58 protein-coding genes and 1 tRNA gene are annotated in these 56,415 nt (G+C 62.4%); 21 read left to right on the forward strand and 38 right to left on the reverse strand.

Annotation, left to right across the window (positions count from 1 at the left end; all coding sequences use genetic code 11):
* Window positions 1–16: 16 nt before the first annotated feature.
* Together WBA38_RS01405 and rsmI are read right to left on the reverse strand one after the other, a co-directional pair.
* Window positions 17–1,093: a tellurite resistance/C4-dicarboxylate transporter family protein gene (locus WBA38_RS01405; protein ID WP_424296340.1), complete on the reverse strand. Its 1,077-nt coding sequence runs from the start codon at window positions 1,091–1,093 to the stop codon at window positions 17–19.
* Window positions 1,090–1,971, reverse strand: a complete 882-nt coding sequence (gene rsmI / locus WBA38_RS01410; RefSeq protein ID WP_424321866.1) for a 16S rRNA (cytidine(1402)-2'-O)-methyltransferase — start codon at window positions 1,969–1,971, stop codon at window positions 1,090–1,092. The genes WBA38_RS01405 and rsmI overlap by 4 nt, the downstream gene beginning before the upstream one ends.
* A 71-nt stretch (window positions 1,972–2,042) precedes the next feature.
* Here rsmI and WBA38_RS01415 point away from each other — a divergent pair, with 71 nt between their 5' ends.
* Window positions 2,043–3,581, forward strand: coding sequence for a dolichyl-phosphate-mannose--protein mannosyltransferase (locus WBA38_RS01415; protein WP_424321921.1), 1,539 nt, complete (start codon window positions 2,043–2,045; stop codon window positions 3,579–3,581).
* On the opposite strand, the gene WBA38_RS01420 is transcribed toward WBA38_RS01415, so the two are convergent.
* The gene (locus WBA38_RS01420) at window positions 3,535–4,755 is read right to left on the reverse strand and encodes an MFS transporter (protein WP_424296343.1); all 1,221 of its coding nucleotides are present in this window, start codon (window positions 4,753–4,755) and stop codon (window positions 3,535–3,537) included. The two genes, WBA38_RS01415 and WBA38_RS01420, sit on opposite strands and share 47 nt — an antisense overlap.
* Before the next feature lie 76 nt (window positions 4,756–4,831).
* Window positions 4,832–5,698, reverse strand: a complete 867-nt coding sequence (locus WBA38_RS01425; RefSeq protein ID WP_424296361.1) for a universal stress protein — start codon at window positions 5,696–5,698, stop codon at window positions 4,832–4,834.
* 196 nt (window positions 5,699–5,894) lie between these two features.
* Here WBA38_RS01425 and WBA38_RS01430 point away from each other — a divergent pair, with 196 nt between their 5' ends.
* The gene (locus WBA38_RS01430) at window positions 5,895–6,197 is read left to right on the forward strand and encodes a hypothetical protein (protein WP_424296362.1); all 303 of its coding nucleotides are present in this window, start codon (window positions 5,895–5,897) and stop codon (window positions 6,195–6,197) included.
* A gap of 5 nt (window positions 6,198–6,202) precedes the next feature.
* On the opposite strand, the gene WBA38_RS01435 is transcribed toward WBA38_RS01430, so the two are convergent.
* The gene (locus WBA38_RS01435) at window positions 6,203–7,906 is read right to left on the reverse strand and encodes a cation:proton antiporter (protein WP_424296364.1); all 1,704 of its coding nucleotides are present in this window, start codon (window positions 7,904–7,906) and stop codon (window positions 6,203–6,205) included.
* 188 nt (window positions 7,907–8,094) lie between these two features.
* Here WBA38_RS01435 and WBA38_RS01440 point away from each other — a divergent pair, with 188 nt between their 5' ends.
* The 4 genes from WBA38_RS01440 to WBA38_RS01455 all read left to right on the forward strand — a co-directional run bounded on the left by WBA38_RS01440 (window position 8,095) and on the right by WBA38_RS01455 (window position 12,641).
* Window positions 8,095–9,105 carry an AurF N-oxygenase family protein gene (locus WBA38_RS01440; RefSeq protein WP_424296366.1) on the forward strand — a complete coding sequence of 337 codons (1,011 nt, stop codon included), beginning with the start codon at window positions 8,095–8,097 and terminating at the stop codon, window positions 9,103–9,105.
* 9 nt (window positions 9,106–9,114) lie between these two features.
* Complete coding sequence (locus tag WBA38_RS01445) at window positions 9,115–10,602, forward strand: 4Fe-4S binding protein (RefSeq protein WP_424321867.1); 1,488 nt, start codon at window positions 9,115–9,117, stop codon at window positions 10,600–10,602.
* Window positions 10,603–10,698: 96 nt separating this feature from the next.
* Entirely contained in the window at window positions 10,699–11,019 is a 321-nt protein-coding gene (locus WBA38_RS01450; protein WP_424296370.1) for a hypothetical protein, read from the forward strand.
* On the forward strand, window positions 11,016–12,641 hold the full coding sequence (locus WBA38_RS01455; protein WP_424321868.1) for an alpha/beta hydrolase: 1,626 nt from the start codon (window positions 11,016–11,018) through the stop codon (window positions 12,639–12,641). Before WBA38_RS01450 ends, WBA38_RS01455 begins: the two co-directional genes overlap by 4 nt.
* A 6-nt stretch (window positions 12,642–12,647) precedes the next feature.
* Here WBA38_RS01455 and WBA38_RS01460 read toward each other — a convergent pair whose 3' ends face one another.
* Window positions 12,648–14,087, reverse strand: a complete 1,440-nt coding sequence (locus WBA38_RS01460) for a carboxylesterase/lipase family protein (RefSeq protein ID WP_424321869.1) — start codon at window positions 14,085–14,087, stop codon at window positions 12,648–12,650.
* Between the two features lie 89 nt (window positions 14,088–14,176).
* Here WBA38_RS01460 and WBA38_RS01465 point away from each other — a divergent pair, with 89 nt between their 5' ends.
* Window positions 14,177–15,265, forward strand: coding sequence for a GmrSD restriction endonuclease domain-containing protein (locus WBA38_RS01465; protein WP_424295742.1), 1,089 nt, complete (start codon window positions 14,177–14,179; stop codon window positions 15,263–15,265).
* Between the two features lie 55 nt (window positions 15,266–15,320).
* On the opposite strand, the gene WBA38_RS01470 is transcribed toward WBA38_RS01465, so the two are convergent.
* The 5 genes from WBA38_RS01470 to WBA38_RS01490 form a co-directional block, all read right to left on the reverse strand.
* Window positions 15,321–15,884, reverse strand: coding sequence for an endonuclease domain-containing protein (locus WBA38_RS01470; protein ID WP_424295744.1), 564 nt, complete (start codon window positions 15,882–15,884; stop codon window positions 15,321–15,323).
* Between the two features lie 338 nt (window positions 15,885–16,222).
* A complete protein-coding gene (locus WBA38_RS01475) occupies window positions 16,223–16,627 on the reverse strand; it encodes a low molecular weight phosphatase family protein (RefSeq protein WP_424295745.1) in 405 nt (134 codons plus the stop codon).
* Window positions 16,624–17,694, reverse strand: a complete 1,071-nt coding sequence (gene arsB / locus WBA38_RS01480) for an ACR3 family arsenite efflux transporter (protein WP_424295746.1) — start codon at window positions 17,692–17,694, stop codon at window positions 16,624–16,626. Before arsB ends, WBA38_RS01475 begins: the two co-directional genes overlap by 4 nt.
* Window positions 17,691–18,053 (reverse strand): metalloregulator ArsR/SmtB family transcription factor, encoded by a 363-nt coding sequence (locus WBA38_RS01485; RefSeq protein ID WP_424295748.1) that lies wholly within the window; start codon window positions 18,051–18,053, stop codon window positions 17,691–17,693. The genes arsB and WBA38_RS01485 overlap by 4 nt, the downstream gene beginning before the upstream one ends.
* 42 nt (window positions 18,054–18,095) lie before the next feature.
* Window positions 18,096–18,572: an ArsI/CadI family heavy metal resistance metalloenzyme gene (locus tag WBA38_RS01490; RefSeq protein WP_424321870.1), complete on the reverse strand. Its 477-nt coding sequence runs from the start codon at window positions 18,570–18,572 to the stop codon at window positions 18,096–18,098.
* A gap of 95 nt (window positions 18,573–18,667) precedes the next feature.
* On the opposite strand from WBA38_RS01490, the gene WBA38_RS01495 reads away from it, so the two are divergent.
* The 5 genes from WBA38_RS01495 (at window position 18,668) to WBA38_RS01515 (ending at window position 22,253) form a co-directional block, all read left to right on the forward strand.
* Window positions 18,668–19,021, forward strand: coding sequence for an Rv2640c family ArsR-like transcriptional regulator (locus WBA38_RS01495; protein ID WP_424295198.1), 354 nt, complete (start codon window positions 18,668–18,670; stop codon window positions 19,019–19,021).
* Window positions 19,022–19,507: 486 nt separating this feature from the next.
* A tRNA-Ala gene (locus tag WBA38_RS01500) sits at window positions 19,508–19,580 on the forward strand.
* A gap of 320 nt (window positions 19,581–19,900) precedes the next feature.
* Entirely contained in the window at window positions 19,901–20,644 is a 744-nt protein-coding gene (locus WBA38_RS01505; protein ID WP_424295196.1) for a lytic transglycosylase domain-containing protein, read from the forward strand.
* Window positions 20,645–21,040: 396 nt separating this feature from the next.
* Entirely contained in the window at window positions 21,041–21,385 is a 345-nt protein-coding gene (locus tag WBA38_RS01510; protein ID WP_424295195.1) for an MmpS family transport accessory protein, read from the forward strand.
* A gap of 133 nt (window positions 21,386–21,518) precedes the next feature.
* The gene (locus WBA38_RS01515; RefSeq protein WP_424295192.1) at window positions 21,519–22,253 is read left to right on the forward strand and encodes a hypothetical protein; all 735 of its coding nucleotides are present in this window, start codon (window positions 21,519–21,521) and stop codon (window positions 22,251–22,253) included.
* 67 nt (window positions 22,254–22,320) lie between these two features.
* Here WBA38_RS01515 and WBA38_RS01520 read toward each other — a convergent pair whose 3' ends face one another.
* The 5 genes from WBA38_RS01520 to WBA38_RS01540 all read right to left on the reverse strand — a co-directional run bounded on the left by WBA38_RS01520 (window position 22,321) and on the right by WBA38_RS01540 (window position 27,109).
* Window positions 22,321–22,497, reverse strand: a complete 177-nt coding sequence (locus WBA38_RS01520; protein WP_424295190.1) for a hypothetical protein — start codon at window positions 22,495–22,497, stop codon at window positions 22,321–22,323.
* A gap of 21 nt (window positions 22,498–22,518) precedes the next feature.
* Window positions 22,519–23,802, reverse strand: coding sequence for a gephyrin-like molybdotransferase receptor GlpR (glpR, locus tag WBA38_RS01525; protein ID WP_424295188.1), 1,284 nt, complete (start codon window positions 23,800–23,802; stop codon window positions 22,519–22,521).
* A gap of 216 nt (window positions 23,803–24,018) precedes the next feature.
* Window positions 24,019–24,675, reverse strand: a complete 657-nt coding sequence (locus WBA38_RS01530; RefSeq protein ID WP_424321871.1) for a GNAT family N-acetyltransferase — start codon at window positions 24,673–24,675, stop codon at window positions 24,019–24,021.
* Between the two features lie 49 nt (window positions 24,676–24,724).
* The gene (gene glp / locus WBA38_RS01535) at window positions 24,725–26,029 is read right to left on the reverse strand and encodes a gephyrin-like molybdotransferase Glp (RefSeq protein WP_424295184.1); all 1,305 of its coding nucleotides are present in this window, start codon (window positions 26,027–26,029) and stop codon (window positions 24,725–24,727) included.
* 144 nt (window positions 26,030–26,173) lie between these two features.
* On the reverse strand, window positions 26,174–27,109 hold the full coding sequence (locus WBA38_RS01540) for a UTP--glucose-1-phosphate uridylyltransferase (protein WP_424295183.1): 936 nt from the start codon (window positions 27,107–27,109) through the stop codon (window positions 26,174–26,176).
* A gap of 58 nt (window positions 27,110–27,167) precedes the next feature.
* Between WBA38_RS01540 and WBA38_RS01545 the strand changes: the two genes are divergently transcribed.
* Window positions 27,168–27,749: a 5-formyltetrahydrofolate cyclo-ligase gene (locus WBA38_RS01545; protein WP_424295181.1), complete on the forward strand. Its 582-nt coding sequence runs from the start codon at window positions 27,168–27,170 to the stop codon at window positions 27,747–27,749.
* Here WBA38_RS01545 and WBA38_RS01550 read toward each other — a convergent pair.
* Window positions 27,742–28,068, reverse strand: coding sequence for an FmdB family zinc ribbon protein (locus tag WBA38_RS01550; protein WP_424295179.1), 327 nt, complete (start codon window positions 28,066–28,068; stop codon window positions 27,742–27,744). The two genes, WBA38_RS01545 and WBA38_RS01550, sit on opposite strands and share 8 nt — an antisense overlap.
* 174 nt (window positions 28,069–28,242) lie before the next feature.
* On the opposite strand from WBA38_RS01550, the gene WBA38_RS01555 reads away from it, so the two are divergent.
* Window positions 28,243–29,793: an alanine/glycine:cation symporter family protein gene (locus tag WBA38_RS01555; RefSeq protein WP_424321872.1), complete on the forward strand. Its 1,551-nt coding sequence runs from the start codon at window positions 28,243–28,245 to the stop codon at window positions 29,791–29,793.
* Between the two features lie 37 nt (window positions 29,794–29,830).
* On the opposite strand, the gene nhaA is transcribed toward WBA38_RS01555, so the two are convergent.
* Window positions 29,831–31,099: a Na+/H+ antiporter NhaA gene (nhaA, locus tag WBA38_RS01560; RefSeq protein ID WP_424295175.1), complete on the reverse strand. Its 1,269-nt coding sequence runs from the start codon at window positions 31,097–31,099 to the stop codon at window positions 29,831–29,833.
* 204 nt (window positions 31,100–31,303) lie between these two features.
* On the opposite strand from nhaA, the gene WBA38_RS01565 reads away from it, so the two are divergent.
* The 3 genes from WBA38_RS01565 (at window position 31,304) to WBA38_RS01575 (ending at window position 33,743) form a co-directional block, all read left to right on the forward strand.
* Window positions 31,304–31,864 (forward strand): SAF domain-containing protein, encoded by a 561-nt coding sequence (locus tag WBA38_RS01565; RefSeq protein ID WP_424321873.1) that lies wholly within the window; start codon window positions 31,304–31,306, stop codon window positions 31,862–31,864.
* Between the two features lie 96 nt (window positions 31,865–31,960).
* Complete coding sequence (locus WBA38_RS01570; protein ID WP_424321874.1) at window positions 31,961–32,845, forward strand: MscL family protein; 885 nt, start codon at window positions 31,961–31,963, stop codon at window positions 32,843–32,845.
* A 220-nt stretch (window positions 32,846–33,065) separates the two neighbouring features.
* On the forward strand, window positions 33,066–33,743 hold the full coding sequence (locus tag WBA38_RS01575; protein ID WP_424293079.1) for a heme oxygenase (biliverdin-producing): 678 nt from the start codon (window positions 33,066–33,068) through the stop codon (window positions 33,741–33,743).
* Window positions 33,744–33,808: 65 nt separating this feature from the next.
* On the opposite strand, the gene WBA38_RS01580 is transcribed toward WBA38_RS01575, so the two are convergent.
* The 9 genes from WBA38_RS01580 to WBA38_RS01620 all read right to left on the reverse strand — a co-directional run bounded on the left by WBA38_RS01580 (window position 33,809) and on the right by WBA38_RS01620 (window position 42,513).
* Entirely contained in the window at window positions 33,809–34,453 is a 645-nt protein-coding gene (locus WBA38_RS01580; RefSeq protein ID WP_424293078.1) for an MspA family porin, read from the reverse strand.
* A 32-nt stretch (window positions 34,454–34,485) separates the two neighbouring features.
* Window positions 34,486–35,118 carry an MspA family porin gene (locus tag WBA38_RS01585; RefSeq protein WP_424321875.1) on the reverse strand — a complete coding sequence of 211 codons (633 nt, stop codon included), beginning with the start codon at window positions 35,116–35,118 and terminating at the stop codon, window positions 34,486–34,488.
* 175 nt (window positions 35,119–35,293) lie between these two features.
* Complete coding sequence (locus tag WBA38_RS01590; protein ID WP_424321876.1) at window positions 35,294–35,497, reverse strand: hypothetical protein; 204 nt, start codon at window positions 35,495–35,497, stop codon at window positions 35,294–35,296.
* Window positions 35,487–36,008 (reverse strand): MogA/MoaB family molybdenum cofactor biosynthesis protein, encoded by a 522-nt coding sequence (locus WBA38_RS01595; protein WP_424293075.1) that lies wholly within the window; start codon window positions 36,006–36,008, stop codon window positions 35,487–35,489. The genes WBA38_RS01590 and WBA38_RS01595 overlap by 11 nt, the downstream gene beginning before the upstream one ends.
* An 88-nt stretch (window positions 36,009–36,096) precedes the next feature.
* Complete coding sequence (locus WBA38_RS01600) at window positions 36,097–37,533, reverse strand: S1C family serine protease (protein WP_424293074.1); 1,437 nt, start codon at window positions 37,531–37,533, stop codon at window positions 36,097–36,099.
* A gap of 94 nt (window positions 37,534–37,627) precedes the next feature.
* On the reverse strand, window positions 37,628–39,046 hold the full coding sequence (locus WBA38_RS01605) for an ATP-binding protein (RefSeq protein WP_424293073.1): 1,419 nt from the start codon (window positions 39,044–39,046) through the stop codon (window positions 37,628–37,630).
* Window positions 39,047–39,049: 3 nt separating this feature from the next.
* Window positions 39,050–39,733, reverse strand: coding sequence for a response regulator transcription factor (locus WBA38_RS01610; RefSeq protein ID WP_424293072.1), 684 nt, complete (start codon window positions 39,731–39,733; stop codon window positions 39,050–39,052).
* A 251-nt stretch (window positions 39,734–39,984) separates the two neighbouring features.
* A complete protein-coding gene (locus tag WBA38_RS01615) occupies window positions 39,985–41,556 on the reverse strand; it encodes a 4Fe-4S binding protein (protein ID WP_424321877.1) in 1,572 nt (523 codons plus the stop codon).
* Window positions 41,557–41,565: 9 nt separating this feature from the next.
* A complete protein-coding gene (locus tag WBA38_RS01620) occupies window positions 41,566–42,513 on the reverse strand; it encodes an AurF N-oxygenase family protein (protein ID WP_424321878.1) in 948 nt (315 codons plus the stop codon).
* A gap of 153 nt (window positions 42,514–42,666) precedes the next feature.
* Here WBA38_RS01620 and WBA38_RS01625 point away from each other — a divergent pair, with 153 nt between their 5' ends.
* Window positions 42,667–43,437, forward strand: a complete 771-nt coding sequence (locus WBA38_RS01625) for an SDR family oxidoreductase (protein ID WP_424294540.1) — start codon at window positions 42,667–42,669, stop codon at window positions 43,435–43,437.
* Between the two features lie 15 nt (window positions 43,438–43,452).
* Here WBA38_RS01625 and WBA38_RS01630 read toward each other — a convergent pair whose 3' ends face one another.
* Window positions 43,453–43,797 (reverse strand): cytoplasmic protein, encoded by a 345-nt coding sequence (locus WBA38_RS01630; RefSeq protein ID WP_424294539.1) that lies wholly within the window; start codon window positions 43,795–43,797, stop codon window positions 43,453–43,455.
* 236 nt (window positions 43,798–44,033) lie between these two features.
* Between WBA38_RS01630 and WBA38_RS01635 the strand changes: the two genes are divergently transcribed.
* From WBA38_RS01635 to WBA38_RS01645, 3 genes are all read left to right on the forward strand, one after another.
* On the forward strand, window positions 44,034–44,399 hold the full coding sequence (locus WBA38_RS01635) for a Zn-ribbon domain-containing OB-fold protein (protein WP_424321922.1): 366 nt from the start codon (window positions 44,034–44,036) through the stop codon (window positions 44,397–44,399).
* Between the two features lie 4 nt (window positions 44,400–44,403).
* Entirely contained in the window at window positions 44,404–45,585 is a 1,182-nt protein-coding gene (locus WBA38_RS01640; RefSeq protein WP_424321879.1) for a thiolase C-terminal domain-containing protein, read from the forward strand.
* Between the two features lie 112 nt (window positions 45,586–45,697).
* A complete protein-coding gene (locus WBA38_RS01645; RefSeq protein WP_424321880.1) occupies window positions 45,698–46,018 on the forward strand; it encodes a hypothetical protein in 321 nt (106 codons plus the stop codon).
* A gap of 239 nt (window positions 46,019–46,257) precedes the next feature.
* Here the strand turns inward: WBA38_RS01645 and WBA38_RS01650 are convergent, their stop codons facing one another.
* The 10 genes from WBA38_RS01650 to WBA38_RS01695 form a co-directional block, all read right to left on the reverse strand.
* A complete protein-coding gene (locus tag WBA38_RS01650; RefSeq protein WP_424321881.1) occupies window positions 46,258–47,310 on the reverse strand; it encodes an ABC transporter ATP-binding protein in 1,053 nt (350 codons plus the stop codon).
* A 29-nt stretch (window positions 47,311–47,339) separates the two neighbouring features.
* The gene (locus WBA38_RS01655; protein WP_424321882.1) at window positions 47,340–48,218 is read right to left on the reverse strand and encodes a hypothetical protein; all 879 of its coding nucleotides are present in this window, start codon (window positions 48,216–48,218) and stop codon (window positions 47,340–47,342) included.
* 122 nt (window positions 48,219–48,340) lie between these two features.
* Window positions 48,341–49,297 carry an MlaD family protein gene (locus tag WBA38_RS01660; RefSeq protein ID WP_424321883.1) on the reverse strand — a complete coding sequence of 319 codons (957 nt, stop codon included), beginning with the start codon at window positions 49,295–49,297 and terminating at the stop codon, window positions 48,341–48,343.
* On the reverse strand, window positions 49,294–50,292 hold the full coding sequence (locus WBA38_RS01665) for an MlaD family protein (protein ID WP_424321884.1): 999 nt from the start codon (window positions 50,290–50,292) through the stop codon (window positions 49,294–49,296). The genes WBA38_RS01660 and WBA38_RS01665 overlap by 4 nt, the downstream gene beginning before the upstream one ends.
* Window positions 50,289–51,440 (reverse strand): MlaD family protein, encoded by a 1,152-nt coding sequence (locus WBA38_RS01670; RefSeq protein WP_424321885.1) that lies wholly within the window; start codon window positions 51,438–51,440, stop codon window positions 50,289–50,291. The genes WBA38_RS01665 and WBA38_RS01670 overlap by 4 nt, the downstream gene beginning before the upstream one ends.
* A gap of 1 nt (window position 51,441) precedes the next feature.
* Window positions 51,442–52,449: an MlaD family protein gene (locus WBA38_RS01675; RefSeq protein WP_424321886.1), complete on the reverse strand. Its 1,008-nt coding sequence runs from the start codon at window positions 52,447–52,449 to the stop codon at window positions 51,442–51,444.
* The gene (locus WBA38_RS01680; protein ID WP_424321887.1) at window positions 52,446–53,459 is read right to left on the reverse strand and encodes an MlaD family protein; all 1,014 of its coding nucleotides are present in this window, start codon (window positions 53,457–53,459) and stop codon (window positions 52,446–52,448) included. Before WBA38_RS01680 ends, WBA38_RS01675 begins: the two co-directional genes overlap by 4 nt.
* Before the next feature lie 2 nt (window positions 53,460–53,461).
* The gene (locus WBA38_RS01685) at window positions 53,462–54,592 is read right to left on the reverse strand and encodes an MlaD family protein (RefSeq protein WP_424321888.1); all 1,131 of its coding nucleotides are present in this window, start codon (window positions 54,590–54,592) and stop codon (window positions 53,462–53,464) included.
* Window position 54,593: 1 nt separating this feature from the next.
* Window positions 54,594–55,475, reverse strand: coding sequence for an MlaE family ABC transporter permease (locus tag WBA38_RS01690; RefSeq protein WP_424321889.1), 882 nt, complete (start codon window positions 55,473–55,475; stop codon window positions 54,594–54,596).
* Window positions 55,476–55,479: 4 nt separating this feature from the next.
* Window positions 55,480–56,202 carry an ABC transporter permease gene (locus tag WBA38_RS01695; RefSeq protein WP_424321923.1) on the reverse strand — a complete coding sequence of 241 codons (723 nt, stop codon included), beginning with the start codon at window positions 56,200–56,202 and terminating at the stop codon, window positions 55,480–55,482.
* Window positions 56,203–56,415 lie beyond the last annotated feature (213 nt).

The raw sequence follows: 56,415 nt of genomic DNA on the forward strand, positions 1-56,415 counted from the left end.
TGCGGGAATCGACGCATCATGCGGGAACAGCGGGCCGGGGCTTGCGACGAGGGGCGTTCGTCCAGGGTTGGAGGAGGAAGCCGGCAAACGTGAGGAACCAGGCGGCGACGGCGATCCAGAGTTCGACGCTGCCGATCTTATCGAGAACGGGCATCGTGTTGACGATGCCGATCTGGCGGGAACCGACACCGTACATCCCGAGGGGGAACACGATGGCCCACACGGATACGTCATAGCGCAGCGGGATCCGGTGACGGATATGCCGCCACCAACCGGCGAACAACAGAGGCGGAATCAGCCAGGTGCCGAAGGCCCAGAAGAACAGCGACACCGCCTCAATGGTTCCGCGCGTGATCAACAGGACCGGCGCATCGGCCATCTGCCCGATCGTCGCACCGGCGACGACGGTAATCGCGGTAGCCCCCATCGCGATCCAATACGCGCCAGTCAACTGATCGGGGTGCGGGTGATACATGAAAATCCGCGTCGCCACGAATAGCGCCACCGCCATATAGAGGAAGACTCCGACGGCCCAACAGGCCACCGCAAGCAGTGCGAGTTCGGCACGGTAAACACTCACGTGCGGCTGGATGCCCGCAGCCAACACGGCCACCGACTGCACGGCCACCACCCACAGAAACCAGGTGCCGTCGGCGCGTTCTAGCTGAGGTTGACCGGTCCGGGCCGAAAAAGCCAACGGCGGCAAGGTATATCCGAGGACCAGAAACAAGGCCAACGCAGTTCCCAGGAGAATCAGCGCGGCGGTGACGTGACCGTCAAACACCAGCCGCGAACCGAGCACACCGGTCGCAGCCACCACGGTGAAAAAGCCGAACGTCCGGCCGGGCACACGAAGGTCGAACGCGAACGCATCGCGATGGCGTACTAAACGGACCAGCGTCAGGATCCAGAGGATCACGTAGGTCACCGCAGCGATCCACAGCAGTGCGACGGACAAAGCATCCCAGCCCTGCACGCTCCCCGCGATCGAAATGATCCCGGTTGCCATCACCATCGAGAAGTATCCGGGATGCAGGGTCCGCACCACATCATCGGCTCGGTCGGCGAAGCTGCGATCGACGGTGGCGGTCATTGGTTGTCGCTCCGCGCCTCCAGCACCGCCTGGTACACATCCCGCCGCGAGAAGGGCGTGCCCGCGGCAGCTTGGGCGCTCGCATCCTTCAGCCGCACCCCGCTCTCGGCAAGTTCCTGGGCTCGTGCCACCACATCCGTGAGTTCGACGGTGTCGTCGACGGCGGGGGCACCGGCGATCACGACGGTGATCTCGCCCTTCACCCCGTTCGCTGCCCAATCGGCAAGTTCGGCGAGCCCTCCGCGCCGGACTTCCTCATACGTTTTCGTCAGTTCGCGACAGACGGCGGCACGACGATCCGGCCCCAGTACGACTGCCGCGTCAGCCAACGTTTGCGCCAGCCGGTGCGGAGATTCAAAGAAGACGACGGTCCGCGGCTGGGTGCGGAGTTCGGCGAGCCAGTCTTGGCGTTGGCCGGGTTTACGGGGGGCAAAGCCATCGAAGCAGAACCGTTCAGACGGCATCGCCGACAGGGCCAGAGCCGTGGTGACGGCGGACGGCCCGGGAAGACACGTCATCGGAAGGTCTGCTTCCGCGCAGGCAACGACGAGACGGTAGCCGGGGTCGCTGACCGACGGCATCCCAGCATCGGTCACGAGCAGGACCGTCGACCCGCTGTGGATCGCTTCGATGAGGCCGGGCGTGCGGGCGGCCTCAACTTGGTCGTAGTAGCTGAGCAGTTGTCCGGTGATTTCCACGTCCAACGACGACGCCAGCGACCGCGCCCGACGAGTGTCTTCGGCAGCGACGATGTCGGCGGATGCAAGGGCCTCGCGCAGTCGAGGCGAGGCGTCGCCGGGCTGTCCCATGGGGGTGCCGGCCAGCACGAGCCGTCCGACACCCTGCTCGCCGCTTACCGCTGTGTCAGTACTGGTCACCGACTCAGCCTACTGATCCGGCTAACATCGCACAGGTGACCCCTGCCGCCGCCATCGACCGAGCGACCGTCGTGGACCGCGCGCTCACCGAAGACCTCGGCACGGCGCCCGGGCCACGGGTGCCAGATCCGGTGTTCGGCGCAACGGACCGGATGCGCGGAACCATCGTCGGTGCCGTCATCACGTTGATCGCCATTGCGACGCGCTTTTGGGATCTCACTCATCCGACGGACAAGGGCACGCCGGTTTTCGACGAGAAGCATTACGTCCCGCAGGGCTGGCAGGTCCTGACCGGCGGCAACTTCATCGAGGACAACCCCGCCTACGGCCTGGTGGTGCATCCACCCGTCGGTAAGTGGATGTTGGCAGCTGGCCAGTGGATGTTTGGCTACAACCCGATGGGTTGGCGGGTCATGTCTGCGGTGTCGGGCGTCATCATCGTCCTGGCGATCTACCTGACCGTTCGACGCATGACCCGGTCGACGCTGATCGGCGCGATCGCGGGCATCTTTGCGATCTGCGAGGGCGTGCTGTTTGTTCAGTCCCGCCTGGGCATGCTCGATATTTTCCAAATCTTGTTCGTGACCTTGGCTTTTGCCGCGTTGATTGCCGACCGCGATCAGATGCGGGCCCGCATGCACCGGGTATGGACGCAGGGCCGGATCGACGATTCGCCGTTTGGCCCGCGCTTCGGTTTCCGCTGGTACCGCTTCACTGCGGGCGTCATGCTGGGCTTGGCGTGCGGCGTCAAATGGTCCGGTGCTTACTTCGTCATCGTTTTCACGGTGCTGTCTCTCGGTTTCGACGTTGCGACTCGGCGCGCCTACCACGTGAAGCGACCGTGGGTGGGCGTGCTGCGGCGCGATTTGCTGCCGTCGGCGTCGTCGTTGGGTTTGCTGCCGTTCGCGATGTATGTGGCGAGTTTCGCCCCGTGGTTCGCCTCCGAGTCGTCGGTGTACCGGTACGCGGTCGGGGAGAAAGTCGGCGTCGACGGCCCCTTCTCGTGGGTGCCGGCCGCGATGCGCTCGTTTTGGTACTACGAGTCCGGAATCTTGGAGTTCCACGCGGGACTGACGAACGCGGCGGGGAACCATCACCCGTGGGAGTCGAAACCGTGGACGTGGCCGATGGGCTTGCGGCCGATGCTGTACGCGATCTCGTACGGCCCGGACCAGTGCGGCGGATCCGACTGTGTGCGCGCCCAAATGCTGGTCGGTACACCTGCCCTGTGGTGGTTGGCGCTACCGATGATCGCGTGGGGCCTGTGGCGAATTATCTCGCGCCGCGACTGGCGTTATGCCGCAGTTTTGGCAGCGTACGGGGCCGCGATTTTGCCGTGGTTCTTGGAGATCGATCGACAGATGTACTTCTTCTACGCCACCGCAATGGCGCCGTTCCTGGTGATGGGTTTGGCGCTCATGTGCGGGGACCTGTTACGTGCGCCGCCGCCGGGCGCACAGTCCGAACGCCGACTCATCAGCGTGCTGGCGGTATCGATCTTTGTGGCGCTCGTGATCGCCAATTTCGTTTGGTTGTGGCCGATTCTCACCGGTGCCCCGATCTCTAACGTGGAGTGGGGTCAGCAAATTTGGTTGCCAAGTTGGTCCTAGCTGCATCCGGCGATACCAGCCAGGCGAGCAGTGCGATGAGGACCACGACACCCGTCACCACAAAGGCGGGCCCAAAGCCGAACACGTCAGCAATCATGCCGGTTATCAGCGGCCCGGCGACCGCACCGCAGTCCGACGCCATACCGTAGGCGGCCAGTGCCGAACCGCCGCGACGCTTGCCCGCGAGCATGTCACCGAGCGCCGCCTGGTGCGTCGGCGCGAACAGTCCCGAGCCCACACCGGCGATGGCCGTCAGGCCCAAAGCCACCCAGATATTTGGTGAATACCCGAGTCCGATGGTGCCGGCGATCGCGACGATCAGTCCCGGAATCATGACGGGCCGCCGCCCGTACTTGTCCGACAGTCGTCCCGACACCAGAATCGCGATCACGTTTCCGGCCGCATAGCAGGCCAGGATGATGCCTGCCCATGCCGTGCCGTAGCCGAGTCCGTCCTGGACAAACAACGGAACGAGCGCAACGCGCACGCCCATCGACGCCCAGCCTTGAGCGAAGTTCGACGTCAGGATTGCCCGATATTCGGCGAGTTTGAGCGACGCGATAAATCGCGGTGCGTCGGCGAGGCCCACTTCGTCGTCGACCTTGTCGCTTGGCTTCGCTTGCGGCGGCGCGGGCATCATCACTGCGACGACGGCCGCCGCGATGAGCAGGGCGATCGCGTAGACGACGAACGGAAAGCGGAGTCCAAATTCAACGAGGGCCGCACCGATCAGCGGCCCGGTGAGGCTGCCGACAAGGAACCCTGCGGAGAAGTACCCGGAGGCGCGGCCACGCACTTCTTGCGGCGACAGTCGGATTAGCAAAGCCATGGCGGAGATCGAGAACATCGTCGAACCGATACCGCCCGCCGCGCGGAACACCAGCAACTGCCAGTATTCCTGGGCGAAAGCGCAGGCCAAGGTGCTGAGAGCGACGATGAGCAGCCCGGTCAGGTAAATCTTGCGTTCGCCGAGTTTGGTGACCAACCGCCCGCTTGTGGGGGCAAACAGCAGCCTCATGGCGGCGAACGCCGACACGACCAGTCCCGCAGCCGCCGACGACACCCCAAATGCGGTTGCGAACAGCGGGAGGGCCGGGGCAACCAATCCGTAGCCGAGAGCGATCACCGCGTTCGCGATCAGCAGGACCCACAGTCCCCGTGGGAGATGTTTCATCGTCTGCCACGTTAGCCCGAGAAAGCAATCAGGAGTCGGGCACCCGTGCCCGACTCCTGATTGCTGTTTGGGAAAGCTAGCGGCGCGCGATCATCACCGGAACCTGGGCGTGATGGAGCACCTTCTGGCTACGTGAACCGAGCAGCAGTCCGGTGAAGCCACCGCGGCCGCGGCTGCCCATCACGATCATCGATGCGGAATCGCCAGCGGCTTCCAGAATCGCTTTGGCGGGCTCCTCCGGTACGACCACCCGTTCGACCTCAACGTCCGGGTAATCCTGGCTGTAACCGGCCATGCGTTCGGCGACCGCTTCGACGGCCTGCTGGCTCATCTCGTCGATCTCCTTCTCGTCGAGACCGAAACCGTGCAGGGCATCGGCATCGAGCGGGGTCCACGTGTGGACCGCGACGAGCTTCTTGTTGCGCAGGTCGGCCTGGCGGTAGGCCTCGGCGACGGCGGGGTCGCTGATCTTGGAGTCGTCGACGCCGACAACGATGGGGCCGTCGCCACCGAGCGCACCGCCGGGCACAATCACGACGCGGCCCTTCGAGTGCGCTGCGACGCTCGTGCTGACTGACCCGAGGAACAGGCCCTTCACGCTGCCGAGGCCGCGGGTACCGAGAACGGTGATCTGGGCGTTCTCGCCGAGTTCGAGGAGGACGCGGGCGGCGTCGCCTTCGACGATCGAACCGTTCAGCTTTACGTCGGGAGCGACTTCGCGGGCTGCGGTGGCCGCTTCCTGCACAAAGTTGGTGGCTTCGCTGCGGATCGAGTCGATCACGTCTTGCGGGATAACGAGGCCGGGGGCGTAGTCACTGGTGGTGGAGCTATACGCGGCCACGATCTTAAGATCGAGGTCTTCGACCGCCGCAGCATTCGCTGCCCAGCGAACCGCATTGGTCGATTCGGGTGATCCGTCTACGCCGACCAGAATCAAGCTCATTTGCGACTGCTCTCCTTCGTTTTCGGTTTAAATCTTGAGTGCCGACCGGGTGCCTTCTGACGGCTTTCCGCATTTGGCCTCAACCCCATTGTTCACCATGACCGTTGCCTGCGCATCGGTACGAAGTCCCGGGTGTGTCAATCCGTACACTGGAGGGCAAACCACCCGAAATGTTTTTCCGGCACAGGAGCTGACAATGTCGACCACCACCGCCCCGCGCGAACTTCGCGACGCGGGCATCCACGTCGCTGTGACGATTGGTCTCGGCATCCTCGCGGTGATTGGCGCGACCTTCACGACCGGCACTGCCGACACCGTGTTCGTCATTGCCTCGGCGGTGTTGGTGATTCTTGGAACGATTGCCGCGATGGTTCGCACGTACCTCAACTACAAACACGATGGCCGCTGGCAGATTTGGCAGGGTGCCACCTGGCTGCTGTTGGGTTTGTCGTTGCTGTGGTTCACCGCGGCGCTGCCCATCGTGATCGTCGGGAAGTAGCGCAACTAGGTCCGCCCTGCCTGGGCGTCGAGGCTGAGCTCTTCGGCATCGAGGCGTTTGAGAACAAAGCTGAGCGTGTCGGAACTGTAGGCGCCCCGGTCCCGCAGATCGATCAGTTCGGCGCGCTGCCGATAGATGATGACGCGGCGGACGCGGCGCATCTCCGCGGCATTGTCCAACCGCAGGTCTACGGTGTCGCCGTCGAAGTCGTCGTCCTCGTCGACGGTGTTCGCTTCGAGTTCGCGCACCACCTCCACGCGGCGAGCGAGGATCCCGTCCGTTCCGCACACGCCCGGGTCGGTGAGTACTTCGTCGCCGATGGCCGTCATCACGCGAAGGAGTTTGCGGCGTTCGTCGGCCGCGTCCGCAGAATTGTCGGGCAGTTTCAATCGTTTGATGAAGCCACCGAGGGTGGTGCCCTGGATCAGCAGCGAGCCCACCGCGACGACGAATGCCGTCAGAATCAGCAACGACCGGTAGTCGGTGTCGGCGGGCAGGGTTTGGGCTGCCGCCAAGGTCACGACGCCGCGCATGCCCGCCCACACCACGACGTAGCCTTCGCGCACACCGATCGATTCTGTTCGGTAGTACTCGATGTCGGCGAGCCTGCGATCGATGTGTCGCTGGAAGCGTCTGGTTGACCGGTCTGCGGCTTCATCACGGTCACCGAGCCGGTCTTGCATGCGCTCAAGCAGCGGTTCACGAGCGATGACGCGCCGCACGCGGCGAGCGATGGACCACACGAGCGACATCACGAAGGCCCAGCGGATCACCAGCAGCAGAACGAGGGCGACGGCCGCGGGCCAGACGGCATGCCACACCGTTTCGTGGCTTTCGTGCACATCGGTGACGAGGGCTTTTAGTTCCAGACCCATCAGGAGAAAGACGCCGCCTTCGAGCATGATTTCGACGGTGCGCCAGGTCTGCTGGTCCGACTGCCGGTGTGCTGCGGTGAGGCGTCGGAGCGAGGATCGACCACTGACCAATCCGGCGGCGACTGCCGCTACCAGGCCTGAGGCGTGCATCAACTCGGCGGGCACATACGCGATATACGGCGCGGTGAACGAGACCGCGGTCGCGACCGCCACGTTGGAGATCCGCGAGCGGACGGCGATGAAAATCCACCCGATGACAGCCCCCACGGCGATGGCCGCACCGATGGCCCACAGGAACGACACGGCAACCCCGATTAGCGACACGCTTGCGGCCATGGCGGCGATCGCGGCGCGGAGTACCACCAGCGCACTGGCATCGTTGAACAGGCTTTCACCGGACAGGACGGTCACCAGTCGTTGCGGCGCACCGACCCTCTTGACAGTGGTGGTGGCCACCGCGTCAGTGGGACTGAGGATGGCGCCGAGCGCCACGCCGGTCGCGAAATCGGCGTTCGGCAGGATCCACATGAAGAGCAGGCCCACCCCCAGCGCACTGATGACGACGAGCATCACCGAAAGCCCGCTGATGGCGCGAAAGTCGCGTTTGAAGTCCATGCCTGGCAGCGCGACGGCAGAGGCGTACAGGAGGGGCGGCAGCACGCCGACCAGAATGATCTCCGGATCGACGGAGATGTCTGGAACTCCGGAAACGTAGCTCACCCCGACACCGACCGCGACCAGCAATAGCGGTGCTGCGATCCGTATCCGCGGCGCGAGCTGGTTGGCCCCGGCAATGGCAAGCACGCAGACGACGACGATCACCACGATCTCCACGGGAAGCATTCTTCCAGGGGGAGGCCCGGTGATGCACGTCACTGCGAATAGACCCATCGCCATTGTGTCATCGAACGTTGACAAGATCGGGCGGCGGTGCGACGCTGATAACAACGGGTTCTACATCGGCGGCCTCTTACCCTGCGGCTGCGAGACGTCAGACCACCGACGCGAGTCAGGAGCACACCATGACCAGCACGCAGCCTCGTCCCACCACGTATGCGCCGCCAGCCAAGCAGGCCACCGAGCCCGACTACAACCAGGTCCTTGAGGATCTATCCAATGCCTCGGTGCACCGGAACTTTGATCCCTACCTCGACATTGACTGGGATGCCCCGCACATGGCGATTGTCCCCAACGACGATCGCTGGATCCTGTCGTACACCGTCGACCCCATCGGGCGTCACCCCTGGTACCAGGCATTGCCGCGCGAGAAGCAGATCGAGATCGGGATGTGGCGCCAGGCCAACGTCGCGAAGGTCGGTTTGCAGTTCGAGTCAATCCTCATTCGCGGACTCCTCCAGTACTCCGATCGCCTCCCGAACGGCGACATGCGCTTCCGCTACACCACCCACGAGGCCAAGGAAGAGTGCAATCACACGCTCATGTTCCAGGAGTTGGTGAACCGCATTGGCATGGAAACCAAGGGCATGCGCTGGTGGTTGCGTCGCATCTCGCCGATCATTCCGCTGTTCGCGACGGGCCTGCCGACCGTCTTCTACTTTGGTGTGCTCGCGGGTGAAGAACCGATCGATCACATTCAAAAGGACTTCCTGCGCGCTGGCGAAAACATCCATCCGGCAATGTCCGCCGTAATGGAACTGCACGTCGCCGAAGAGGCCCGCCACATCTCGTTCGCACACAATCATCTGCGGACCACCATCCCGTCCAAGGGTCGAGCCACCAAGTTCGCCCTGTCGATCACCCTGCCGATTGTGATGCGCGTGCTGTGCAATGCCATCACCGTGCCGCCAAGTGAGTTCCGCAAGGAATTCGACGTCCCGCGCAGCGTCCTCCGGGAGATCTTCTGGCGCTCGCCCGAGTCGAAGGCCTTCCTGTCCGGCGTATTCGGCGACGTTCGCATGCTCGCAGAGCAGTGTGGCCTCATGAACCCGGCTTCCCGTCGGGTGTGGCGCGCGCTCGGCATCGACGGCCGCGCCTCGCGCTACCGCAGCGAACCCCTCTACACCGCGAGCTAAGCAGGTTCCGTGCCCCACGTCATTACACAGGCATGCTGTGGCGACGCCTCGTGCGTCTACGCATGCCCGGTCAATTGCATCCATCCGACACCCGACGAGCCGGATTTCGGCATCGCCGAAATGCTCTACATCGATCCGGCGACCTGCGTCGACTGCGGTGCATGTGTCAGCGCTTGCCCCGTCGGTGCCATCGTCCCCGGACATCGGCTCGAGGATTCTGCGGCCCGGTTTGCCGACGTCAACGCCAATCATTACCCCGATAGCGGCCTCGGCGACGCCCGGTTCCCGGTGCCCACCGATTGGCGGCTACCGCTGGCACCGATCACCAAACCCCGCGCGCTGACCGGCGCTGTACCCGCCGAACTGAAGGTCGCGATCGTCGGTTCCGGTCCGTCGGCCATGTACGCCGCAGATCAACTGCTGAAGTACTCGCAGGTGCGGATCACGATGTTTGAGCGGTTGCCGCAGCCCTTCGGTCTAGCCCGCTTTGGTGTGGCCCCCGATCACCTGTCGACGCGTAGCGTCAGCAACTTGTTCGACGACATCGCGCGCCACCCGAACATCGAGATCCGGTTGAACACCGAGATTGGCCGCGACCTGACGCTTGACGATCTACGTCGCACGCACCATGCCGTGCTGTGGGCCGGCGGCGCACCGATCGATCGCCCCTTCGAGATACCAGGTGCCCGATTGCCCGGCGTGCAAAGCGCAACGTCGGTGGTTGGCTGGTACAACGGACATCCCGACTTCGCCGACGATGCCCCCAATCTGGCTACCGACCAGGTCGTAGTGATTGGCAATGGGAACGTCGCCCTCGACGTCGCTCGCATTTTCACCGCCGATCCGGAGTCCCTGGCCTCAACCACCATCGACCGGTCAGCATTGGCGGCGTTGCGTTCCTCGGATGTGCGCGAAGTGATCGTCGTTGCTCGACGCGGCCCCGAACACGCGGCGTTCACCCTTCCGGAACTGATCGGCCTCGCCGACGGCAAAGCCCGCGTGTGGGTCGATCCCGCCGAACTCGACGACGTCGATTCCAGCGGCATCACCGATCCCACAATCGCGGCGAAAGTGGAATTGCTGCGCGAGATTTCTCAGCGCCCCAAGCCGCCCGGACCGTTCATTCGACTGTCGTTTGGGCTCACTCCGGTGTTGGTTCTCGGCGACGATGCGGCCACCGGTGTTGAGTTCGTCAAAACCGGCACCGACCAGCGGGTCACCCTCAACGCGAACCTGGTCCTCTCCGCGATCGGCTATCGCGGCCGCCCGATTCCCGGCCTGCCATTCGACAGCGAACACGGCACCGTCTCCCACACCGAAGGTCGAATCGTTGACGACGGTGAACCCATTCCCGGCCTGTATGTGACGGGCTGGATCAAGCGCGGTCCGTCGGGCTTCATCGGCACCAACAAAACTGATTCCGGGGAAACCGTGGCGCATCTGCTCGCCGATGCGCAGGCAGGTATCTTCGCGAACCGCGTTGCTGAACTGACATAACGTTCGCTCCCGCCGGAGCCTGTGGATAGCGATGGATCCAGAATTCGTCGCGCTGCGTCTAACGAATGCACAGCCACCAATCATTCGTTCGACAATATGTCGCTCGACGCAGCCATCCGGGAGGCAGTCATGGGCTTCGGCATCACAACTGAAAACATCGCCGAGATCGTCGCCAAATGGCGACAATGCGGCACCGAGATCGGCGGCCTGTCGTACCAGGCCGCCGATCTTTCGTTAGCAGGCAGTCGTAGCGCACCCGCGCTCCGCGACGCTGGCAATGCCGCACACGGGTGCGCCCGGTCCGTGTCAACAAATCTGTCCGGACTGGCCGATGCGCTGCAGGCATTCAATGCTCGCACCGTCGAATCCGATCGGGCCGCTGCGGCCGCACTGGCCGCACTGCGGCTGCAATCATGATCGGCATCGCTGCGGTCACCGGTTGGCACCTCGACGGGCTCGCCGCTGCGGCCACCGCGTTTGATGTTCGCGGCGAACAGATCGCCAGAGTGACGTTTGCCTTGAATCGGTCCCTCGGGCTTGATCCGACCTGGACGGGATTTGCTCGCGATGCGGCAGCCACACGCATCACCGCCGACGCGACCCGGCTACGCCGGATGGAGCAGACCGTCAAAGACCTCGCCGCGGCCACCCGAGACGGCTATGCGCAACTCGCGTCGGCCCAACAGCGGTTGTCGGCCCAACTCGCCTCTATAACAGGCGCGCAGTTTGTGGTGGGTGACGACGGCACTGTTTCCCACCCGAGTCCCAAACGGCGGGCAGATGCCGAGTTCCTGTCGTCACGGCTTCGCGCGATTCTGGTCGCCGCCCAAACCGCAGACGCTGCCCTCGCTGACCGTCTCAGGTCGTTGACTGGAGAGTTCGATGGATCCGACGGCAAGGTCCCCAACCCTGCGGGCCCCGGATACGTTCGACTCGAGGACGCGCTCAGCCGACTCTTCTCGCTGTCGCCCGACCAAGTGACCCGCTACTGGGAGTCACTCAATGCCGCGCAACGAACTCGCCTCTCGTCCGAGGCTCCCGAATTTATCGGCAATCTCGACGGCATCGACTTCGCGGACCGGATCACCGCTAACCATCTGTCCATCAGATTGGCACTGGCCGAAGAAGAGGAAGCTGGCCGTGGGACCGGCGACAAGGCAAAACTCCTGCGGTCGCTCTTGGAACCGGCCCCCGACCCGATGGACCCGACCCGCATGGTGCCCCGCACGTTCATCGGGTTCCGTGCGAATAGTGGCCGGTTCATTGAACTCGTCGGCGAGCTAACGCCCTCGGCCAACGGTGTCGGTGTCCTGGTACCGGGAACGGGAACGTCGCTGCAAACTTCTGGCGACTACCGGCGCCGCGCCGCATCGCTGGCCAGCTTGAGTGGATCGCCGGTGATCGTCTGGGCCGACGGCACCTTCCCCCAGCACGTCATCGAGAAAGATCTGACGCCAATCGTCGACAATGCTGTCGACCCCAAACCCGCGCACCGGATGGCGCAGCGGTTGGCGAACTTCACGGCAACGCTCGATCAGCAGTTGGCGACGTCGAATACCCCGCTGAAGACGACAATCATTGGTCACTCGTACGGCGGCTCGGTGGTCGGTACCGCCGAGCAGCACGGTATGCGCGCCGACCGCGTGGTGTACGCATCATCGTCAGGGACGGGCGTCGACGACAGCCCCTGGCGCAACACCAATCCCGACGTCAAACGATTCTCCCTGACACCGCCCGGCGATCCCATCCACTATTCGCAGCAATTCGGTGCGGCCGTGCACGGTGGCGACCCCGACTCTGCCCCCGGCGTCACGCGTCTGGACAGCGGCTATTACAGCAACGGCGAACTCGTCCAGGGCGTCGACGCCCATGCCGGCTACTTGGACGATGCGGGATCGGATGCGCTCGGCAATATCGCCGACGTGATCAGCGGTCGCACCCCGAACCTCTACGTTCCGCGCGGACCAGATATTGACCTCAACCATGACGCCCCGCTCGCCCGCGACTGGCTCCTCGACTTAGTGTTGCCCGGGCGGTAGCGGCTTCTACCCAAACACGTGGGGCTCATTTCCCGGAGCGTGCACCGTCCAACCCGGGTTGCCGGTCTTCGCGAACTGCACCCAGGCACTGTGCATCGCTTCAGCAACGGATTGGTCGGGCTCGGGTCCGGTGAGGGCATGCGCGATGTCCAAGCGATCGAAGACGAAGGGCAGTTCGACCGCATGCCCAGCACGAATGTCGGCGACCGGCGACGAATAGCGGAACTCGTAAAGATATGTCGGCGAATCGGGCCGCAGGTCGGCCAATGCCCTGGTTGGCGCAGCAAAGGCAAGGTCGGTAATCGCTTCGCATAGGGCATCACCCGGGCTGACGCCGTGAGCCAGCCGTTCGTCGAACTGGTCGGTCGGCAAGCCAGCCTTCGCGATCATGCCTCGCGCCAGTTCCGGGGTGGCGGCCGCAACAATGCCGGTCGGCGCAAAGAAGAAGCGGAACTCGTCGGCATTCCATCCCGCCAGCAACGGGATGCCGCGGCCAGCGCCGTCGCCGATCGCGTTCTGCGGGGCATCCTGCAGCACGGTGCCGTCGAGGACGGGGAAGGTGCTCATGACACCGAGGCCGATCGAGGTGATGGTAGCACCCCAAACGTCGGGGTCGGGGTTCACCGTCAGTTCGAGCGCCACCTGGGTTTGGGCCTGCAGCAGATCGTCCATCGACACTTTCCCGAAGGCTTCGACAGTGTGGTCGACGCCGAGAATTTCGGCGACTCGAGCAGTGACCTTGTGCGCGTCGTCGACGGCTGCGGCGGTGAAGCCATTGCCGCTTTCCATGGCGGCGCGATGGAATAGCCCCTCGGCGAGCGGGGACGCCAGCAGCGAGGCAACACTCATCGCTCCGGCCGATTCACCGAAAATCGTAACGTTGTCGGGGTCACCACCAAAGGCTGCGATATTGTCCCGAACCCATTCCAGAGCAGCAATCTGATCGAGAAGCCCGCGGTTGTCGGGCGCGCCGGGGACTGAACCAAAGCCGGGAATTCCCAGGCGGTAGTTGATGCCGACGCACACCACGCCGTCACGCGCGAAGGTACTGCCGTCGTAGATCGCGATCTGGTTGGAGCCGCGGGCAAAGGCACCACCGTGAATCCACACCATGACCGGCAGTCCGGTGGCGTCTTCGTCGGGTGTCCAGATGTTGAGGTTCAGGTAGTCGGCACCGGGATCGATCACATTGTCGAGGATCGCGGCGATCGGTGCCGGGTAGCCGACCTGCGGCGCGGTCGGGCCGTAGTCGGTCGCATCGCGAACCTCGGACCACGAGTCGTGCGGGGTCGGTGCGGCGAAAGCGGTTGGCCCGACCGGCGGTGCCGCGTACGGAATACCCAGGAAAGCAGACACCTGGCCTTCCGTGGCGGCCCCTTCCCTTTTACCCCGGACGGGGCCGGTAGCAGTGGTCACAACTGGCGAAGGCGATGCGTTCTGGGTCACTCCGTCACCGTACGCGGGGCCACACCGCGACTGTCGTACGTTCGGGCGGGAAAAGTTCTTTTGTCGGAGGGTGGTGGGAACATGGGGGAATGAAGGTTCGGCAAGTTGGCAGGTTTTCTCCCGCGGGGTCACGGTGGGGAGCGAGCGCGGCGGTCGCATTGGCCGCGGTCTTGATCGCTGGCTGCAGTTCCTCGGATGCGCCTTCGGCTTCCCCGAGTGCCGCCGCGCAACTCGGGGACATGTCCTGGTCCAGTACCGAGGTTGAGACAACCGCGAGCCCTTCCCCGACCACAACCCCAGTTGGCAGTAATTCCGAGCGGGCCACGGCGGCACTGCTCGAACTCGACTCGCTTGCCGTGAAGGGCCGAGCCCCCAAGACCGGCTACGACCGCAGTTTGTTCGGGCAGAAATGGAGCGACGACGTTTCCGTCGCTGGCGGCCACAATGGCTGCGATACGCGCAACGATATTTTGGACCGCGACCTGACTGACGTCACGTATAAGCCCGGAACCCGCAACTGTGTGGTGTTGACCGGAACTCTCAATGATCCCTATACCGGCAAGTCGATTCCATTCCAGCGCGGATCCGGTACGTCGTCGGCCGTTCAGATCGATCATGTGGTCGCGATGTCGGATGCGTGGCAGAAGGGTGCCCAACAGCTATCGTCGGTCGATCGCCTCAACTTCGCTAACGATCCGCGGAACCTTCAAGCCACCGACGGTCCCACCAATCAACGCAAGAGTGACGGCGACGCCGCGACCTGGCTACCGCCTAACAGGTCGTACCGCTGCACCTATGTGTCTCGTCAGATCGAGGTGAAGGCCGCCTACCGGTTGTGGGTCACGGCCGCGGAAAAGGCTGCGATGCAACGGGTTTTGAGCTCATGCAGTGGCGAAAACCCGGCGACCACGGAAGCGTCGACCACCGACGAAACACCAACGACCACCGAAACAACGCCGCCCCCGACGACCGCGTACGTCCCGCCGCCGCGACCACGTGAAACAACCACGCCGCCCCCGGCGCGCGCACCTCTGGTGGAGAGGCCCGCGCCGGGCGGCGACGTTTACTACCAGAACTGCTCTGCAGCTCGTGCCGCCGGTGCCGCCCCAATTTCCGCTGGTGAGCCCGGCTACTCACGCAAACTCGACCGCGACGGCGACGGCATCGCCTGCGAGTAGGACTTATTTGTGGGAGGCGGCTACTCGTATCGCACCTTCTCACCTGTAGCCCCCCTTAGTCCTCAACAAACCGCGACTGCCGCACAGACTTTTCGATCAGCGCCAGTTCCCCAGGGGTCCGTGCCCGATGCCGATCACGGCCGGTGATGCTCCGAATGTCGGCAAGGACTTCGTCCCAGCCGAAGAGGATGTCGTCGTAGGTGAGCCGCAGGGTCAGCCACCCGTTGACGAGGGCCTTGCGGTCACGCTTGTGATCACGCTCGTAGTCCACTTTTGTCGCGTGGTACTGAATGCTGTCGCATTCGATGATCAGCAAACCGATCCGCAGATCGGCTCGACCGACCCCGTCGATCTGTGGTTGCGCCACCACGTTGAAACCGAGCGATCGCAGCCGAAGGCGCGTGATGCTCTCGGTTCCGGACTGCGATCGCGAGTCAGTTGAGTACAGCCATTCGGTGACTGTCGGACCAACATTCCCCATCACTGCTCGAAGATCCTCAACGGTGATGCCGCGGGAGTTCATGTACGAATCGCAGACGGCAATCCATTCTTCGCGACTCAAGCAGCCTGTTGCGCACAGCAGTGCTGACGGAATGGAGTCGACAGGTTCGGACGCCACGGTGAACTGTCGCCGAATCTCAATGCGTCCACGCAGGTCAGCACGCCACCGTCGGCGACGGCCGAGGCAACGGTCGCATCATGAGTTTTCGAGGCTAACCAGCCACTGCGGAGCCGCGACAGATCACCGGCGGCAACCATGCGGTCAATCGTTGAATCGTCATATCCGAATGAATAAAGGTGTCGTCGGTTGTAAACGCCAGAATCTTTCATGCTTCTTTGGACGCGCGCCAGACCCGATTGGTTCCACAACACACCGTCGCCCAGAAGAACTGTTAAACCAGAGGCCTCCGAGGGCAATTTGCCGTCGGAGGCCTCTGGTTTAACAGTTTTTCTGAGCTACGTAACGCCCCACTCGGCGACGAGCGTCCGAACTCGCCCAGCAATGTCGTCGCGGACCAGGCGCATTCGCTCGATCCCGTCGATCCCGCGCTCGGAGGGCTCGTCGGTGTCCCAGTTGATGACGCGAACGCCGGGTTCATCTACGACAGCCTCCCGGCCAAGCGTGACGACGAGATCGACCCTGCGCAGGAGCTCGGGATCTATCGCCTTCGGAACTTCATCCCGAATGTCGACGCCAACCTCGAGCAAAGACTCCGCGGACAGTGCATTCACAGCCGACCCGGGCCGGGTCCCGGCCGAATGAACCTCGACGGCGTCGCCAGCGAGTTGCCGCATCAGGCCCTCCGCCATCTGCGACTTCCCGCCATTCTTAACGCAGACAAACAGCACCGAACGACTCATGCCCGCACCGCCGGGAATCGGCGCCGCAGCGCTAAGGAAACGTAGACGAGGGCCACGAGAACGGGAACTTCGATGAGCGGTCCAACAACGCCTGCGAGGGCTTGGCCCGAGGTCGCGCCGTAGGTTCCGATCGCGACGGCAATGGCGAGCTCGAAGTTGTTTCCCGCGGCGGTAAAAGCAAGCGTGGTGGTTCGCGCATACCCCATGCGCAGGACAGCGCCGAGGAGGAAGCCGCCGCCCCACATGATCGCGAAGTAGGCCAGCAACGGCAGGGCGATCCGTGCAACGTCGCCCGGTCGGGAAGTAATTTGGTCGCCTTGCAGCGCAAACAGCAGCACGATGGTGAACAGCAATCCGTACAGCGCCCACGGTCCAATCCGCGGCAGAAACTTGGATTCGTACCACTCACGACCCTTCGCACGCTCACCGTAGTGGCGCGTCAGGAAGCCAGCTAACAGCGGAATACCAAGAAAAATCAGCACCGACTTCGCGATCTGCCAGGGCGAGGCATCGATTGTTGTCTGATCCAAGCCAAGCCAGCCGGGCAGAACCGAAAGGTAGAACCATCCGAGGACCGCGAACATAAACACTTGGAAGACCGAGTTGATGGCGACCAGTACGGCGGCGGCGTCGCGATCACCGCAGGCGAGGTCGTTCCAAATGATCACCATCGCGATACAGCGGGCCAACCCGACGATAATCAGGCCTGTTCGATACTCGGGTAGGTCAGGAAGCAGCAGCCAGGCGAGGGCGAACATGAGCGCCGGCCCGACCAGCCAATTCAACACGAGCGACGCGACCATCAGCTTGCGATCCCCGGTGACCGTGTCGAGACGGTCGTAGCGGACCTTCGCGAGCACCGGATACATCATGACGAGCAGACCGACGGCGATTGGCAGCGAGATGCCGTCGATCGAAATCTTGTCGATCGCCGTATTCAGTCCGGGAATTCCTCGGCCAAGAAGCAGTCCGACAACCATCGCGAGCCCGATCCATACCGGCAGGAAACGATCGAGCGTTGACAGCTTGCCGACCACGCCAACTTCCTCATCCACGGTCGACGTCATGCCCCGACCTCCGCACCCAGCGGTAACAATGCGCCGGTCAGCGATGCCAACGCGGCAGGAACCACGCGGTAGTACACCCACGATGCGCGGCGTTCGGATTCCAGGAGGCCTGCCGTTCGCAGGACCTTCAGGTGGTGGGAAATGGTTGGCTGCGACACGTCGACGGCGGGCGAAATGTCGCACACACAGGCTTCGCCGTCGGAGTGACTGGCGATCAGACTAAACAACTGCAACCGCACAGGGTCCGCGAGCGCCTTGAATATGGCGGCAAGGTCGAGCGCCTCGGCCGCCGTCAGCGGGTCGCGAACCAGCGGAGAACACCTGACCGTTGCATCAGTCAGGTCGAGCGATTTCGACATATGTCGATATTGACAGCTGTCGATATCGACCGCAACCGAGAGTCAGCAGCAGCTGGAGTTCGACGCAGTCGTGGAGCAGCACCCGCCCGCAGCCCCACCGTCGGTGAGCCCGAGATCTTTAAAGGCAGGTGCCGGAGGCGCCTCGCCAAACGACTCCGAATCCGACAACACCGTGTAGACCTCCCAGCGCTCGCCGTCGGGGGCACCGACCCACACTTTGTCTTGCGTGGCGAAACAGCAAGTGGTGTTGATCTGCTCCTCGGTGAACAACCCTTCGCCGGTGAGGCGCGCGATTTCGCCGTGCACCGTCGCACTCGATTCCACTTCAACACCGAGGTGATTGATACTACCGCCTTCGCCCTTGTTCTCGAGCAACACCAGCTTCAGTGGCGGCTCCACGATCGCAAAGTTCGCATAGCCCGGCTTCACCTTGGCTGGCGCCGTATTGAAGAGCTTGCTGTAGAACTCGATCGACGAGTCAAGATCGTCGACGTTGAGGGCGAGTTGGATGCGCGACATGGGAAGCTCCAATAGTTTGATGGATGTCGAATTAGAGATAACTCCGTTCTATTCAATACTTTGATGAATGTCAAACTATTTGATATGTTGGTCCCATGCCCAAGTCCTTGCCCGTCATCGACGTTCGCGCACCGATCTGCTGCGCACCCCTTGCCAACGGAGCGATGTCCACCGAGGACGCAACGGAACTAGCCCTGCGCCTCAAGGCAATTGCCGACCCAATCCGGATTCAGATGGTGTCACTGCTCATGGGTGCCGTTGGCGGCGAAATGGGTGCCACCAACCTTGCCGATGCCGTCGGCGTCTCCGCCGGCACTGCTTCACATCACCTAAGGCAACTCCGCGAGGCCGGGATTGTGACGTCCGAGCGCCGTGGCGTGAAGATCTTTTATCGCGCCGAACCCGGCAATTTGGAAGCAATTCGCTCCACGCTGGCCACCTGCTGCTAGAAAGTCTCAAGCGCAACTTGAGGGGCCGAAAGGTAGGTTCAGGTTAACGCCAACCTGGTCCTGGTTAACGCATCATTTCCAGCAATCTCACAGCAATCACTTAGGCATCCCTCACCTAAGGTGTTTCCGCAGGCAAAACACCATTTTCGGGACGCAATCCCGAAACGCTGTGTCCGCCAACACCTTTCACGCCTTCTGTGATGTCATCCCGTCGGATCGCGAATCCCGTAACCGCGTGTAACGATTTTCATGCATCAAACGATGCGCCTCCTTCACCGAAAAGAGATGACATGTTCCCGGCACTCACTCAGTTCTTCAACGACTTCACCGTCTTCGGCGGCGACCTCCTGCACATCGCCATCACCTTCGGTTTCGGCGCGTAATTCTCGCGGCACCACCACGCCGGCACGCGAGCCCCACAAAGGGTTCGCGTGCCGGCGTTTTCGCCCCTGTTACACTCGATAACGGTCGTCAGTACGACGTTCCGGGGCTATGGCGCAGTTGGTAGCGCGTCTCGTTCGCAATGAGAAGGTCCGGGGTTCGATTCCCCGTAGCTCCACAAAACAGGGCAGCTGTACAACAAGCCAGGTCGGAAATTTTCCCGACCTGGCTTTTGCTTTCCGGGCCGACGACCATTCCGTGCACACCCCGGCGGCAACGTGCGCGCTCGGCGCCACCATCGCGGAAGCCAACCCATTCGTGGCCCGACTCACATCACCATCGCAAAATAGGCCATGACCAGGGCAAATAGATTTCCGAATCCGTCAATCGGGACCGCTTTATAACGCTTATATAACGACAAAGGTACGGATTCATATACCTTCGTTCGAAGTACAGCGGCCCACGCGGCTGAACCCTCTCCCCCAAGGTTTCCACTTCATGCAACTCAACCGCACAACGGCGAAGTCCGCAGTCCTGGTCGCCGGCTTGGTCCCCCTCACCGGCATTCTGCTGAGCGCATCGCCCAGCACCAGTCACGTGTCTGCGCCGGCCCCAACCGTCGTCGACGTGGTCCAGGTGAAGCAGCAGGCCCCCGCACCCAAGACCGCGTCGAAGCAGACACAGAGCGCACTGGTTGCACACACCACGATTCGCCCAGAGCCCAAATCCGTACAGTCCGGCACCGTACCGCGCATCAACTTCACCGCTTATAAGTCCGCCGCAGAAACAATGGCAAAGACCCAACCGCGCTGCGGCATTGACTGGCGATTGATCGCGGGAATTGGCCGGGTCGAATCGCACCATGCCAATTCCGGCGACGCCGACAAGAACGGCCGTCTCCGCACGCCAATCTTCGGCCCCGTTCTGGACGGCAGCCTCTCGGGAAATCAGGTCATCACCGACACTGACGGCGGCACACTCGACGGCGACTCAACCTACGACCGCGCCGTCGGACCAATGCAGTTCCTTCCGTCCACATGGAAGGCCTATGCCGCGGACGGCAATGGCGATGGCAAGGTCGATCCACAGAATGTCTTCGACGCCGCGCTCACCACGGCCCGCTACCTGTGCGATGAGAAGCTCAACCTCAAGAACCCGGGCGACGAAACGCGAGCCATCCTCCGCTACAACAACTCGATGGAATACGTTAATAACGTTCTCGGGTTCGCGCGCAGCTACTAAACGCGCAGTTCACTGGCATTTCGCCGGTCCCTAATTCACACGTTCAGGCGATAGGATTTCCGTCGCCTGAACGTGTTTTTAGCTCTTTGCGGAGTAAGAACTGTCGGAGGCGCTCCATATAATTCAGATGCCCGACTGAGAGAGCGCCGAACCCGCGAAGGTTTCGGCGGAACGCCTCAGGCATCTTCCCTACCGCAGGAGCCTCCTTGACTACGCCCCCCAAACCCCCAGCAGCCAAACCCCCAACAGCCAAACCCGCAGCAGCCCTTCCCTCAGGGTCCCAATCCCTACAACCAGCCGTACCCGCAGCCGCCTAAGAAGCGGAAGATTTGGCCGTGGGTCCTCGGTGCCATCATCGTCGTCTTCATCGCGATCATCGGCGGTTGCGCAGCACTCGTGGGCGGTGTCGCCAACGAGATCGATAAGGAAAGCAACAGCACTGCCACCGTCACCTACCGGGTTACCGGTGAGGGGACCGCATCGGTCACGTACAGCGACAAAGACTTCAACATGGCTCAGGACACTGCCGCCGCACTGCCGTGGGAGAAGGATGTGACGTTGACCGGCTTCGGCAAGCTGGCATCGCTTACCGCAACCAACGACTTCGACGCCGCCGCTGGCCAAGCCATCACCTGTGAGATCGTCGTCAACGGCGAGGTCAAGAACACGCAGACAAGCAAGGGCCCCGCTGCTACCGCAAATTGCAGCTACAGCGTTTCGTCCTCGGAATCAACCAAGTAGTAGCTTCTTGCGATGCGAGGCCCCGACCGCAGCCAGCGGCGGGGCCTCGCGTTGTTGGGCTGCGACAGATTGCCCAACCGCAGATGGCCCACGGCAATTAACCCAACGGCTGTTAGCTAGGTAGGGTTTTCCCATGGCCCTCAAGGACTCCGACATCGTTAGAATTCTCTACCGAACAGTTGCAACTCTCGATCCGATGCTCGACGTCCTCGCGGTCGCCGACCCCCTCGGACTCAAGCCGCGGACCTTCTCCACGATCGCATCGAACCGGTGCCTCGACCGCACCGCCAACTCCGCGTCCAAGGTGCTGAACGTGCTTGATTGGCCGGGTACCGCCGGGTGGGACAAACTCCCCATGAACGACCGCGCCAAATGGTGGGTCTCGCGCATTGGGCTGGTCACAACCGGAGGCGTCGCCTTCCCCAGCGTATTCGGCGCCTGGACCAAGAAGTTCCCGATGAGCGATTACCTCGGGTTCGCCAGCCAGGCCCTCGTCCTGCGGGCCGTGGGCCGCGAGTACGGCATCACATCCCGCGAAGGTGGTGTCGAGATGCTCGCCTCGATCCTGTTTGGCCGAACCGTCGACGCGAACCGCGCGTCCGTGTTCTCCGACGAACCGCTCGACGAGACGAAAGATAAGTCGTTCATGGTGCAGTTGTGGCAGGTTGGGCGCACCTTGGTGAGCCTCGCTCGCTCACTCGACGAACGCCCCGGATCACCGAGGATACTCAGCATGCTCAGCTGGATTCCGTTGATCGGCGCGCCCGCCTCATACCTCGGCGAAACCATCGCTCTGCGCCGGGCCGCCAAGATGTGCCGCGAGTGGATCGTGGCGCACCCTGACGCGATTACCGTCGCGCGGGTCTAACTACGCCAAAACGAAGGCTACGGAGCACGTCTCTCAGACGCACTCCGTAGCCTTGTCGTTTGTTCGGTTAGTCGTCGCTGTCCTCAGCGTCAGCGGCCGCATTGCGCGCAGCGGCGATATCGAGTGCGCGTCGGGCAGTTGCCTCATCCGGGTAAGGGCCCATCCGGTGGAAAACATTCCCCACCTTGCCCTGGGTCACCTCTCCGGTGGACGTATCGAAATACCACTGATCATCGTCGCTCATGCTGGTCAACCTACTTCCTTTTTAGCCTGCGGTCCGGCGATCGTCGAGGTCGACGTACTCGCCGTACTCATGGGCGTCACTGCGGCCAGCGTAGGCGAAATCAAATGTCGGCAGGTGATCAAATGCCGGATCTTCATCATCGATCTCGAGGACGATCGCTCCGCCGGGCTTTCGCAAGCGGGCGGGCGGTTCCACATACGTCGGCTCTGACTGCAGCGACAGTAGTCGGTTGTCCTCCGCTTGCTGTCGGCGGCGTCTCGCTGCCCGTTGGGCTTGACGAAGATGCTCGGCCTGCACCGTCTTTCGCAAGAAGAACAGGTACATTGCCGAAGCGGCGACCATCACCACCGCGGCGATGATCCCCCACGGCTGGATGATGAATGCACTGACGACCGCGAGCAGTGTTAGGACCGCTAGTCCGAGCACCATCCGCTGGCGTTCGCGGTATTGAAGCTGCTCACGTTCGGCGAGACGTTCTGGACCGTAGCCACCGCGGCCGCGCAATTCCCGGGCGGGGGGCGCCTCGGTGTCCTCCTCGTCGACGTCTGCCGATTCGGCGGATTCTTCGTACTCGTCCTCGTAGTCAACCTCGCCGTACTCGTCCCCGTCCTCGTACTCGGTGTCCTCGTATTCGGCGTCCTCGTATTCGGCGTCTTCGCCGTCGAAATCTTCCAAGTCGTCGTACTCGGCGTCATCGTCGGCGACGAGGTCGCCTTCCGCGGGGCCATCTGCCGCGACGTTGTCTTCAAGGTCGACATCGTCGCCTGAGGCTTGGGCCTGCGCCGCATCAAGGTCGACGATGCGCGCCGCAACCGTCGGGATCTGGTCGGTTAGCTCAGCAGCCGACACCACATCGACCTCGGTTTCCTCGACCTCGACCTCTACATCGATGATCTCCGCATCATCGACCTCAGCGTCTTCGATCTCCGCCTCGTCGATGTCAGCGTCTTCGAGCACCATTTCGTCAACTCCGGCGTCGTCAACTCCGGTTTCGTCAACCTCGGCGTCTAGCTCTTCGTCAGCGGCCCGATCGGCAGCGGCTTTTTCGGCGGCCTGCTTCGCCTCGGCACGGCGCTTGGCGGCTTGGGCCTGCTCGTCAGCGTTCGCAGCGGCCCGTTGCGCGGCGCGCGCTCGCGTGACCGTCCGGGTCGATGCCGTACGACCGGAGCCTCCACGATGCACCACTCGGGTCTGGGCGACCGCGTCGGTTGTCTTGCGCGCTTGAGGCCGACCGCGCAACACCATCGGAACGAGCACGAACAGCCAAACTCCGATCAGGGTTACCCACAGCACTGAAGTTGGCATAACACGTAGCTCCTTCCGATAGTCGCGATACGGTGGTCCCCTCCGCGATCAGGCATTCATTCCGCGATAGACGGGCCCATTCCACAGCCTAGGAATCCGTGCGCCCGACACGGCTCAGGCGCGCCGACGGCATCGCGGATTCTCAGAGTTCAATCAGGACTGCGTATTCCAGGACTGTGTGGTTCGCAACGGCATGCTTCAAAACCAGCTTGATCGCTACACCGCGAAAGCGCGCCCGGCGCGGATAAGGCCTTCGACGGCGCTTCCCGGGAGTTCTTCCACTGTGAACGCGACCAGGAGATGGTCCCGCCAGCGGGAGTTGACGTCCATGTACCGCTTCAGTAGACCTTCTTGACGGAATCCAACTTTCGCCAAAACTGCCCGTGACGCTAGGTTTTCCGGTTGCACTGTTGCCTCCAGTCGGTGGAGGCCGACGGGCCCAAAAGCGTGATCGACGCCCAGGGCAACAGCCGCCGACGCCACACCGCCGCCGGTAACGGTCGAATCGACCCAGTATCCGATCCACGCACTGCGGACGGCACCGCGCTGCACATTGCCGATCGTCAACTGGCCGGCGTACTGCCCGTCGACTTCGATCACAAATGGCAGCACGGCACCGAGCTTCGCTTCAGATTTGAGAATCGCGTACATCTGGTTCCAGGCACTCGGGTGGTGTCTGGCCGCCCAGGGACCTTGTGCGGTCGGTTCCCACGGCATCAGTTCGTTCTGGTTTTGGATTCGCAGGCGTGACCAGTCACGGCCGTCCCTCAGGCGAACGGGCCGTAGCGTCACCACACCTGATTTGACCCGAACGGGCCCCAGAGTTGCGGGCCACCCGGGGCTACGCGGGGTCCCCGCTAACCACCTCAGCACAGAGTCGATTGTAAATAGTCGGTCAATCTGCCCATCACGGAGGCCAGGATCAGCCGCGCTGAGCCAAAAACATCACATCGACCTGGTCGCCGGTCCGAAGTTCTTCAACGTCTTCATCGACCATGATGAGGCAGTTGGCTTCGGCAAGTTCGGCCAGCAGGTGCGACGTTCCGGTTTCGGATTCGCCGATTACTTGGACGAGGTAATCGCCCGAGCGTTCATCGCGCATCAGTTGCCCACGCAGATAGCCGCGCCGGCCTTCGACAGACAGGATCGGTCCGATCGTTCGCGCTTGGACCGTCCGTCGCATCGGTTGCCGCTTTCCGAGGGCGATGCGGATCAACGGTCGCACCATCACCTCAAAGGTGACGAGAGCACTGACCGGATTGGCAGGCAGCAGGAACGTCGGGATTTCGTCCTTGCCGAGCCGCCCGAACCCCTGCACGGAGCCCGGGTGCATGCCGACGCGGCCAATGTCGAGATCGCCCAAGTCTGCGACAGCGTCGATGATGGCATCGGATGCGGCACCGCCGATGGCACCGCAGATCACCACAATCTCGGACCGAATCAGCTGCGCTTCAACGGCTTCACGAAGTTTGGCTGAGTCACGCTGGGCGATACCGACCCGATGTACGTCAGCACCGGCATCGCGGGCAGCGGCAGCGAGTGAATAGCTGTTGATATCGAAGATCTGGCCGGCACCCGGCGTGCGATCGATATCGACAAGCTCATTGCCAACTGCGATCACAGATACGCGGGGTCGCGGATGGACCAGGACACGCGAGCGTCCAACGGCGGCCAGCAGGCCCACCTGCGCGGGCCCGATGACGGAACCGGCGCGGACGGCGACGTCGCCGGGGCGCACATCGTCGCCGGTCCGACGAACGTAGTCACCACTGTCGACACCGTGTCCGACCATCACGCGCGATTCGCCACCGTCGGTCCAGCGCAAGGGAACCACGGCGTCGGCGAGCGTCGGCATCGGCGCGCCCGTTTCCACACGCACGGCCTGACCAGGCTGCAGTCGGGTGGGGGTGCGCGACCCGGCGGTCACATCTCCGACCACCGGCATGTGAACCACGAGACGGCCGGAGTTATCGAGTTCAGCGACCTCAACACCGTGCGTTTCGAGGGTGTCCATGTCGTCGGGCGCATCGGCCCCAGCCAATGCCACATCAACAGCGCGCACGGCGTACCCGTCAATGGCTGCTTGATCGAATCCCGGAAGCGGTTCGGTCGTAACGACTTCTTCCGCGCACAGCAGCCCTTGGGCTTCCGAGATGGCGACCTGCACCGGCCGCGGCGCAACCACCGAGGCCGTAACGAGACTCAAATGGTCTTCGACCGAGCGCATTAGCTCCTCACCGTCCCCTGGTGGTCTCGAATGCACGGGGGTCCGCGCAATTAGGCATAAGAGTGCGGTTCGAGGTTATCGGGCCGATAGCTTCCGACCGCGCAGGCGCGCGGAGGGCGGATGGTCCGTCTGAGCCGTCGAGCCTCAGTCTTTCGCGAGCCGCTCAATAAGCCACGCCCGCAACGCGGGACCGTAGTCGTCGCGGTCGAGGGCGAAGTCGACCGCCGCTTTCAGGTAGCCGCCGGGGTTGCCAAGGTCGTGGCGAGTGCCCTCGTGGATGACGACGTGGACCGGCTCACCCCATTCGATGAGGAGCGCAATGGCATCGGTGAGCTGTAGCTCTCCACCTTGCCCCGGCGTGATCTGCCGGAGCGCATCAAAGATCTTGCGGTCCAAGATGTAGCGTCCGGCGGCGGCCAGATTCGACGGCGCGTCGGCGGCGGCAGGCTTCTCGACCATGCCGCGGACTCGCTTGACGCCAGGATCGTCGGGCACGTCTTCCACCTCGAAGACGCCGTACGCGCTAATTTCTTCGCCCGGCACCTCGATGGCACACAGAACACTGCCCCCGTGCTTCGCGCGGGCCATGGCCATTCGGCCCAGGGTGCCACCGGGAATTACCAGGTCGTCGGGCAACAAGACGGCAATGGCGTCTTCATCGTCACCCAGTTCGGCTTCGACGCAGCCCACAGCATGGCCTAACCCGAGGGGCTTTTCCTGGATGACGGAAGCCACCTCCAGGAGAGACGGCGCATTCCTGACCTTCGCGAGCATGGCCTCTTTACCGCGCGCAGCGAGGGTGTGTTCCAGGACGAGGTCCTCAACGAAATGGGCAACCACCCCGTCCTTGCCCGGCGAGGTAACCACGAGGAGTCGGTCGGCACCGGCAGATTTGGCCTCTTCGGCAACGAGTTCGATCCCGGGGGTGTCGACGACCGGGAGGAGTTCTTTCGGCACCGTTTTGGTGGCGGGCAGGAACCTGGTCCCGAGCCCGGCCGCAGGGACAACCGCGGTGTGCGGGATGGGCGGCACCGCTTCGGACGCGCGCCTGGCAGTCGGGCGGGAGGTGGTCTCTGACATGCCCTCAGAGTATCGGTCGTTTCTGGCAGGATCGGATGCGAGTCACCGAAAGGGCGTCATGAAAGCTGAAAAGTCCCAGATGCGACGACGAATTCTGCAGGCCCGAGCCGAGATGTCGCCGTTTGTCCTCGCACAGTCGAATGCCGAACTGGCGAACTGGATGTATCAGTTGCCGATCGACTTGGAACCCGGTGACATCGTCGCAGCGTATGTCGCGACGCGCGCAGAACCGGGCGGAACCGCCGTGCTCGATGCCCTGGTTGACCAGGGGTTACGGGTGCTGCTGCCGATCGTTCCCGAGGGGGACCCCACTCGCTTGCAGTGGGGCGAGTACCACGGCGAAATGTCCCTATCGGAAGGTCGGTGGAAGCTGTTGGAGCCGTTGGGGTACCGCCTGGATCCGGACACGCTACACCAGGCGAAGCTGGTCATCGTGCCCGCTGTCGCCGCGGACCGGAAGGGCGTGCGACTCGGCCGGGGCGCTGGCTACTACGACCGCACTCTCGCCGCGGTTGACGCCCCGGTAGTCGCCGTCGTGCACGATGCGGAGTTTCTCGACGATGGCATCCCACATGAGCCGACCGACGTTCCCATGGATTGGGTTCTGACGCCCGGGAACGGATTCGAGAAGATCAGCTAGCGGCAGTGGCTGCCGCTGGCTTCGATGCCGAACTGCTCGACGAGTCCTTGCTTGACGAGCTGCTCGACGAACCACCGCTCGACGACGAGTCGCTGGAGCTTGAGCCGGCCTCGCTCGACCCGGCGGCAACGGAGCCACCGCCCGAACGGGAATCGGTGCGATAGAAACCGCTGCCCTTGAAGACGATCCCGACGGAATTGAACAGCTTCCGCAGGCGTCCATCGCACTGCGGGCACTGCGTCAGCGAATCGTCAGAGAACGCCTGCTGGATGTCGAACTTGTTGTCGCACACGGTGCAGGCGTAGCTATAGGTGGGCACGGGAACCTCCGAAGGTGTAGATCTCGTCGTCCAGTGTAAACCGTGTTTGGCACTCAAACATTCCGAGTGCCAACAGACTGACCGAAAGTACAGGCCGCGACACCGCGAAAATACCTGTTTCCGGGAGCCTTCGCATGGCACAGTTGTGCAAAATATTCGACAGTTGAGGAACGAATGAGCGATTTCATCGGGGATCTGAACAACATTATTTGGAGTCCCCCGCTGGTGTTCTTGTGCATCTTTGCGGGCGTGTACTTTTCAATCCGAAGCAGATTCCTGCAGGTCAGACACTTTGGTCACATGATCAAGCTCATGTTCACCGGCCAGTCATCGGAGTCGGGCGTCTCGTCGTTCCAGGCGCTGGCGATGAGCTTGGCCGGGCGCGTGGGTGCAGGCAACATCGTTGGTGTCGCAACCGCCATTGCCTTCGGTGGCCCCGGTGCACTGTTCTGGATGTGGACGGTCGCCTTCCTCGGCGCATCAACGTCGTTTGTGGAATGCACACTCGGTCAGATCTACAAAACCAAAGACCAGATCACCGGCGAGTACCGCGGCGGTCCCGCCTATTACCTGAGCCAAGCGCTCAAGCACACCCGGGCATCGAAGGCGTTCAAGGTCTACGGACTGGTTTTTGCCGCGGTCACAGTCGTCGCCTGCGGTGTTCTGATGCCGGGCATTCAGGCCAACTCGATGGCTGAATCGATGCACACCGCGTGGCCTTCCGTCGACAAGTGGGTTTTCGGTGTCGCCACCATGCTGGTTCTCGGCTTCGTCATCATCGGCGGCGTCAAGCGCATTGCGACTTTCGCCGCGGTGGTCGTGCCGTTCATGGCCATCCTTTACATCGGCTTGGCTCTGGTTGTCGTGGCGATCAACTACGACCAGGTTCCGGATACGATTCGCCTGGTCTTCTCCAGCGCCTTTGGTGCGGACGCTGCCTTCGGTGCGATTCTCGGTTCGGCCATCATGTGGGGCGTCAAGCGCGGCATCTACTCCAATGAGGCAGGCCAGGGCACCGGGCCGCACGCGGCGGCCGCCGCCGAGGTCTCGCATCCGGCGAAGCAGGGTCTGGTCCAGGCATTCGCCGTCTACATCGATACGCTGTTCGTCTGCTCGGCAACTGGCTTCCTTATCTTGTCGACCGGTGCCTACCGGGTGTATTCAAATGAATCCCCCGAGGGCGGCGTAATCCGCGAATCGCCGCTGTTCGACGGCGTCATTGCACCGCATGCCGCGCCAGGCGCGCCGTATGTACAGGTCGGATTCGACACGCTGTGGAGCGGAGCGGGGTCGTCGTTCGTCGCGATATCGTTGGCGTTCTTCTGCTTTACCACCATCGTCGCCTACTACTACATGGCTGAGACCAACGTCCGATTCCTGTTGGGTAAGGCCGCGACGACGTACGTTCGCCCGCTTCGAAGCACCATCGGTGCCGACGTGACGTTGCTGTTGCAGGCAACAATCTTGATCGCCGTCGTGTACGGCGCCGTCACCACCCCCGGGCAAGCCTGGGCCCTCGGCGATATCGGAGTCGGCGCCATGGCCTGGCTCAACATTGTCGGAATCTTCATCTTGCAGGGGCCTGCATTCAAGTGCCTGCGCGACTACGAGGCCCAGAAACAGATGGGCTTGGATCCCGTCTTCGATCCCGTGAAGCTCAACATCAAGGGAGCGAAGTTCTGGGAAACGTACCAACCCAAGGAAAAGGAAGAAGTGGTCGTCTAACCGCGAGCGGTCTGGCAAGTGCTGCTTGGCGAAAGCGCTAGTCCAACTTCACGTGGATCTCGTCGTCGGCTTCGGGCGCGCGACGGGCGTCGTATCGGAGCAGCAGTCCACCGAGAATGGCGGCAACCAACGATCCGAGAAGAATGCCAACCTTCGCGGCGGGTAGATGATCCGAGGGGAGCCCCGAACTCGACGAGAACGACAGTTCCGCGATCAGCAGCGCCACGGTGAAGCCGATGCCGGTCAGCAGGGACACCGGCAATAGGCTTCGCAAGGTGATGCCGTCGGCCAGTCGCAGCGGGGTCAGCTTGGTGACGATGAAGGTCGTGGCCATCACGCCAACCACTTTGCCCACCACCAAACCTGCGAAGACCCCGATGCTGACCGGTTGCACGATATGACCGATCCCGATCACCGTGACACCGGCCGACGAGAATGCGAACAGCGGCAGCGCGATTCCCGCAGACACCGGTGCTATCGCCTCGCCGATCGTGACCGTTCGAGCGTGCCGCTCCCCGAACCGACTGAAAGCGGGCACGGTAAAGCCAAGCAGGACGCCGGCCACCGTCGCGTGGACACCGGACGTGTGAACAAAGCCCCAGGCCAGCAGCGCCATCGGAACCAGCACCCACCAGTAGACGTGCTTCGCCCGCACCGCGAAGGCAAACACGACGACGCACGCGAGGCCCGCTGCGAGCATTCCAAAATCGATGGACTCGGTGTAAACCGTGGCGATCACGATGATGCCGAGCAAGTCATCCACCACAGCGAGGGTCATAAGAAAGACGCGCAGCGCGACCGGAAGTCCCGTTCCCACCACCGCGAAGACCGCCAATGCGAAGGCAATATCGGTGGCGGTCGGCGTGGCCCAACCGCGCAGCGCCTCGGGATCGTTCGACGCCACGATTGACACATAGATGAGTGCTGGCGCAATCATGCCGCCCACTGCCGCGGCAATGGGTACCCCGGCTCGCCGCGGATCACGCAAGCTACCGGCAACGAATTCGTGCTTGAGTTCAATACCGACCACGAAGAAGAAGATGGCCAACAGTCCGTCGGATGCCCACTGGGCGACGGTCAAATTCAGGTGCAGGGATTCCGGCCCGATCACGGTGTCGAGCAGGGACTGATACCCCTCGCGCCACGGCGAGTTCGCGACGATAAATCCGAGAACGGCGGCTGCGAGGAGGATTGCCCCCGCGTGCACATCACCGCTCACCCATGCGCGCCAGCCACCGATATGGACGTGGTCGGGACTGTCTCCGGAGTCGGTCGGCGGCTTGCTCTGGTCAATGTCGTCGTCCATAAGACGATTCTCTCAGACGCCAACCTGTGGAAATCGGGTGCACAAAGGTTGATCCGTCCACAACCGTGAGATTCTGCCCCGACACCAGCGAGAACCCACCGATTGTGGGGTATGAGAATCTTCGATCACGCCACTTCCCTGCACCCAACCCTCTTGTCGCAACTTCGCGCTTTTGCCGCAAACGGACACTTCCGATCAGTTCGTGTGCGGCGTCTCATTGCGGTCGCCTTGGTGATCGCCGCAATTGCGTCGGCGGTGGTGTCACAACACAATCCGACGTCCGTTCCGCTTGTGGTTGCTGCTGTTGATTTGCGGCCGGGGTCGGTAATCACCCACGACGACATCACCACAAAGTCAGTCGTCGTCGATACCGTCCCGCCCGGAGCGTTTTCAGCGGTGGATCAGGCTGTCGGACAACGCGTTACCGGAGCTATCCGAAGCGGCGAAATCCTCACCGCTTCACGCCTACTGACCTCACATCTTCCGGCGGCACTGACTGGTAACCCCGATGCGCGACTGGTCCCGGTGCGCCCAGCCGATGAGTCAGTCCTCCAATTGGTTCGACAGGGCGATCTTGTTGATGTGGTGGATGCCGAATCGACAGTTTTGGCACGGGCCGCGGTGGTCGCCGTCGCCCCTTTGCCGGAGCCTGGCAGATCGCCAACTTCGGTGTCCGCGCCAATCCTGTTGGCAATGGACCGGCAATCAGCACAAAATGTTGCGGCGACCGGTTTGGGGACCGCGCTAGCACTCGTCCTGCACTAATCGAACCCGCCCGCAGTGTTAACCCACGCAGATGCTCGATTAGTGGTTTAGACTCACCAACTAGCAATAGGCACAACCAAATCGGAGGGGACTCGAGTGCTTAAAGGCTTTAAAGAATTCTTACTGCGGGGCAATGTAGTCGAACTGGCCACCGCCGTGATCATCGGCGCGGCATTCACGGCCATCGTCACCGCCTTCACCGACAAAATCATCAACCCCCTTATCGCGACCATTCCCAGTGGTGACTGTGGCGGGGCACCGGCAGCGGCGGATGCACCGCCGCAGGCCGCGCAGATCTGTGGTTTCGGATTCGAAGCAAAGTCGGGCGACGCCTCGACTTTCCTCGATTTCGGCGCCGTGATCTCGGCCTTTATTAACTTCGTCATCGTTGCTGCGGTTGTGTACTTCCTGATTATCGTGCCGTACAACAAGCTTCAGGAATTGCGCGGAATCGGCGAGGATGCGGATGAGGATCCGGATCGCGAGGTCGTTCTCCTGACCCAAATCCGCAATGCTCTTGCTCCCGAAGCCAAGGCCCGCGAAGATGCGGAAGCTGCCGAGAAGGAAGCTGAAGAGAAGTCCGCTAAGGAAGCGGCCGAGCGTGCCGCTCAGCCACAGGTTCAGCAGTTTGTCGATGATCCGGGAGCCCCGGGCTACGGCGACCGCACCCACACCATGACGATTCCGCCGCAGGCGGAGCAGCAAGCACCCCACCAGTCTTCACCGCAGCAGCCTTCGCCACAGCAGCAAGCACCGCAGCAGGGCGGCCAGCACTACGGTCAGCAGCAGCCCTACCAGGGCTTCACTCCCCCGCAGGGGCCGCCGACCGGCGGGTTCCCAACGCCGCAGCCGGCACCGGGCGAGTACCCACCTCCCGGCAACTTGCCTCCGGGCCAGTACGCCCCCGGGCAGTACCCGCCTCCCGGCCAGAATCCGCCTCCCGGCCAGGGTTCAGGTGACGCCCCACGTCATTCACGGTAGGGAGACGGCGCCACCACTTCCCTTCGCCGCACCAAACAGCCAGGCCGCCGCCGATCACCCCGATCGGCGGCGGTCTGGTCTTGTTATGGAGGCTCTAGCGAGGTGAAACCTTGACGAAGCACCAATCTGGGCAATTGAGCGCACCCAGGTAGCACCCCGACGGCCCTGTTTGTTATTTTAGGCTTGCCTAAACTTATGCTTTTCCGAAAGGGATCCCTCCATGGCAACCACTACGCCGACCGATGTCGCGTCGAACGCACAGCTATCGGTGCAGATGAAGCAGGGGTCCCAGCTTGAGCACGAGCAGGCCGAGAACTCGAAGTTCGTCGAAGACCTGCTCGGTGGCCGCATCGATGCGGCTGGATACCTAGAGTATTTGCAGCGCCTGCGCATCGTGTATGCCGCACTTGAGGAAGCATCCCGCGAACTCGCCGACGACCCGCAAGTACGGCAAATTCATGACATTGCGCTGGAACGCGTCGGAACCATCGACGCCGACTTGGCCCACTGGGCCGAGCGTGCTGGCGTCGACCTGACGCCGGTGTCGTCGGAGGCCGCAGAGGCCTATGCCGCTCGGATTGCGGACGCGAAGTCGTGGGGTGGGCTACTGGTGGCTCACCACTACACCCGCTACCTCGGCGACCTCTCCGGCGGTCAGGCCATCGGTGCCATCCTCGATCGCACGTTTGAGCTTGGCGGCCAGGGCGTGGCGCTCTACAAGTTTGACCTCATCGAGAAGAACAAGCCGTACAAGGATGAGTACCGCCGCAAGCTCGACACCATCGGCGATGGACTCACCCCTGACGAGCGTGCTCGCATCGTCGACGAGGTGAAGGCTGCGTTCGTGCTGAACCACGACCTGTTTGCGGAACTGAACCGAGTCCTCTCCGCGAAGTAGTCGGCAATACCAAACAAAAGACCCGCGACCATCCGGTCGCGGGTCTTTTGTTTGGCTAGCTAGCGTCAGCCGATGTTGAACGGCTTGCCGTACATGGTGACGTTGCCCAAGAAGGTCGGCGTTGCGACGCGGACAGTCACCCTGGCGCGTGCCTGGGCGTAGCCAGCACAGCCGTCGACGCTGAAGCGCTCGCCGCTGTAGACCACACCGCCGGTGGAACCCTTGAAGTTGAAGCTGTTGACGACGTCCTCGCCGACGACTGCCTTCACGACGGGGACATACGCTGCCTGGCCGGGGCCGAGGGACAGACCGCCGGTTGTCCCACCATTAGCAGTGCGCCCTGTGGTCGAGCCTTTCCACGTATAGCCGGGCCCACCCGATCCGCCGACGGTACCGCCATTGAAGTCGACCTGGCAGCCGACAATATATCCGGCGTTGATGCTTCCGCCCTTGACGTCGCCGGAGGTGGTGACGCGCACCTTGCCCGACACCATTACTTCCCGCGAGGTCGAGATGTTGCTGACCGCACGGCTAATCTTCGCCGATTCGTCATAGAGCTTCATCGTGATGCTGCCGTCGGGGAACGACTTGGTCTTAGATGCCCCGGGCAGGGGCCCTGCGCTCGCCGGGCCGACCGTGCTGGCACCGAGGACGACAGCCCCGGCGATTGCTGCGGTCGCGGTGAGTCCGCGGATTACACGCTTGTTCATAATTTAAGCCTCGCTGATTCTGTGAACTCGGATCAGCCGAGGCTGAAGGGGCGACCGTACAGGTTGGCCTGCACGTATCCGCTGTTGCCGGACAGGACCTTATCCTTGGCGTCGTAGCCTTCGGCCGCCGTCACCTGGACCAGCGACCGCGCGGAAGCCTGGCCGCCACAGCTCTCCACGTTGATGGCGAGGCTATCGATCATGATGGTGGCCTTGCCCTTGGTGATCTTCATCGCGTCAGACTTGGCAAAAACAACCTGTCCCGGTGCCAGCGGCAAGCTCAATCCGCCGCTGAGCGTAGCGCCAGTCAAGCTGATCGTGCCTCCGAGGCTGGTGCTGAGGCTGCCGAGATTTACCTGGCAACCAATTAGGTAGCCCACGGTCATGATGCCCGCACCCTTGCTCAGGGTTGCCTTGTACACACCGGACACGGCAGCGGCACGACCAGCGCCGTTCGCCGCCATCGACGGCATGACGCGGCTGCTTTCGTTACTGCGCGAGATGTTGACAACCTGACCGTCAATTCCGACGGCCTTGGTATGCCCATTCGGCAGACGGCCAGCGTTTGCATCGCCCGACCCAACTGCCACCACTCCGGTTACCGCGGTCAACGCAACTGCGGCAGCTGCTGCCGCCCGGCGCGTCCCGATTCCACTGATCTTCACACGCTCACCCTTCATGTGACCTGCACTACTGTCGCCCACAAATGTGCGACAAGATACGGCTTCTAAGCTGAAGCTTAGATTAGCGCAGGTGAGCTGAAGTCCGCTCATCGGAGGCCATGTTTGTCCGGATCTTGGTGAAAAGGATCACCTACCGATGAGTTCACTTGCGGACGGGTCAGCCGTGATGCGGAGGGGTGTTGTCCTCATACCAACTGCGGGGGCGTCCGGCATGCGGATTTTCGCCCGGATCGGTCACGATTTCCGGCAGGTCATCGCCAAAAACGGCGTCGAGGCGACGTTTGCGACGCCAGTCCGCGTCGTCTTTGACGGCTTGCTCGTCGCTACTGGGCAGATCCGGAGTCGGGTTCTCAGAACTCACTGATCGCGGCAATCACGTGATGCGCCAACGGCATCAGGGTCGCCATGCCGTCGCGCACTGCGGCCCGCGAGTCGGCGAGGTTCACCACGACGGTCTGACCAGAAATGCCAGCCATGCCCCGTGACAGCCCCGCATCTGCAGATCCCGCGGACAGGCCGGAACTGCGAATCGCCTCTTCAATTCCGCGGAGACGACGGTCTAGGAGCGGCTCGGTGGCTTCGGGAACCACGTCGCGCGGGCCCACCCCGACTCCGCCGGTCGACACCACCAGGTCCACGCCACCGATCACGGCTGTATTGATGGCGTTGCGAATCTCCACTTCGTCGCCAGAGACGCCGGTGGTGGCATCGACGTGGAAGCCCGCTTCCTCTAGGAGTTCCACAACCAGCGGACCCAGCAGTTCCGGACCCTCACCGTCGCCGATGCGATCGTCGATCACCACCACGAGTGCACGCGGAGTCGCGATACCGCGTACGACTGCTTCGGCTTCGACGTCTGCGGAGTCAATCATTGATCCAACCTTCCCTCGAGTCACCGCCCGGGCGGTGCCCTCCGTGTTCCCGTGATGTCTGCGTGTTCGTGATGTCTGCGTGTTGTGACTAGCTTGCGCCCAGCTTTGCATCGACGGTCTTAGTTTGACCACCGATTACGTAGGTGATTTTCACGGTATCCCCCGGGGCGAACGAACGGATAGCCGCCACCAGCGCGTCTGAGGAGGGGATCTTGCGATCGTTAACTTGAGTGATCACTGCGTCCTTCGGGATCCCCGCCTGTTCCGCCGCACCACCGCTCACCAGGCTGACCACCAGAGCGCCCGGATGCGTCAGGTCCGTGCTGGGACGGACGTTGGCACCGAGGGTTGCCTGCGAGGCTTTACCGTTGGCGCGGAGTTCGTTGGCGATGCGCATTGCTTGGTCGACGGGGATCGCGAAACCGAGGCCGATGCTGCCCGATTGCTCGGAGCTGCCGTTCACGGTGGCAATCGCACTGTTGATCCCGATGAGCGCACCATTGCCATTGACCAAAGCACCACCCGAGTTGCCCGGGTTGATGGCGGCATCGGTTTGAATCGCGTCCATTACCGACTCCACACCATCGGTTCCCGATGTCGAGACAGGTCGATTCAGCGAACTAATGATGCCGGTGGTCACTGTTCCCTCCAGGCCGAGCGGCGAACCAATCGCGATCACCTCTTGCCCCACGCTGAGGTTGGCCGACGATCCGATCGTAGCGGGCTTGAGGCCCGTCTTCTCCGCTTGAATCACGGCGATATCCGACGTCGGATCCGTTCCGATGACCTTCGCGGGGGCACGACTGCCGTCGTTAAAGCTGACGAGAATCTTGTCGGCCGGGCGTCCACCGCCCGCGCTGATCACGTGGTTGTTCGTCAGAATCACGCCATCGTCACTGAGGATGACGCCCGAACCGGAACCGGACTGATTGCCGACCTGAACCATGATCGACACGACAGACGGAAGCACGGCTGCCGCGGTTGCCTGGACGGATCCCGGTGCTGCCGCCGGCTGCTTGGTGTCGGTGGGGCCGCTGGCGGCGACGTTGGTTGATGTCGAATTGTTCGACCCGTTGTCGGCGACACCCGCGCCGATGAGTCCACCGGCACCGCCAGCCAGCAGCGCGACGGCTGCTGCGCCGACGAGCATCTTTTTACCTGCGCTGCCCTTTTTCTCCTGCGGAGCCGAGGGTGCCAACGCGGGCTGGCCCTGCGGGTTCTGGAAGGGCTGCTGCGAGGTGCCGAAGGCCGAAGTTCCATACGGAGCGGCCGGGAACTGACCTGTTGACGGCGTGCCGTAGCTCGGCGCGTGCGGGGACGGCGGAAATTGCTGAGTGTTCCGCGGGTCCTGCCCCGACGATTGCGGGGTCTGCTGTCCCTGCGGATTCTGGGGCTGCTGGCCTTGGGGATTCTGGGGCTGCTGCTGCGGGTCGACCCCGTAGGCCGGGAACTGCCCCGACTGCGGATTCGAATTGCCGGGCACCTGCCGCCAATCGTTGTTGCCGGGGGTTTCGCCGTTCGTCATGGTAGTTAGCGTATTGCACCATTCTGTGAAGCGTCTCAGTCCCCAGTGCATAACTTCTGTCAGCTTCCTGCCAACTTCCTGTGAGCGGCTCTGATCAGCGTCGAACCACAATCGGATCCGGTTCGGTGTGGTGCGGAAGCCCGGGGAAGGTCATTCGGATGAGTGCACCACCCTCGTCGGAGACGTCCGCTTTTACCGAGCCACCGATACGCGTAACGACCTGACGAACGATCGCTAAACCAAGTCCGGAGCCGGGCATTGAGCGTGTTGAGTCGGCGCGATAGAAGCGCTCAAACACCATCTCCCGGTCTTCCGGCGCGATACCGGGGCCGGCGTCGGAAACTGACAGTTCGGCGGTCGTGGGGCCGGTCTGCACTAGAAGAATCTTTACGGCCCGGTTTGGCGGACTCCACTTGGCAGCGTTGTCGAGCACATTGAGCATCGCGCGGGACAGTCCGTGCTCTTCGCCGAACACAAACCACGGTGTGGTTTGGACGTCGAATTCAATGTCGGCTCGACGGCGCTTCACGCGTTCCAAAGCCGAGTCGATCACGTCCTCAAGCCCCACCTCCTGGTGGACGGCTTCGAGGGCGTCGTCACGCGCCAAATCGACCAGGTCGCCGACAAGGGTGGAGAGTTCCTCGATCTGCGCGACCACATCTGACCGCAACTCGACCATGTCGGCTACCGGCACGGGCGGGGCTCCGGGTGCCGATGAAGCGATCAGCAGTTCCAAGTTTGTCCGCAACGATGTCAGCGGCGTCTTCAGTTCATGCCCCGCGTCGGCGACGAGTCGTGCCTGCTTGTCGCGGGATTCTGCGAGCGCCCGCAGCATCGTATTGAAACTCTCGGTCAGCCGCGCCAATTCGTCGGTGCCGGTAACCGGGATCGGTGTCAGGTCTTGCGTGCGCGCCACCCGTTCGGCGGCGGCCGTCAGTCGGGTCACCGGACGCAAGCCGGTTCGCGCAACAACGGTGCCCGCGATTGCGGCGAAAGCCACGCCAGCACCGCCGACAATGAACAGCACCGACGCCAAGCGGTGAAGCACCGCATCGGTCCGGTCCAACGATTGCGCCAACACCAGCGTGCTGCCGTCGGAGAGTTTGCGTGCCAAGACGCGGTGATTAGCTGTGGTTCGCAGGCTTTGGTTCAACTTGCCCGGCGGGTTTGTCGACCGCGAGATTTCGAGTTCCGGCTCGCCGTATGGCACATCTCCGACCATGACGGCACGGCCGTTTTCTTCCACCAACGCCACCGTGATCGACGTCGAGAACACAGTGCCCGCAACCAGTGCTTCCGGCCCATTGCTGAGACGCCCGAGTTTTGCCAGTGCCGTCAAGCCGTCGGCTCGCGCGATGAGCTGGGTGTCGACGTCGTTGTACATGGATCGCGACACCACCATGTATGCGGCGCCAGCCATCAGCATGGCCGACAGCAGCACGACCGCCGCGGCGAGCAAGGCGACACGACGGCGAAGGGAGACGGCCCGCGTGAGCCGGAATGGTCCCCGCACGGGTTACGGGGTGCCTTCGCGGAGCACGTAGCCCACGCCACGCACCGTATGAATGAGGCGCGCCTCGCCGTCGGCTTCAGTCTTGCGACGTAGGTAACCGATGTACACCTCAAGGGCGTTGCCGGACGTCGGGAAGTCGTAGCCCCACACGTCTTCGAGGATGCGGCTGCGCGTCAAAACCCGCTTCGGATTGCTCATCAGCAGTTCCAGTAGCGCAAATTCGGTGCGAGTCAGGCTGATTTGGCGTTCCCCGCGGGTGACTTCACGCGTGACCGGGTCGAGCGTGAGGTCGGAGTATGAGACGGCTTCGGATTCTTCGTCTTCGCGGGTGGTTCGGCGCAGCAACGACCGTAGGCGTGCCAGCAGTTCTTCGAGTGCGAACGGCTTCGGCAGGTAGTCGTCGGCACCGGCGTCGAGCCCGCTGACTCGCTCGGACACCGAATCGCGGGCGGTGAGCACGAGGATTGGGAGGTCGTCGCCGGCGGACCGCAGTCGACGACAGACTTCGAGTCCGTCGAGCCTCGGCATCATCATGTCGAGAATCATCAGGTCGGGTCGGTCGGCTATTACTTTTTCGAGTGCTTCGAGTCCGTCGCCAGCTGTATCGACGGTATACCCGTTGAAGCTGAGCGATCGCCGAAGCGACTCACGGACCGCACGATCGTCGTCCACCACCAGGATGCGCATGGCTACAGTCTTATCGCGCGAACTGAGATTCGACTGAGCGAACACGCCGTTCCGCCCATTCCGGCAGCCTTTGGTGCCGTTTGGGGCTCCGCCCCTTTCCCCTTTTGTGTCACGATTCGACCAGACCGTCACCGATCGCCCCGATCGGGGACGGTCTGGTCGGCACTCGATCAAACGATGCGACAGAAAAGGGGGAATTCGGTCGGGCGCTGCGCCCCAGAAGCCTCAACGGCCCCTGTAGTCGCAACACATCAACGACGACGGCGGCCCGCGGCGGCCAGCATGTCGCCGACTTCGGTGAACTTCACGCGCGGTCGGCCCTGTTGGGCACCGCGTTCGCGTTCCATGCGATCGATGGCTGCGATGCCGCGGTACCCCAACGACCTCCGCTGTCTGCGGGCGAGCAGTTCGCCAAATGCTTCCGGTGCGGCGGTGGTGCGGGGTAGCCCTTCGACGACGTCGTTCATGAACGCTTCGACGGTCGCGATGGCGTGAACCTTGTTGGCACCGATGCCGCCGGTCGATCCGCGGGCCGCCCACCCGACCGCGTAGGCACCGGGAAGCGGGGTGCCACCGTCTCCGACGATACGACCGTCACGGACGGGGAACCGGCCGTCGGCTTCGTCGAATGGGAGCCCATCGATGGATGTGGAACGGTAGCCAATCGCCCGTACTAGCAGGTCACTGGCTATTTCGCGGGCCTGATCTCCGGCGCGGACTCGGACCGACCGCAGGTGATCGTCACCGCGTGCGGCTTCGGGCACGGCATGGAAGGCGAATACGATTCGACGGCGGTCCGGCGATGCGGGTCCGGACAGGTCCGGCAGGTCGTCGCCGTCGTAGACGACGATCTCCACACCGGGGATGGTCTCCAGGGCCCGGTATTCGGCCGAGGTGTAGGCGGCATCGGCTTGCCCACGTCGCCCGAGAACTATCACTTCGTGGACGTTCTGCTGGCGCAGTAGCGCCAATGCTCGGTCGGCGATGTCGGTGGCCGCCAATGCTTCCGGCGGTGACACCAGTATTCGGGCGACGTCGAGTGCCACATTGCCGGTCCCGACGATGACCGCGCGGCCGCTCCCGCCGCCGACGAACCGTGGGCCCTGCGCTCCCGGAACCGCGTTGTACCAGGCCACCAGTTCGGTGGCCGAGGTACTGCCCGGCAAGTCCTCCCCCGCGATGCCGAGCCGCCGCGACGCCGATGCTCCGACCGCGTAGAAGACGGCATCGAAATGCTCGGCCAACTCGGCGGGCGTAATCTGCCCGGCATTCACCTCGGGCCCGATTTCGACGTTGGTCGCCATCGTGACGCGCGGATCCCGGTAGAGCAGGTCGAACGTTTTCATCACGTCTTTGGTGCTCGGATGATCGGGGGCGACACCCGCGCGGACCAGGCCGCCGGGGGTGGGGAGTTTGTCGAAGACGGTCACGGTCGCTTCGGTCCGGTTGAGGAGGGTCCGCAGCGCGTACCCGCCCGACGGTCCTGTCCCGACGATTGCCACCCTCAGGTCGGCGGGCAGTTTCGGAATCACCGGGTACACCACCTCCGACCATCCCGACGGCTGCGGGTTATCGCGGTAGTAGCTGGCGTTGATGTCGATGAAGACCCGGTCGCGGTGGGCGAGCCGGTCCACCGGGAAGATCGCGTTTACCGGGCACGCGTCCGCACACGCCCCACAGTCGATGCACGCTTCCGGATCGATGTGCAGGATGTCGGACGTCCCGAAACCGGGCTCGTCGGGCGTCGGATGAATGCAGTTCACGGGGCAGACTGCGACGCACCCGGCGTCGCTGCAGCACGACGAGGTGATGACGAAAGTCACGGCGGATCCCTAGATCATGTGGGCTTTGCGGTAGTACCGCATTGCCGGCTTGGTGAGCAGGTTGGCCTCGTCGAGGAACTCCATCAAGTGCACGCAGCTGCTGCGCAGCATGGAGTGGTAGTGGGTGTTGGCCCGACGTTCAGCGACCGCACGACGCGCGTCCAGGCCCGCATCGCGGTAGGCCTGCGGCTGCACCATCGATTCGACGATCAAGTATGCCCCGGCAGCGATGCCGGTCGCACTCACCTGCCGACGCGTCCGCCCGACCGCCTTCATTTGGTCGCGGATCTGCTCGCGCGCAAACTTCATGTGCCGCGATTCCTCGAGCACGTGAATTTCGTTGACGGTCCGAATGAATGGCAGGACGCGGTCGTCGCGCATGCAGCCGCGCTGGAACACATCCAGGATTTCTTCGGCGACAAGCATTCCGGCGTAAGCGGTTTCGCGATTCACCATAAGCGGGAACCCGCGACCCATCGTTACGATTCGCGGGTGCGGCTTGTACGACGCGCCGACCATTTTCTCCGTAGCCTTCGCAAACATCAGTGAGTGACGGCATTCGTCGGCCACTTCCACGAGGGAGAATTGAAATTCTGCGGAGTGGTACTGGCCCGCATATTGGTCGCGCAGGATCAATTGCTGCAGCACCATTTCGAACCAGATTCCGATGCTCATCACCGACGCGAATTCGTAGCGCGTGAGCGTTATCTGCTGTGCGGTCGTGAGTTCGTTCCAATAGTCGGTGCCGTAGAGCGATGACCATTCGGGACTGCACCCGTACTTGTCGGGTTCCATGGGCAATGTCCAGTCGATTTCGGTCATTGCATTGCGCGACAGTCGTGCCGCAGAGGCCAGCAGTCGGTCGGAGACTTGTTCGACTCCCCTATCTTGCTGGCTGACGTCCGCTAGGTGTGCCACCTGCGCATCCAGATTGTCGCGTTCGATTGCTGCAGTCATCACTGACCTCCCGGTCAACATCCCACTACCCGTTGTAACAATGATTGTTGTCACGGTAGCACTCTCTTGCCGCCCCGCATATGGCTCTGCGAGGCTTACCTGACATTCACGTCCGCAGCGCGGCTTTCCTCGGAAGCCAGAGTGGGAGAACACATGCCATCGATCTTTATTTCCGGCGGTGCCGCAGGTATCGGCCTGGCAACTGCAACGAAGTTTGCATCGCAAGGCTGGACCGTCGGCATCTACGACGTCAGCGAAGCAGCCCTCGCCAGCGCCAAGGCCGAGAATCCCGACTTCATCGTCGGTACACTCGACGTTCGCGAACCGCAACAGTGGGCCGACGCGCTCGCTGACTTCACCTCGCACACCGGCGGCGAACTCGACGTACTCGACAACAACGCAGGCATCCTCGTCGCCGGTCCATTGTCGGAGATTTCGGCCGATGCCATCCGCTCACAGATCGAGATCGACGCGCTCGGGATCACCTTCGGCGCCCAAGCCGCGTATCCGTATTTGAAGGCGACCCCGTCGTCGCACATGGTGAACATTGCTTCGGCGTCGGCCATCTACGGTCAGCCTGGCATCGCCACCTACAGTGCCGCCAAATTTTACGTCGCCGGCCTCACCGAAGCCCTCGAGTTGGAATGGGCCCCGGACGACATTCGTGTCGTCAGCATCTGGCCACTGTGGGCCAAAACCGCCCTCGCCGCGCCGGAAACCCGCTCCGCGCACGTCCTGGGCATTCGCCTGACCCCCGAAGACGTCGCCGAGAAGGTCTGGGAGTCCGTGCATCCGTCGGCGGCCGACCGCCTCCTGCGTCGCACCAGCTATTCAGTCGGCGTCCAAACTCAGGTGCTGGGTAATCTGTCGAAGTTTGTCCCGAACGTCGTCAGCCGGAACGTGAATAAATTCTTGGCGCAGTAGCGCGCGGTAGACCCCTCAGCTCGCAGACGGTCCCAGCGGGGAATCACCGGTGCCCCCGGCAGCTGCGGGCTCCTTCAACTCCACGAAAATCACGTGGGTCTCAGTGTTTCCAACGTTGGTGCCGCGGTGGCTCTGTGCGGGCAACCACCGCGCCTCGCCAGCGTCAAGGCTGACCGGCATCTCCCGCCCACCCGAGGCGATAACCCGCTCAAACGACGACAGCGTCACCATCACACTGTCGGGGTGGTCGTGCGGATGCGTGGCGTCGCCCGGAGTGTCACGGTACTCAAGAACGCGAACTCGCTCGTTTTCCCAGAGGACCCGGTAGTGGTCCGGATCCGTCACCGTCGGATCGTTCATGCATTTAAGGGTAGTCCTCTGCACCCTCCAGCAACACCTAAAACTCCGCGCAATCGCCTTGCGTTTTAAATCTAATGCCGTTAGCTTTATCGAGAGTATAGGTGCCGACAGGGAGACGAAGAATGAACCCCACACCAACGGAGGTCGATCGGGCCACCGCTGAATTAGGCGGGAGGGAACCGGTGTATCCGTGGGGCCCAGCGCCCGACGGCTTGGACCAGCCCCACTGGGAGGGCATGAAGGCTGAGGAACTGCGTCTGCAGCGCTGCACCAACTGCCGCACCTGGATTTGGGGACCACAATGGATCTGCGCCAGGTGCCACACTTTCAACCCGGCATGGGAGTCCGTTGACCCCATTGGTGTCGTTTACGCGTGGTCGCGCAGCTACCACCCGTTTATCCGGGAATACGCCCACCGCACGCCCTACGTGACGGCGCTGGTGGAACTCCCCCACGCTGGCGGTCGACGCGTCCTCGGGCTCATGCCGGACGCCGCCAGCCACCACATCGCGATCGGCGACGCGGTGCAGGGCCGATTCGAACTCGACGAGGGCGCTGTATGGCCCCTGTTGCGCTGGTACCCGTTCGACGACAGGACGTAAGACCATGACTTCACCTTTGCGCGGCGCAGCCGCCGTTGTCGGCGTTGCCGACCACCATTACAAGCGCGGCGAGGCACCGCATGGCGAACTGCCGATGACCTTGGAAGCCATCGTCGCGGCGTGCCGAGACGCCGACATTGATCCCCACGAGATCGACGGATTCGTCTCCTACGCGGGCGGCGGTTTTGATGGGGCAACGCTCGGCGGCGCTCTCGGTGTTCACGATGTCCTCTGGTCCACCATGATGTGGGGAGGAGGCGGCGGAGGAGTCGCTGCCGCGATTAACAATGCGGCGGTCGCCATAGCTAGCGGACAGGCCAATACCGTTGTCGTCTTCCGGTCCATGGCCCAAGTCGACACCGGCAGGCTCGGCTATGCCTCGTACTTCTACGGGCCCCATTATCTCGCGCACGGCGTCGGATCTCCGGCCCAGGTCTGTGCACTTCGCACTCAACGGCTTCTTGAGCACGACGGCGTCCCACGGGAGTCACTGCGTTCACTGGTCCTCGCCGCGTACCGTCACGCACAGAACAACCCCACGGCCGCGGGGTACGGCAAACCGCTCGATGAGACCACCTACGACAATTCGCGACTCATCACCGAACCGTTCCACCTGTACGACTGCTCCAGGGAGAACGACGGTGCGGTCGCCTTAATCGTGGTCTCAGCCGAACGAGCACGCGCGATGCGCTCGGATGCCGCCTACCTTCTCGGTGGCGCGCAGGGCGCCCCCGGTGGGTACTCGTCACTCATCGACAACGACGACATGTACACGACCGCGGGTTTCGCCGGTCGCGACGGGCGGCCGGGGGTGGCTGACCGACTTTGGGCAGCGAGCGGTTTGGGCCCGGGAGACGTGGACGTCACCCAGGTCTACGAGAACTTTTCCGGGCCTGCCGTCGCTGCGCTGATCGATCACGGTCTTGCGCCGACCGGACCGGCCGCAGGTGAGGTCCTCACCGTCGACAACATGACGGCGGGCATCGGCAAACTCCCGGTCAATACCAGCGGCGGCAATATCGCCGACAGCTTTGTCAACGGGATGGGCCTGGCAGTCGAGGCGGTGCGTCAAATCCGGGGCACCTCACCCAACCAGGTTCAAGGTGCCCGCACGTCACTGTTTATCGGCGGACCGATGGCTCCCCTTGTGTCGTCGACCTTGTTTGGCCACCAAGACACCCTCTAATCGTCGAGGTACGGTCAGGCAATACAACCAAATTAGACCCGGGCCCTCAACACCACCTGTGGTGCTGAGGGCCCGGGTCTTAGCGACACTATTACCAGGCGAAATCGTCGCCATGATCGCTGACCGTATCGGTAAAGTCCGCTGGCCGCTTCTCAAGGAACGACTCGACACCCTCTCGCACGTCGGCCGATTGACCGCGGTCCATCAAGAGCCGAGACTCGATGCCTACCGTCCCGCCAAGTTCGGGTCGCTGGCTTCGCCGGCTCTGGAGTTGGAGCGGGCACTGGACGACATCAGCGTCGTCAGCATCTGGCCGTTATGGACAAAGACCGCCCTCGCCGGCGAAGAGATCAGGAGCACTCAGAATATGGGCATTCGAATCGTTCCAGTAGGAAGGATCCGAGAATCGTGGAAAAGCGGTGACCGGAGTTGATTCCGACGCGATTGGATCCCACCCCACCGCAGCGGACCGCTTCCTGCACCGAACCAGTCATTCCGTCGGCGTCCAGCCCAAAGTATTGAGGAACCCTGTCGAAGTTTGTCTCCAACATCGTTAGCCGAAACGTCGAGAGGTTTTTGGCGGAGTCGGCATTCCTTACCGGAACACCCATCCCGTCGTGAAACCGACTGAAATTCGGTCGCGTTGTGAGATACGTGAAAATGCTCGGCGACTCACACCAGAGCAATAGGCACCGTGTCAACCATCGACGTATCGGCGAGACGCGAATTAGCACTTAGGGCGTCATCGTCGGCCATGCTCCGCCGAATTGCATCCTGCGCTCCAACAGGGAGCGTGGGCAGCATCTCGAGAACGTTCTGCCGGTGCCGGATCGCGGCCTGCCGCACTGGCATACCGGGGTTCGGCTGCACCTGGGCAATGATCTCGGAGAAGTCTTCCTGCGTGCCGCCACCGGAAATACCGGCCGCCTGCAGCTGCGCCTCCGCAGCCACGACCGACTCGTCCTTCTCCTCCGACATACCGATCGGTCCGAAGCGGTCACCGGAGAGAAACTGCTTGACGACCGGCTGCTCCGAGGTCAGCAGCTGCTCGCGCGGACCAAACATGACCAGCTCCTTACGGAACAGCATGCCGATGTTGTCCGGAATCGTGCGGGCGATGTTGATGTTGTGCGTCACGATCAGAATCGTCGCATCAATCTCGGCGTTGATGTCGATCAACAACTGCGAAATATAAGCGGTACGGACCGGGTCCAGACCCGAGTCAGGCTCGTCGCACAGGATGATTTCCGGATCCAGAACCAGAGCGCGAGCCAGGCCAGCACGCTTACGCATACCACCGGAGATCTCACCGGGCAGCTTGTCCTCGGCTCCAGTCAGACCGACGAGTTCGACCTTATCCATCACGATGCGACGGATCTCATCCTCCTTCTTCTTCGTATGCTCACGAAGTGGGAAGGCGATGTTGTCGAACAAGCTCATCGAGCCGAACAGCGCGCCATCCTGGAAGAGGACACCAAACAATTTGCGGATCTCGTAGAGTTCCTTTGCCGAACACTGCGTGATATCGGCGCCATCTACGATGACCGAGCCCTGCTCCGGGTGCAGGAGTCCAATCAGCGTCTTCAAGAACACGGACTTCCCGGTACCCGACGGCCCCAGTAGCGCGCTGACCTCTCCTCTCGGCAGGGTAAGGCTAACGTCGCGCCAAATGTTCTGCGACCCGAATGACTTGGTCAGGTTCGCAACACTGACTTCTACACCCATGATTTAGTTCCTATCTGTTTCATCCTCGATTAATTGCCCGGAGTAGCGGGCACATCGCCGTTGTTCGGTGCGGGTGCTTGGGACTGCTGCGGGGTGCCAGTCGTGCCGGAGGTGCCATCCGCAGGCGTTGCACCGTTCGCATCGAGGTTGGTCCCGTTGCTGGTGATCGCGGTGATCTTCCAGTCCTGCGCCTTGTCAATGGTCAGCTTGTAGGTAGCTGTTGTCTCGACGCCAGCGGCAGGTGCTTGCACGTTCTTGGTCACAATGCCAACGAACGAGTCCACTTTGTAAACGTCACCATCAACGGACGTAACCTTCGCGGAGATCGGCGACGACGTCGACGACCACTGCAGCGGCCGCAGTAACTGTTCCATTTGTCCCGCTGCGTTGCGCAGTCTGGTGCCGAGCTCCGGAGTAGTGTTCGCGGTCAACCGCTTGAGCCAACCTTGCGTGTCCTCGTAGCTCATGTCGGCCGCACCTGTCGCGTAGTCGAGTGCCACCTGCTCGGCGTGAGCGGTATCGGCCCTCGCGGCTTTCATATCGTCGATCTCCGATGACTTCGACACCACCGTCCAGCTCAGCGCCGCAATCAGCACCCCCACGGCGAGGATCGCCGCACCAGTCAGGAGTGCCTTAATGCTCACGGTCCGGCTGGCGAGTGCACCGCCGCTCAAAGGTTCCACAGGCTTGTCGGCTTCCTTCGCTTCTCTACTCGCAGCGGGCTTCGTCGACGACACTTCGGTGTTCGTCGACTTTTTGCCCTGCGCCCGTACGCGACCACTGCGCGCAGGCTTCGTCGCTTGGAGATCCACCGCCTCTTCCTCGAGGTTGCCGTTGGCGGCTTCGCCGTCGACGATCGAGGCCAAGCTCTTGTCGACGCGATGCGGGTTAAGGCTGGGATCACTCATCATTTATCTCCTAAAAGTCCGATTCGGGTTTGTCGCTGGCTGCCATACCCCGGCCGCCGTAAAGGTCGTCGGCACTGGGCGCCGAGGCGTCCATCGCATGATGCGGTTACAAGCGCCATGGCCTACCGTCCCCCGGAAGGAATTCGAATCGTCAGGGCACCCTGGTTCGTCGCGGCGATCAACGTGTCAAGAAATTTCCCGCCATTCACTGTCCGCATCGACGCGGCACCTGCCGCCGTCACCGGCAGCAAGTTGTCACCGATGATCTTGAGGTTGCCCGAGTTCTCGTCGAGGAACTTCTGCAGGAGGGCAACGAGAGGGGTCGCCCCCTCTGTGATTCCCGTGTACATCGGCCCGGACCAGTCGATCGCGTCCTTGACGCCGTCTTGCATGTACGAGAACATCTTGCCGAATCCGCGAATATTCGCGGAGATTCCGGCCAAGTCCGCAGGCAGTCGCTCCGAACGCATCAACAGGGGTTGCATGGTCGACAGCAGCGTTCGCAGCGAATCCTCGTTACGAACAAATTCGGCGGTCAGCAGCGTGCCCACCCGGTTGAGATTGCCGAGAACTTCGGAGTCCTCCGGCAGCCCGGCATCGAGCTGGGCGAAAACGTTCTTCACTTGCTTCGGGTCGACCTGGGTGAGGACCTTCGTCACTTGCCTCGACAAGTCTTTGAAGGTGGACGCCTCCCGAACCCGCTGGCTCTCGATACTCGCGTGGTTCACCAGATACGGCCCGGAATCAGTCGTCGGCAACACTGCCACGTAGGCCTCGCCGAGTGCCGACAGGTTGTCGACACGGTAATCGCTTGCCACCGGGATCTGCTGTGTGTCCTTGTAATCCCAGGTCACCCGAGCACCTTCGGGAGTCTGCGAGATCTCGGTAACGTGTCCGATCTCAATGCCGCGCAGGAGGACGCGTGAGCCAACAAGAATTCCATTCGTGTCCTGAACGGTGATGCTCGCGTACCGCGCTCCGATGGTCTTCAAATGGAGCCCCACCTGGAAGATGTAGAGCACCGAAAGGACCATGATCAATGCCATCCCGAGGACGGAAAGTCGTGTCTTCGTCATCATCGGACCACCCCCAGAACACGCAGGACCGACGCGGAGTCGGCAAGCATCTGCCTGTCACTCCCCATCGCCTTCACCGACGTGATGGCAACGCGCGGGTTCTTGAGGAAAGGCTTCAACGTGTTGCTGATGAAGTCGTTTCCGCTGGCCAACATCTTGTCGCCAGCAGGCCAGATCGGTGCCGCATTCTCGGCGGCCGTGGCGACCGAGTTCAGAAGCGGCGTCACCCACAAACCACCGGTAAAGACCGAGCCGACGGACGGAAGGAGGGTGGCAATGTGTCGAACCAGGGAGTACCCCACGGTGTGGAAGAAGTCGATGCCTTCGTCTCCAAACACGTGCTCGATCTCCACTTTGCTTTCCGGGAACGACTTCGCGACGCCATTGAGGCCGTTGAGCAGGCGATCGATCTCGTCGACATTCTCCCCGAGATCGTTGAGGTCCGTCGCCACCGTGGTCGCAATTCGTCGGACATTCTTGACGTCCGGCAGGGTCTTGTTCAAGGTATTCATCGTGTCCTGAACCTTCTGGATGCTGCCGCCGTTCACGAAGTAGGCAAGCACCGAGATGGTGTCCTCAAGCGTCGGCGGCGACGTGGTTCGCGACATCGGGATCACGGAACCGTCGTGCAGGTTGCCTTGGTTGGTTGGTTGTTCCGGCAGCGTGAACCCGAGGTAGGTATCACCCAGCGGAGTGTTCTGACGGATGATCGCGGTGACGTCGGCCGGGACCGGTCGCGACGCCGTGAGGCCGACGACCACGTCGACGCCATCCTTGGATTCGTTGAGCGACTCGACGCGGCCCACCTGCAGTCCGTTCATCATGACGTCGGCACCGGTCGGCAGGTTTAGCACGCTGGCAAACTTCAACGTGACCTTGTAGTCCGAGCTCACGCCGGCCTTGACCGACGGAAGCCTGTTTGGGCTGAGAGAGCAACTCGACAGCACCAGCATCATCGCGGCAAGGGCGATGAGCGTCCATGAGCATTTGGTCTTCACTTCGCTCCTGCCTTCAGCACCAGGTCGATCGGGTTGACCGACGTCGTCTCATTCGACCCACGCGTGCACGCTTTCCCCAGGGCCTTGCACTGCTCGGGGGTCACCTTGACCGACGGTGCCCGGTACGGAACCGACAGCGCGCCGGAGGCCGCAGTCTGATCTCGCAGCGCGTCCCCGATCGCCGGCGTGAGGGTGCTTAGGTTCTTGCTCCAGCTCGGAGCGTTTCCAGCGATCATGCCGACCACTGGCGTGCCGACATCGAGGACAACCTGCTCGAGTTCCGGACCGTAGTTCTTCCAGACGTCCCACATGAGGGCAATCGTCCAGCCGATGCCGCGGCAGAACTTGGCGACATCGTAGAACAGGGTGGTGCCCAGATTCGTGACGGAGGTGCCTTGGTCCGCGAGAGACATGATCTGCTCCCAGTGCTTCAACGCCTCTTGAGTCAGCGGCGCCATGTCGGCAATCGACGAACCGATGTCGGCCGTAAAACCATCGGGGTTGCGTGCGGCCTCTGCGGCATTGCGGAACATGGAGTTCGCTTTTTCCCCGGTTCCGTCAAGAGCTCGATCAGCACCGGTCAATGCGCGCTGCAGCTCGACGCCACCGTCCTTCGACAGTCCTTCGAGGAACTCAGAGGCCGATCCCGCGACCTCACTGATGGGCTTCGGCGTGTAGCTGCTGTCAATGGAAATACAGTGGCCAGCTTCCAGCACCGGCCCGCTCTGGTAGTTGCCAACCAGTTCGAGGCTTCGGTCGGCCAATAGTGACTTCGATCGGGTCACGGCCTTAACCGATGCGGGGTAGGCGCGCGCAGCGTCAAGAGAGAACGTGACGCGGACGTGATTGCCGCGGGCGCTAATCTCCTTGACCGTGCCGACTTGCATACCCATCTGTGTGACGGGGTTCCCGATGTAAAGTCCGATCGCGTCGGTGAAGTCGACGCAGAAGCCGTCGCCGCCTGCCGTTCCCGTCGCGGTCGCTTCCGCACCAGTAAAGCCGACCCCGGCCGCAGTCACACCCACGACCGCAGCTACCCCGACAGCCAGTGTGCTTAGGAGACGGCGTCGGGTCCGCGAAGCACGGGGAACCTGCACAGGTTCAGCGACGATCGCGGAATCCGACACGCTTTCGTTCATGTCCGCCATGTCAGCATTCCTTTCCGGCGACCGGTATGCAGAGATTCTCAAGGACCAATTGGCCATTGCTCATCTGGCGCAAGCTGTCAGGCGTCAGCGACCCCTTCAGCTTGTCGCGCATCCCGATGAGCCCGTTGATTGTCGGCTCCAGATCGTTCTGCATCGTGCGAATCGTCTCCATGATCGATCGAATCTGCGGCTCGTAGGCTTGGCTGTTGACCAAGTAGGTCCGGAACGACGGTGATGCCTTGTACAGCACGTCGGCGAACAGCTTGTACGCGTAGTTGAAGCCCGCGGAATTGATGTGGTAGGCGGTGACCACGGAATCGAGCTTCTGGACCAGGGTGAAGACGAATTCCCTGTTCGAGTTGAAGGTGTTCAGGTATTGCGCTGCTAGCTGGGCGACCTGCTGGACCTGGCTGCGCTGCTTGGCAAAAACGCCGGTCACCGAGTCGAGTCCGTCCACAATCGAGCGAAGTGACGTGTCGTTCTTACCCAGCGCATCTGCCACCTGCTTGATGTTCGAATGCCAGGTTGGCGTTTCGATCCCGTCGGTCGTATGCGGTGCGGCCTGGATAACGTCGCCAATCGAGTACGGCACCGTCACCCGCGACGATGGGATGGTCCCCGAGATCTCGTTGGTGCCGCGCGGCGTCAGGGTGATCGCGTAGCCGCCGACCGGTGTCAGCATGCGGACGTCGACTGTCGCTCTGTCGCCGACAAAAGCCGACTCGTCGATCCGAGTCTCAACTAAGACGGTATCCCGCTGCATAGTGACTGCGGATACCTTGCCGACGACGATGCCAGCGATGCGGACGTCCTCGCCAGAGTGGATCGAAGCCGCGTCGGTTACTTCAAAGCTGACGGCTTTCTTGCCGGGGGGATGGACATAGAGGACGAAGATTCCCCCGAGGACCAAGAGCGCGACCACGATGACGGAGAGTCCGAGAAGCTTTCTGCTCGCGTCCCGCTGCGGCTTCTTCTTATGCGGCATCCGCAGTTTGCGGAGAGCGGTCATGGGTTGCACAGGGTCACCTGCCTGTCATCGAGAAAGTACTGTGCCTCGAGCGGGATCTTCGCGGTCCCCTTTGAGCACTTCGGATACGGTTCTTGGAATCCATTGGTGCTTTTCAGTCCGTCCAACGCGTTGGGTACGAGGTCGAACACACCAAGCAACTGCGTGGAGTTCTTGAAGATCGCCTTGATGCGGCTCGGCATGTCGGTGTCGTCGTGCACATTGAATGCGGTCAAAATGCGTTCGACGGGCTCAAAGAGCGCGGGCCCGGCCGACGCTGTCACCGCGAACTCGTCCAGCACGGTGGTCGCACTCGTTATGGGCAGGTCGACCGCGCGGAGGAACTCCATCACGTTCTGGTTCCGGCCACCCATGACATCGGAGATTCGCCCCAGGTTCGTGGTGAGTTGCGTGAGAAGTTGCTGCCTGCTCTTGGCGTACTTCGTCAACTTCTGGGTGCTGTCAAGCATCGGCCCCAGCCCGGTGCCATCACCCTGCAGGAGTGCGATCGCGTTCTGGCTGAACTCGTTGATGTCGCTGGTATTCATGGTCGTCAGCACCGGCTGCAGGCCGTTGAACAGCTCGGTGATATCGAAGGACGGGACCGTTCGGCTCACCGGAACATGACTGGTCCGCAGCCCGGGCTCGTCGCCGCGGACGTCGATGTATCGAACACCGGTCAGGTTCTGGTATTTGATCGCCAGGATCGTTTTGTCGGTGATCGTGTGGTCGTCGGCGAGGGTGAACTCAACATGCGCTAGCGGCTTGTCTCGGGACACTCCCTCAGTGAGCTCGACCTTCGTGACCTTGCCGACGCGCTTGCCTCGATACCGGACGTCCCCATTGGGATGCAGTCCCGACGCATCGGTGAAGTCCGCCGAATATGAGCGAGTGCTCTCTTCGACCGGATTGCGCATCGCGTTGACAACCAGGACGAAGAGCAACAGCGCGCCGACGGCAACCGCTGCCACCTTGGATCCGGAGATCAGTGTCTGTACTCGTGGTGAGGCCACAATCAGCCCTCTTTCTTAGTCGTGGGCTGATCAGTCCCGGCGGACTTCTTGACCGGGCCTGGAATCTGGTCCGGGGCAACTCCCATGCTGGCCATGCTCTGCGCGATTCCAGGAACCGAGTCCAGCAAGATTCGCAACTGCAGGGTCTGCTGTCCCTTGGGTCCCTTGAAACTTCGTTTCAAGCCCTCGATTGCTTCCTGCAGTTTGGTCATGTTTGAGGCGTCGCCCATCACGCCGGGAACTTCGTCAGACAGGTACTTCACTGCCGTGACCACCGGCGTGAGCTCTGCGGCATGCGAGCCAAGAAGGACGCCGATCGCACCGAACAGTCCGTCAGAAGCCACGGTGAGCGACCGATTCATCAGATCGTGATAGGCCTTGTCCACACCGCGCGATCCGTCGGGCATCCGGTTGAAGGAGCTGTTGGTGATCGCGTTCAGCGCACCGAGAGTCTCCACGTTGGCCTTCGGGAACACTGCGGTGAGGTCGTTTAATCGCGACATCAGCACGCTTGGCAGGTGCTTCTGCGTACGTGAAACGTTGTCGCTGACGACGATCATCGTCTCGATCAGCGGGGCGAGCCCGGTGGCGTAGTCGGTGACCTTGTTCAGACTGCTGATGACGTCGCGCGTCAGGCTCCCGTCCACCACTATCGAGCCGTGCTCGATCATCGTCGACATGGTGAAGTCTGGCGCCGAGTCCCGATTAATCGTCTGGCCATCCCGGATGGCCCCACCGCCCGTCTTCGAGATCAGGTTGACGGCGGTAGTTCCGAAATAGTTCGCCGGCCGGAAGTCGACGTCGAAGGAATCGGTGAGGCTCGCCGCAGCGGACTCGTCGAGCGCAATATCGACGTGCACCGAGTACGGGTCGTTGGAGTCCACGTCGGTGACCACCCCGACTTCGGCGCCGCGCAGCAGCACCTTGCTCTTCTTTTGCAGACCCGGTCCCACGTTGGGCAGCACCAGGTGCACTTTGGTCCCTGACTGGGCGGTCGCTTTCGGATATATGAGGGCGGTCGTAATCGCCACGAGTACGACCACCACAACTGTCGCGATGCCTGCAACCACGAGGGTTCGGTTCTGATTGATTCCGCTGCCGCGGACGAAGTCCTGATTAATTGCCTTGACCATGTCAACCTCTAAACGGGAGCGGCGGATTGAGTCCCCAGATGACTACGGTCATGAGGAAGTTCAGAACGACGATGGCCACCAGGGATGCACGAATCGCACGTCCCGATGCCGCACCGACACCCGCAGGACCACCGCTGGCGAAATAGCCGTAGTAGCAATGGATCAGCGTGACGATGGCGCAGAACAGCACCGCCTTGATGATCGACGCCAGAAGGTCCTGCCAGGTAACGAATTGGGCGAAGTAGTGGTCGTACGTCCCCGCCGGTTGATCGTGGAAGTTCTTCACGATGATGCCGCCAGTAATAAAGCTAACGACCAGGGCCATCACGTAGCTGGGCAAAACGACCAGCATGCCGCCGACCAGGCGGGTTCCAACCACAAACGGAATTGCTCTAATACCCATGGTCTCGGTCGCGTCGATCTCCTCGGAGATTCGCATGGCGCCGATCTCTGCCGTCATACGACAGCCGGCCTGGGCCGCGAAACCAATACCGGTAATGATCGGTGCGACCACCCGAATGTTGCCGAATGAGCTGATGATGCCGGTCAGGGCACCAAATCCGAGCAGGTCGAATGCCATGAACGCCATGATCGCGACCACCGCACCGACGGCGATGCCGAGAAAGAACATGAGGCTGACGACGCCGCCGTCGACGATGATCGATCCACTTCCCCAGGCCATATCGTTCATGGTCTTGAGGGTCTGTTTCCGGTACTGACGGACAGTTGTCGGCAGGAGGATGATCGTCTTCCAGACAAACACCGCAATCTGTCCGAGCTCGGCGAGGGCACTGGTGAACTTGCCACGGATGGCCCGCCCTATCCGGAGCAGAATTCCTCCGCGCACTGCGATTTCTTCGGACCGCATTCGATTCTCAGTCATGAGCTCACGCCAACCTGGCCGGGAAGAACATTGTCTGCACCTGGCTCACCGCGAGATTCGCCATGAAGATACAGAAGACGCTGAGGACCACCGACGCGTTAACCGCATTCGCGACACCTTTTGGCCCGCCCTTGGCTTCGAGTCCGCGCAAACTGGCGATCACCACCACAATGAAGGCAAATAGCACTGTCTTAAACACTGAGAATGCTAGATCCACCGGTGTCGCAAAGGCTCCGAACGATTGCCAGAAACTGGCTGGCACCACATTGTTGATATTCGCGGAAATCGCCAATCCCGCACCCACGCCAGAAGCGATGATCATGACGCACAGGGCGGGAGCGATGGAAAGCATCGCGATGAATCGCGGGACGATCAATCGCTGAACAGGATTGACACCCATCACTCGCATGGCATCAATTTCTTCGCGGATCGCCCGCGAACCGAGATCGGATGCGATAGCCGAGGCGGCCGCACCGCTCATCAGTAGACCCGCGGCCATCGGTGCGCCCTGGTTCACGACCCCGAGACCACTGGCGGCACCGGCGAGTGAGTTAGCACCGACCTGGTCCATCACACCGCCGACCTGCACCGAGACCTCGGCACCGATCGGGACCGCCATCAGCAGCGCGGGAAGCGCGGTGACCTTGAACAGCTTCCAGATTTGGTCGATAACCTCGCGGCCCGCGAGCTTCAGCGAAATTGCGTCGGCGACGGTGAAGCCGATCATCTCGCCAGCCAACGCCGCTGAGCGGCCGATGGTGTCCAGGCTTTGTGTGAACCGGTTAATAAATCCGGTCAGAAGTCTGCCAATTCCCGCGAATAGAGCCCAAATTCTGTTGCGCGGTAAGCCTAAACCATCAGGCTGGAGCGTCGTAGCGCTCATCATCACCTCTCTTGTGGCTCCGAAGGAAAGTTGATTCGGAGACTGCGTCTGGAAGGT

Origin of the sequence: Gordonia sp. (in: high G+C Gram-positive bacteria) (assembly GCF_049647785.1) — a bacterium.
In the GTDB taxonomy this organism is placed as follows: Bacteria; Actinomycetota; Actinomycetes; order Mycobacteriales; family Mycobacteriaceae; genus Gordonia.

What these genes read in the sequence shown, in the direction of transcription:
- WBA38_RS01405 (WP_424296340.1), bottom strand. Translation starts at nt 1,093, where the DNA reads ATGACCGCCACCGTCGATCGCAGCTTCGCCGACCGAGCCGATGATGTG.
- WBA38_RS01420 (WP_424296343.1), bottom strand. Translation starts at nt 4,755, where the DNA reads ATGAAACATCTCCCACGGGGACTGTGGGTCCTGCTGATCGCGAACGCG.
- WBA38_RS01425 (WP_424296361.1), bottom strand. Translation starts at nt 5,698, where the DNA reads ATGAGCTTGATTCTGGTCGGCGTAGACGGATCACCCGAATCGACCAAT.
- WBA38_RS01430 (WP_424296362.1), top strand. Translation starts at nt 5,895, where the DNA reads ATGTCGACCACCACCGCCCCGCGCGAACTTCGCGACGCGGGCATCCAC.
- WBA38_RS01440 (WP_424296366.1), top strand. Translation starts at nt 8,095, where the DNA reads ATGACCAGCACGCAGCCTCGTCCCACCACGTATGCGCCGCCAGCCAAG.
- WBA38_RS01450 (WP_424296370.1), top strand. Translation starts at nt 10,699, where the DNA reads ATGTCGCTCGACGCAGCCATCCGGGAGGCAGTCATGGGCTTCGGCATC.
- WBA38_RS01455 (WP_424321868.1), top strand. Translation starts at nt 11,016, where the DNA reads ATGATCGGCATCGCTGCGGTCACCGGTTGGCACCTCGACGGGCTCGCC.
- WBA38_RS01465 (WP_424295742.1), top strand. Translation starts at nt 14,177, where the DNA reads ATGAAGGTTCGGCAAGTTGGCAGGTTTTCTCCCGCGGGGTCACGGTGG.
- WBA38_RS01475 (WP_424295745.1), bottom strand. Translation starts at nt 16,627, where the DNA reads ATGAGTCGTTCGGTGCTGTTTGTCTGCGTTAAGAATGGCGGGAAGTCG.
- arsB (WP_424295746.1), bottom strand. Translation starts at nt 17,694, where the DNA reads ATGACGTCGACCGTGGATGAGGAAGTTGGCGTGGTCGGCAAGCTGTCA.
- WBA38_RS01485 (WP_424295748.1), bottom strand. Translation starts at nt 18,053, where the DNA reads ATGTCGAAATCGCTCGACCTGACTGATGCAACGGTCAGGTGTTCTCCG.
- WBA38_RS01490 (WP_424321870.1), bottom strand. Translation starts at nt 18,572, where the DNA reads ATGTCGCGCATCCAACTCGCCCTCAACGTCGACGATCTTGACTCGTCG.
- WBA38_RS01495 (WP_424295198.1), top strand. Translation starts at nt 18,668, where the DNA reads ATGCCCAAGTCCTTGCCCGTCATCGACGTTCGCGCACCGATCTGCTGC.
- WBA38_RS01505 (WP_424295196.1), top strand. Translation starts at nt 19,901, where the DNA reads ATGCAACTCAACCGCACAACGGCGAAGTCCGCAGTCCTGGTCGCCGGC.
- WBA38_RS01515 (WP_424295192.1), top strand. Translation starts at nt 21,519, where the DNA reads ATGGCCCTCAAGGACTCCGACATCGTTAGAATTCTCTACCGAACAGTT.
- WBA38_RS01520 (WP_424295190.1), bottom strand. Translation starts at nt 22,497, where the DNA reads ATGAGCGACGATGATCAGTGGTATTTCGATACGTCCACCGGAGAGGTG.
- glpR (WP_424295188.1), bottom strand. Translation starts at nt 23,802, where the DNA reads ATGCCAACTTCAGTGCTGTGGGTAACCCTGATCGGAGTTTGGCTGTTC.
- glp (WP_424295184.1), bottom strand. Translation starts at nt 26,029, where the DNA reads ATGCGCTCGGTCGAAGACCATTTGAGTCTCGTTACGGCCTCGGTGGTT.
- WBA38_RS01540 (WP_424295183.1), bottom strand. Translation starts at nt 27,109, where the DNA reads ATGTCAGAGACCACCTCCCGCCCGACTGCCAGGCGCGCGTCCGAAGCG.
- WBA38_RS01545 (WP_424295181.1), top strand. Translation starts at nt 27,168, where the DNA reads ATGAAAGCTGAAAAGTCCCAGATGCGACGACGAATTCTGCAGGCCCGA.
- WBA38_RS01555 (WP_424321872.1), top strand. Translation starts at nt 28,243, where the DNA reads ATGAGCGATTTCATCGGGGATCTGAACAACATTATTTGGAGTCCCCCG.
- nhaA (WP_424295175.1), bottom strand. Translation starts at nt 31,099, where the DNA reads ATGGACGACGACATTGACCAGAGCAAGCCGCCGACCGACTCCGGAGAC.
- WBA38_RS01575 (WP_424293079.1), top strand. Translation starts at nt 33,066, where the DNA reads ATGGCAACCACTACGCCGACCGATGTCGCGTCGAACGCACAGCTATCG.
- WBA38_RS01580 (WP_424293078.1), bottom strand. Translation starts at nt 34,453, where the DNA reads ATGAACAAGCGTGTAATCCGCGGACTCACCGCGACCGCAGCAATCGCC.
- WBA38_RS01595 (WP_424293075.1), bottom strand. Translation starts at nt 36,008, where the DNA reads ATGATTGACTCCGCAGACGTCGAAGCCGAAGCAGTCGTACGCGGTATC.
- WBA38_RS01600 (WP_424293074.1), bottom strand. Translation starts at nt 37,533, where the DNA reads ATGACGAACGGCGAAACCCCCGGCAACAACGATTGGCGGCAGGTGCCC.
- WBA38_RS01610 (WP_424293072.1), bottom strand. Translation starts at nt 39,733, where the DNA reads ATGCGCATCCTGGTGGTGGACGACGATCGTGCGGTCCGTGAGTCGCTT.
- WBA38_RS01620 (WP_424321878.1), bottom strand. Translation starts at nt 42,513, where the DNA reads ATGACTGCAGCAATCGAACGCGACAATCTGGATGCGCAGGTGGCACAC.
- WBA38_RS01625 (WP_424294540.1), top strand. Translation starts at nt 42,667, where the DNA reads ATGCCATCGATCTTTATTTCCGGCGGTGCCGCAGGTATCGGCCTGGCA.
- WBA38_RS01630 (WP_424294539.1), bottom strand. Translation starts at nt 43,797, where the DNA reads ATGAACGATCCGACGGTGACGGATCCGGACCACTACCGGGTCCTCTGG.
- WBA38_RS01635 (WP_424321922.1), top strand. Translation starts at nt 44,034, where the DNA reads ATGAAGGCTGAGGAACTGCGTCTGCAGCGCTGCACCAACTGCCGCACC.
- WBA38_RS01640 (WP_424321879.1), top strand. Translation starts at nt 44,404, where the DNA reads ATGACTTCACCTTTGCGCGGCGCAGCCGCCGTTGTCGGCGTTGCCGAC.
- WBA38_RS01645 (WP_424321880.1), top strand. Translation starts at nt 45,698, where the DNA reads ATGATCGCTGACCGTATCGGTAAAGTCCGCTGGCCGCTTCTCAAGGAA.
- WBA38_RS01650 (WP_424321881.1), bottom strand. Translation starts at nt 47,310, where the DNA reads ATGGGTGTAGAAGTCAGTGTTGCGAACCTGACCAAGTCATTCGGGTCG.
- WBA38_RS01655 (WP_424321882.1), bottom strand. Translation starts at nt 48,218, where the DNA reads ATGAGTGATCCCAGCCTTAACCCGCATCGCGTCGACAAGAGCTTGGCC.
- WBA38_RS01660 (WP_424321883.1), bottom strand. Translation starts at nt 49,297, where the DNA reads ATGATGACGAAGACACGACTTTCCGTCCTCGGGATGGCATTGATCATG.
- WBA38_RS01670 (WP_424321885.1), bottom strand. Translation starts at nt 51,440, where the DNA reads ATGGCGGACATGAACGAAAGCGTGTCGGATTCCGCGATCGTCGCTGAA.
- WBA38_RS01675 (WP_424321886.1), bottom strand. Translation starts at nt 52,449, where the DNA reads ATGACCGCTCTCCGCAAACTGCGGATGCCGCATAAGAAGAAGCCGCAG.
- WBA38_RS01685 (WP_424321888.1), bottom strand. Translation starts at nt 54,592, where the DNA reads ATGGTCAAGGCAATTAATCAGGACTTCGTCCGCGGCAGCGGAATCAAT.
- WBA38_RS01690 (WP_424321889.1), bottom strand. Translation starts at nt 55,475, where the DNA reads ATGACTGAGAATCGAATGCGGTCCGAAGAAATCGCAGTGCGCGGAGGA.
- WBA38_RS01695 (WP_424321923.1), bottom strand. Translation starts at nt 56,202, where the DNA reads ATGATCGGCTTCACCGTCGCCGACGCAATTTCGCTGAAGCTCGCGGGC.